Source organism: Leucobacter chromiireducens (genome assembly GCF_051993095.1).
Lineage (GTDB): Bacteria > Actinomycetota > Actinomycetes > Actinomycetales > Microbacteriaceae > Leucobacter > Leucobacter chromiireducens.
This window is the reverse complement of the sequence record NZ_CP197024.1, coordinates 2,852,587-2,910,257: the sequence shown is the minus strand read 5'-3', so window position 1 is coordinate 2,910,257 and position 57,671 is coordinate 2,852,587. Positions and strand designations below refer to the sequence as shown.

Genomic DNA, 57,671 nt, shown 5'->3' with positions numbered 1-57,671 from the left:
GGTGCCGAGGCCGCGGAGCCATTCGCGCAGGCGATCGAGGAAGCACGCGCACAGCTCCAGGCTGCCTTCACACTGCGCCAGCAGTTGGACGATGACATCCCGGATACGCCGCAGCAGCAGCGTGAGTGGCTCAGCGAGATCATCGCGCGCTGCTCGGGCGCAAAGGAGTCGCTCGACGCGCACACTGAGTCGTTCTCGCGGTTGCGTGAGGTCGAGCAGCGGGCGCCCGAGGTGCTGACCCAATTGCGTGATGCAGTGCCCGGTGTGGAGGCGCGACTTGCCGCGGGCCGGAACGCGATGGGCGAGCTCAGTACCCGGTACGCCGAGACGATCGTTGCGGGCCTGCAGAGCAATATCACCGAGGCGGAGGCTCGGCTTCGATTTGTTGGGGAATGCATCACGGCCGCGGATCGTGAGATCGGCGAGGGCAAAACGGCCGCTGCCGCGGTGAGTCTGCGTGCTGGTGAGGCCGCGCTTGAGCAGGCGGGAACCCTCGCCGACTCCCCGAACACCATCGGGGCAGAGCTTGCTGAGAGCGCACGCCAGCTGGAGGCGGCTCACGCGGATCTCCGCGCAGACTTGCAGACGGTTGCGCAGCTCATGCCTGCGGCGCCGGAAGGTGAGCAGCGCGCGCTTGCCGCAGCCGCCGCGCAGGTCGAGGCGGTGCTCGCCGCGGACGTCGCCGGCGATCCGGTGCGTGCGCTTTCCGCGGCAGCCGAGGTCAACGTGCAGATCGATGGCGCGATCGGTGCGGCTCGAGAGTCTGCCGAGCGGCAGCGGCGTGCCGAGGCGGCGCGCGACGAGGCGCTGGTTCCTGCGCGCAGCGAGGTCCTCGCGGCTGAGCAGTTCATCGAGACCCGTCGTGGCGCGATTGGTGCCGAGGCGCGGACACGCCTTGCAGAGGCCAAGCGGTACCTGCAGCTCGCCGAGCAGTACGCCACCGCGGATCCTGCGCGCTCGTACCAGAGTGCCCAGCAGGCGACCCAGTATGCGCGGGCCGCGTACCAGCTGGCCTCAGCCGATGTCTCCGGGTGGGGAGGCGGCGGTGGCTACGGCGGTGGGGGCGGCGGCTCGAACGGCAGCTTCGGCGGCGCGGTGTTGGGCGGCATCCTCGGCGGCCTCCTCAGCGGTGGAGGATCAGGCGGTGGCGGCGGCTGGAGCGGTTCCAGCGGCGGCTTCACCGGTGGCTGGAACGGTGGCGGTTCGATTGGCGGCGGCTCCGGTGGCGGTGGTCGACGCGGTGGCGGTGGCCGGTTCTGAGCGACCCGCTGAGTGCGGGGTTCGCGCACAAGATTTCATCCGGCCATCCAGGCCGGTGAACACACTCCTCCGAGCTGGTTCGGTGGAACACTAGGAAAGGAAGCCGACATGGCAAAGCAGTCCATCCTTGGCCGTATCGCACAGCTCGCCAAGGCAAACATCAACGCACTCCTCGACTCCGCGGAAGACCCGGAGAAGATGCTCAACCAGATGGAGCGCGACTACAAGAACAGCATCGCCGATGCAGAAAGCTCGGTCGCGCAGACGATCGGCAACCTGCGTCTCATGGAGGCCGACCTCGAGGAGGATCGGAAGGCGATCACCGAGTGGGGCAGCAAGGCCGCCGCGGCGTCCAAGCAGGCGGAAACTTTGCGCGCCAGCGGTGATACCGCGGGTGCAGACAAGTTCGACAACCTCGCGCGCGTGGCCCTCTCGAAGCAGATCTCCTTCGAGAAGGAGGTGGAGACCGCTGAGCCGAGCGTCACCGCGCAGCAGCAGGTCGTTGAGCAGCTGAAGACTGGTCTGCAGACGATGCGCGAGAAGCTCGTGCAGCTGCAGGCGAAGCGCGACGAGCTCGTCTCTCGCGGCAAGGTGGCTGACGCCCAGTCGCAGGTGCAGGACGCGGTGAAGAACCTCGACGTGCTGGATCCCACGAGCGAGCTTGGCCGTTTCGAGGAGAAGGTCAAGCGTCAGGAAGCGATGGTGCGCGGCCAGGCAGAGCTCGCTGCTTCCACGCTCGATGCGCAGTTCAACGAGCTCGATGATCTCGGCGCGCTGAGCGAGGTCGACCAGCGACTGCAGGCGCTCAAGCAGGGCGGCAACTAGCCACGAGCCCCTTGCCCGAAGCGGCCCCTCCCCGAGCATTCGGGGAGGGGCCGCTGCCGTTGTGGGGCTTCTACTTCGCGCCTCGAACTTTTCGATAGGGATGTGTCTGCACGCGTTCCGTGACCTCGGTGATGAGGTCCTCGGACGTGCGGCCCGAGCGGGCGCCCGCGATAATGCGGCGCGTGACGCGCGCGGCGGCGCGGAGATTCATCGGGCGCCCCTCGATCCCAAACAAGAGCAGCGCCCAGTCCGGAAGCAATGAGAGCACGCCGTCCTGGATGTTGAGGCCCGCCCAGACCTTGATGGGGTTGCCGGTGAGCTGGGGTTTCCGCATTGCCCGTGTGATCTCGGCGGCGGGAAGGGTGAGTGCCATCCAGCTCTTGTTGTCCTCGATGTAGCGGTCGAGCGCCTCGCGGCTGCCAGGCAAGAACTCATCGCCCTCGATGCCGACGATGCGTGCGGCCTCGTGCTGCTCGACGACGAAGCGATCCTGCTCCGCCACGGTGAGCGAGGGGCCGAACGCGTCTGCGGCGCGCAAGACGCCGTAGACAATGCAATTGTGGGTCCAGGCGAGCCACTCCTGTGTGTCGGCGCGGAGTTCCTCTCCTGTACGCGGGTCGGTCCACACACTTGCGGCGTGGAGCCGTTGGACTGCCTCGCCCGCGGCGTCAGCGTGCGCGCGATCGCCGAAAACGGTCGTGTCGATGTATCGGCCCGTGCGTTCGCCGCGACCTTCGACGTCCGTTGCGTAGCCGCTCGTGCCGTCGAACACACGCATCATCTGCGGGTTCAGTGATTGCAGGAGCAGCGCGGCAAGCCCGCCGAGCTTGGACGAGGGGTCTGAGAAGAGGCGCCAGCTGATGCTCCCGGGGCCGAAGTAGCCAGTGTCTTCGGTGTCGGTGCCACCGGAGGCAGCGCTCAGCGGACGGCCGCCCGTGTGGGCGACGGGGCAGCCAGAGGTGCTGGTGCTCGTCTGCTTGTCTGATGTCTGCATGGTGGCTCCCCGGGCACGTGTGCGCAACGCTGCGCTTTCAAAAACATGGATGATGTCCAAGAATAGCGGAGCGGCGCGTCAGTGCGCTGTCTGGACCGTGCGTTCCTTCTGTCGGCCGAGCAGCGCGAGCATCGGAAACAGCAGCACGGTGAGCATCGCGGCCCCCACCATCGCCGCAGCGAGCGATTCCTCGAGGACCCCGTGGGTGGTGCCGATCCCGGTCACCGCAATCACGAGGGGCAAGGTGGTCGCTGTGCAGAGGGCTGCAGTTCGTCGGTCACTGGTTGGAGCGTCCCATCCTGCGCCGAGCCATCCTGGGATTCCCCGCACGAGGAGCATCGCGAGCGCGAAGACGGGCACGAGCGCGAGTGCGGCAGGGTCTGCAATGAGTGACGCGAGCGGGAAAGTTACTCCGGTCGCGATAAAGAACACGGGCACGAGGAACCCGAACGCGACGGAGTCGAGCTTCGCCTCGATGACACGGAGTTCTTCGGGGTCACCGCCCTGGAGCACTGCGCGCGCAAGCATGCCAGCGGTGAATGCGCCCAGCAGGAAGTCGACCCCGAGTGCGAGTGCGAGCACGACGAGTGCCGCGAGGATGAGCAGCACGAAGCGTACGGCGAATTGCCCGCTCGTGTGCAGCGTGAGTGACACCATGCGGCGAAGCCAATCGTGCGGGCCGCGCTGCGCAAGCCAGAACGCGAGTACCGCGATGAGTGCGAAGCCGAGCAGCACAATCGTTCCCGCGAGTGGCTGGCGGCCGCTGAGAAATACAGAGACAGCGACAAGTGGAGCAAACTCGCCGACGGTGCCGGTTCGAATGATGGCCTTGCCCAGAGGTGTGCGTGAGAGTCCTGCATCGCGCAGGATAGGCATGAGTGTGCCGAGCGCGGTGCCGGTGAGCGCGACAGCGATGAGTACCGCGGCTTCGGGTGACGGCCCGAGCGCGAAGCCGGCGCCCAGCGCGAGCACCGCGGAGAGTCCCCACCAGCCGAGGGCGCTCCGTCCGGCTGTGCCACGAAGCGAACTCGGGTTGATCTCGTTGCCTGCCATAAAGAAGAGTGCGGCGAGCCCGATCTGCGAGAGGGCATCGAGTATCGGCGAATCAGAGACCCAGCCGAGTCCGGACGGACCGAGCAACATGCCGAGACCAATCTCGAAGACCACAAGTGGGACCACGAGCACGCGCGCCACGAGAGCTGCCAATAGCGGGGCGATGACGGCTGCGAGCGGGATGAGGAGCGTGGAGAGCTCTGCGTCAGTCATGCGGGGGTGTCCTCTCCGACGCCCGTTTGGGCTTACTTTTCATCGTATCGAGCGGAAGCTGCGTATCGTGTATCGCTCGTTCGGGGGAGGCGCGAATCGGAAGCTGTGTTTTTGGGGTGAAGTGCGGGGTGAATTGCCTATTAAAAATCTACGGGCGTAGCGAAAAGAGCCTATGGTGGGATTAGTTCGCAAGATGAACTAAATGTGTCGGGGGTGCACACAGGGGGAAATTGGCCGTCGGGGGACGGCCACACACCGGTGCCCAAGGGCTGTATTTGGCGCGCCGTTTTTCAGGCTTGTCGTGACGTCCGGCGCAGTTTCTATCCACCGAAACTGATGAGGACACCACTTTGTCAATTCGCAAGACACTGACGGCGGCGCTTGGCGCGCTCGTCGTGGCGAGCGGGATCACCCTCCCGGCCGCGTCAGCGCAAGCCGCGCCTCAGCCGTCTGCGCCGAAAACATCGGCCGCAGTATGTATGCCCACCAGTGGCGTGGGCGTTGTTGGCCCCCAGGGGGACCACAAGCCCCAGCCCGTGGATGACGGTATTTCTGTATACGTGGGTGGCAAGTTCACTCGCGCCGCGGGCGCCGAGCTTGAAGGGCGCCTCGCAGTTCGTGGAGACGCGGACTTTGGTTCGGGGCTGTACAACCTTGGCTCCGCAGGAGGTGGCTCCGGCCTGCTTCCCACGATTGGGAGTGACATTGTCATGGTTGGGGGCAACGCGACGATCGCGGGGCCCAAGCTTGAGATCGCAACGATCACCGCTGGCGAGTGGGGCAAGGGTGGCGGACTTCCCGCACCCGGCAACATGGTGGTCGGCGGCACCCTTTCGAACAAGCAGCACGTGCAGGTCATTGACGGCGGCGAAGTCCGGTCTGGAGTTGGCGCTCAGAAGGCGCTCGGCGACGGGGTTTCTGCCTGGGCGGACAACGATTTTGCGTGGCTGAAGGAAGTTGCTCAACGCAACTCGGTTGGTACCGAGGGCACTGTTGAGTTTGAAGGCGACCAGGTCACACTGAAGGGCCAGGCTGGCGCGACTCGGCATCTGTTCACGATTGATGCAAAGGTCATCAGCGCGAAGAGCAACTTGACGCTGAACCTTGTTGGAATCGCTGAAACCGACATTGTCGTGGTGAACATCACGGGCGGACCGACGGCGACGTTGCCGCTCCAGGGCGTGGCGGTCAACGGAGCGACGCTTGCGATGTCCTCGAAGTCGTTCGGCCAGCGTGCCGCTCGCATGATGTGGACGTTCCCCGACGCAACCGATGTAAGCATCAAGGGAACTGCTCAGGTGCCCGGTTCGGTCATCGTCCCGACGGCAGGGTCGAAGACTGTCGTCGCAGTGGCGGGTGCAAATGGTCGCTACTGGGTTGCAGGTGACTTGACGCAGAATTATGGCGGCAGTGAGTTCCACAACTTCCCGTTCATCGGGGACCCGGACATCACCTGTGAGCCTCCGGTAACTCCATCGGTGAAGGTCGCTCCGGTCACTCCCACGGTGACGCAGGCTCTCTGTGAGGCGACGACCGGCAAGGTGACGGATCCGATCATTGCTCTGGCGGAGACGGCAGGAATCACCTACAAGGTGGTTGGCGAGATTGCCGCAGGGAAGACGGTGACCGTTGTTGCGACGGGGACTGGTGGCGCAAAGCTTGAGGCGGCCAAGGGTTGGACTCTCAATGAGGATGGCACTGCTTCGATGAAGGTTGTTCTTGAGGACGTGCCTTGCGAGGAGCCGTTGACTCCGGTTGCTCCGGTGGTTCCCGAGGTTACGCAGGCAGTGTGCGACGCCACCACGGGTGAGGTTTCCAAGCCGCTCGTGACGGTTGCGACGACCGAGGGTGTTTCTTACGAGATCGTGGGCGAGGTCGCTGCGGGCAAGACCGTGACCGTGGTTGCGACCGCGGACACGGGTGCGAAGCTGACTGCGGCCGAGGGTTGGGCTCTCAATGAGGACGGCACCGCATCGTTCGAGGTGAAGCTGGACAAGGTTGACTGCGAGAAGCCGTTGACCCCGGTTGCTCCGGTTGCTCCTGAGATCACGCAGGCAGTGTGCGACGTCGACTCGGGCATTGCGACCGAACCCCGCATCACACTCGCCAAGACCGAGGGCGTGGAGTACCGCACTGATGGTGCAATCCGCGCTGGCAACACGGTGACCGTGATTGCATCCGCCACATCGGGCAACAAGCTCATCGCTGCCGAGGGTTGGGTGCTGAACGAGGATGGCACTGCGTCGTTCGAGGTCGTGCTCGCGGATGTGCCGTGTGAGACCCCGCTGGTCGCGGTCGCTCCGGTAGCCCCCGAGGTTGCACAGGCCGTGTGTGGCGTTGAGACCGGTGAGGTTTCCAAGCCGCTCGTGACGGTTGCGACGACCGAGGGTGTTTCTTACGAGATCGTGGGCGAGATCGCTGCGGGCAAGACCGTGACCGTGGTCGCGACTCCTGCCGGTGGGAACACGCTGACCGCGGCTGAAGGCTGGACGCTCAACGAGAATGGCACTGCGTCGTTTGAGGTCGTGCTCGAGGATGTGCCCTGCGAGAAGCCGTTGACGCCGGTTGCTCCGGTGGCTCCTGAGGTCACGCAGGCAGTGTGTGATGTTGAGTCGGGCAACGTGTCGGCTCCAGTCGTGACGGTTGCGACGACCGAGGGTGTCTCCTACGAGATCGTGGGCGAGATCGTTGCGGGCAAGACCGTGACTGTGGTTGCGACTGCGGACACGGGCGCGAAGCTGACAGAGGCTGAGGGTTGGACTCTCAACGAGGACGGCACCGCATCGCTTGAGGTTGTGCTGGACGAGGTCGAATGTCTCCCCGTCGGCCCTGATCCTGAGCCGAAGCCCGAGCCCAAGCCGGAGCCCAAGCCCGAGAACCCGAACCCCGAGCAGCCGAAGCCTGCCCAGCCGAAGGACGGCCTTGCCGTCACCGGTGCCGCAGACCAGGCCCCGCTCTGGACCGCGGGACTCGCTCTCCTGATCGTCGGTGGTGTGCTGATCGCGCGCCGACGTCAGGACACGCGTCAGGGATAGCGAGATCCCTGGCGGCTTCTCCTGCCTGCAAGCCCCGGCCGGCCCTCACCCCCCCCCAGCTGGCCGGGGTCTGTGCGGCACTCCCCAGGAGAAGCTGCGATCAGAGCTTGCGCTGAGTTCAGTGCCCTGATCAGCAAAACGGGGCGTGGATTCACGAGAATCCACGCCCCGTTTTGTGCGTGCACTCCTGGGAGCCGGGTGTCAGACTGGAGGCATGCGAAACCTGACTCGGACGTGCTCGGCAATTGCTGCAGGAACGCTTCTCTTGGGGATCGTTGGCTGCAGCGGGAACGTGGGAGGACGAATCGACGAGGGCGCCGCGCGGACCAGCGAAAATGCTGAAGCAATCGGCGGTGACATCGTTGCGCCGCTCACGCTTGGTCTCAACGAGCTCGAGGGTCACCTCATCAAGCTCCAGGTCGGTCAGGTGCTGAACATCGACGTGTCGATCGAATCTGTCGCGAGCTACCGCGGCGCGGTCTCAGATCCAGACGTTGCTGCATTCACCGCGGGGTATCGAGATGACAGCGCGGTGTTCAACCCCGGCGTCACCGCGCTTTCGCCGGGGACGACACGCGTCACGCTCACCAACGAACAGAGCGGCGAAGCGCCAATCCAGATTGACATCGAAGTAACCAAGTAGCGCGCAGAGCTGTGTGTGCCCGCTTCTAGCACGTAGATCTGATGTGAGTTCCCAGGCATCTCGCGGCGTGCGGCGGTACGCTGAGAAACTGTGCTGAGCGAGCTGGAAACCTTCTCAACGATCGCCCTTTATTCGGCGATGATCGTGTACGCGATCGCGTTTGTCTTCTACGCGGTCGACCTTGCCAACCGAAGCGGTGATGCATCGGTTGCGGATCGTGAGGCTACCCCGGTGCAAGCTGCCGCAGGGGCGAGCGGCGGTGTTGCAACGATGACGCGTGCGGCCGCTCCGGTGAAGGCCGAGGTGAAACAGCCGCGCTCGCGCTCGCTGCGAATCGGCTTCTCGTTGACGGTCCTCGGGTTCATCCTGCACCTCGGCGCGACCATTCTCCGCGGCATCGGTGCTGAGCGAGTGCCGTGGGCCAACATGTACGAGTTCGCGCTCACTGCGACCTGCGCAATCATGCTGATCTTCTTGCTCGTGCAGTTCTTTGTCGACCTGCGGTTCCTGGGCACTCTGGTCACCGGCCTCACAGTCCTCTTCCTGGGCATCACGAAGGTCAACTTCTACGTCTCGATCGTCCCGCTGCAGCCGGCCCTTGATTCGTACTGGCTGGTCATCCACATCCTCGTGGCGGTACTCGCAGTCGCATTCCTCACGCTGTCCTTCGGCCTTTCGGTGCTGCAGCTGCTGCAGGCGCGACGGGACTCGAAGATCGCTGCGGGCGAGCAGCCCACGATGAACTTCCTGCGGAGCATCCCCGGCGCGGTGCGCCTGGAGGACCTGTCGTACCGCCTGGCGATCATCGGCTTCGTGTTCTGGACCTTCACGCTTATCGCCGGGTCGATCTGGGCCGAAGCTGCCTGGAGCCGCTACTGGGGTTGGGACACGAAGGAAGTCTGGACCTTCGTGATCTGGGTGCTCTACGCCGGCTTTATTCACGCCCGTGCGACGCGCGGCTGGCGTGGCACGCGCTCTGCGTGGCTGTCGATCATCGCCTACACCGCGGTCATCTTCAACTTCGCGATCGTCAACGTGTTCTTCAAGGGCCTGCACGCGTACTCAGGCCTCTAAACCTGGTGGGGGATACGCCTCGCGAAGCGGCGTCGGTGCGAAACCGACGCCGCTTTTGGCTTGTGCTCGGTCTCGTGTTGCTCTGCGGGACGGTGGCTGTGATCACGATGTGGCCACACCCGGTCGATCAGGGCAGCCGGGGTCGAATCGCAGAGCTGCTCGACGCGCTGCACGGCCTCGGCGTGCCCGCATGGTTTGGGTATGCACAGCTTGAGGTTCTCGCGAATGTCGCGATGTTTGCGCCGCTGGGCCTCGCGCTGGGGCTGCTGCTCCCGGCCCGCAGGGTCTGGCTCGCGGCCGTGCTACTTCCTCTGTGCTCGATCGCAATTGAGCTCACACAGCTGTGGTTTCTCCCGGCGCGCTTCGCAACGGTCTCGGACGTGATTGCGAACTCTGTGGGAGCGTGGATTGGGATCGGGATCGCCGCGCTCATCCGCCGGCTCTGTGCCAGGCAGCGAGCCGTGTCGGCCGCACGGTCGACGCCCCTGCCCTGACCCTGCGGCTCGCGGCGCGTTTACTGCAGGACTTCGACGATTTCTGCGGGCTCGATGCTGCGGCCGGTGTAGCGGGGCTGCACCGCAGCGATCGCCGCGGTGCTCTCGCTCAGCTGGCGCACAAGTCGAATGACGTTGAGCGGGTCGTCGGCCTCCGCGGTGACGATCCAATCGGCCTCTGAGAGGCCGGTCGCCTCGTAGAGTCGCAGCGTCGCTTCGTCATCGACGAGCCGTGCGAGGCGCGACTCGTCTGGGATCTCCGCCGTTGCGCAGGCGAGCCAGTCGGCGGGCGCATCGAAGCCCGTGGACCCGAGCGCCTCGTCTTCTGCCGGGTCGATTCGGTACTCCGCGCCAATCGCGCTCCAGGCGCGAATGAGCGGGCGTAGCAGGGCACAGCGTCGCAGCTGGCGAAGTGCCCACTGCAGATCCTCGATCTCAGCGCCGTGCAGGCGCACCATCAGGTCTGCGTCCGAGCGCAGTCCACTGACGTCGTACCAGCCGCGTACAATCACACCTTCCTCGGCGAGTGAGGAAGTGACGTCCTCGAGTTCCTGCACGATCGCGGGCACATCGCGGCCGTCGAGCACCACGGGGTGCGACGAACTGAGCCGAAACACCGCGAAGAGCGCAAACGCGATCTCCTCGGGGCCCGCGGAGTGCGCTGGCAATTCGGACACGGTCTGCGGGGTGCTGGTGTCGATGGTCATACTCTCATCGTCTCCCGCCCGGCTCGACCGCGCAAGAGGAACCAGCCACCCCGCAGCGGTGGTCTCAGCGGGGGATCAGGAAGGTACGACCGGGAAGGCGCCGTTCGGCGTCTCACCGTCGTCGTACACCGTGGCTGGCGGCCCGATGAGCTGCGGGTCGGGAGTGCCCACTACGGCATGGTCTTTGCCCGGGTAGTCGAAGCGGGCGAGTACCCAGCGGATCGCCTCGAGTCGTGCGCGCTTCTTGTCGTTTGACTTCACGACGGTCCACGGAGTCTGAGGGGTGTCCGTGTAGAAGAACATCGCCTGCTTCGCCGCTGTGTACTCGTCCCACTTGTCGAGGCTCGCAAGGTCAGTGGGGGAGAGCTTCCACTGCTTCACCGGGTCTTGCGATCGCGACATGAAGCGCTCGTGCTGCTCGGCCTTCCCGACGGAGAACCAGAACTTGATGAGGTGGATGCCCGAGTTGACGAGCATGCGCTCGAACTCTGGCGCGGCGCGCGTGAAGTCCAGGTATTCCTGCGGTGAGCAGTAGCCCATCACGCGCTCAACGCCCGCGCGGTTATACCAGGACCGGTCGAAGAGCGCCATCTCGCCCGCGGCGGGCAGGTGCTGCACGTAACGCTGGAAGTACCACTGGGTGCGCTCGCGCTCGGTGGGAATCTCGAGTGCCACCACGCGCGCGCCACGCGGGTTCAGGTGCTCGGTGAAGCGCTTGATAGCGCCGCCCTTCCCCGCCGCGTCGCGCCCCTCGAAGAGGATGACGATGCGCTCTCCGCTCTCCTTCACCCACGCCTGCAGTTTGAGGAGCTCGATCTGCAGAATACGCTTCTGCTCCTCGTAGTCCTTGCGGGTGATCTTCGTCTCGTAGGGGTAGCCCTGTCGCCACGGGGCATCCGGGCTGTTGTTCGCTGGCCGGCCCTTGCCGAGCAGCTCCCCGATCTCATCGATCTCGGGGGTGACATCCACCTGGCCAGGCGCCGCGAGCTCGAAGCCCTCCTCGGCGGCGTCGGTGTGGGCGGGGGGACGAGGTGTTTCTCCCATTCGTGGGATCCTTCCAGTCGCGTTACCGTGTGGCCTGGTGTCACCCCCATTCTACGCGGTCGCTGTGGGGTTCAACTGTGCATTCAGCTTGGGGCAACTAGGCTGGAGCATGGGGAATGAATGTCCAATCGTGAGGGGTCGGTGTGCACGAAAATCCCGGATTCCGGCAGCTCGCCGATGCGGTCCGCGAGTTTGAGGTGGCGTGTGCGGGCGAGACGGTCGAAGAGGCGCTCGCGTACTTCGACGTGTTCGCCCTCGAGGTGTGGTTTGGGGCCACGCCGAGCCGATTGCGGATCCTGCTCGGCGGGCTGATGCAACGTGGAGCGCCGCGCAGCAGTGTGGCCGGCGCGGTGTACGCCTTCCTGATGGGAAACCCGATTGAGACGCCGCTCACGGCTACGCGTCTGGGTGATCAGGTGCTGCCCGAGGCTGAGCCCTTCGCCCGCATGTTTGAGCACCGCCTCCGCGGGCAGACGTGCGATGCCGTGCGTGCCGGCGAGGAGATCGCGGCCCTCCGACTCGAGCCCAACGCGGTGTTCGACCGCCGTGGTGGCTGGAATCTTTTCCTGTCGGTGCAGCTCGGCACGACGGCGATGCTCGCCGGAGATATTGCCCAGGCGCTGCGCCACTTCACGGAGGCCTGGATGCACCCACCAGCGCCGGTGCTGCGCTGCCTGCTCCGAGAGGCGTACGCGAAAGCAGCGCTCATCGAAGCCTGTGATGGTGACCCGAGTCTTGCGCGACGGTACCTCGCACAGGCCGTCTCGATCTCGCGCACCACGAGCTGGCTTGAGCCGGGCATCGACGCGATCGTGACCCTCGCCAGTGCCCTGCTGGAACCGGACCCCACGGTGGCCCGATCGCTCCTTGATTCGATTCCGCTCGGCCAGGTGGGCGAGATGTGGCCGTTTGGCGCGATCACCGCGAATCGGATTCTCACTACCCAGGGTGACGAGGCCGAGGCCCAGCGACGGCTCGACATGTTCGAAGGCATGTCGCTCTCGCGGACACCGGGTGTCGGCTACCCCGGCAGCATGGTGGCGCTCTTACAGGCCGGCAACATGCTCGCGCGCGACAACGCGCACGAGGCCGAGCGATTGATTGCCACGGCGGATCCCGAGCTGCCTCGCGCCCAGCTCGGTCAGGCCCTCGTGAGCCTCAAAGTGGGGCAGCCGCGCAAGGCCCAGCAGCAGCTGCTCCGCATGCCGGAGATGGAGACGGGGCTGCGGCGCATCGCGGTCCTGCGGCACGCCCTCCTCGCCGCCACACACCTGCGACTCGACCAGCGTGCTGAGTGCGAGGCGGTGCTGCGGCGAGTGGTCCGCCTCCCCGGGACGTTCAGCATGGACGACGCGCAGCAGTTCGAGCCGGCCGTGCGGGCGCTCGCGGAGCAACTGGTGCCGGAGTGGCCGAAAACGGACCCGAAGCACAACTCCCCGTTTGCCCGGGCAACCTCGGGCACGGGGCGTCACCTCACCGAACGCGAACTTGAGGTGCTGGCGCTTCTCGCAAGCGGGCGAAGCCGTGAGGAGATCGCGGCGGCGCAGTTCATCTCGCTCAACACGTTGAAGACGCAGCTGCGCTCCGTTTACCGAAAGCTGGGCGTGTCCCAGCGGAGCTCTGCGGTGCTGGAGGCAGAGCGCCGCGGGCTCATCTAGGTTCCTTTCGCCTGCAGCGAGAGCGGGGTGAAACGGGGGGTGAATTGGGCCCCAACGAACCGGTCTGGAGCCTTCGCGTCGGTAGTGTGATCAGTAGTCAGCTCGAAGGTCTGGAAACACTCCTCGAGCAGGCACCACCGGGCCGCGAGATGCAGCTTGCGCCGGTGAGCGCTCTCGGGGGAGAGTGCGTTACAAGCACACGGGGGTTGCCGCGTGCGCGTGCCTCACGGCCGCGCGCGCGGCGCACACACGTCAAGAGGCGCCACGGTGGGGACCGGGGCGCCTCTTGACGTTTCTTGGCGTGGCAGCGACAGCGGACGCGCCGCGCCCGCGACTAGCGGACCAGACGCGCGATCGCGGCCGAGGCCTCCTCGAGCTTCTCTGCCGCGACCTCGCCGCCGTCTGCCGCAGCAGAGGCGACACAGTGCCGCAGGTGATCGTCGAGGAGCGCGAGCGCCACGCGCTCGAGCGCCTTTGTTGCTGCAGACACCTGCGTCAGGATGTCGATGCAGTACGCGTCTTCCTCCACCATGCGGTGTACGCCACGGACCTGGCCCTCTGCGCGGCGCAGCCGCTTCAGCAGGTCGTCCTTGTGGCCAATGTACCCGTGGGTCTCATGCTCGCAGGCTTCGGCCGTCACTTCGCTCATGCGAGAACCATACACGCGAAAATCTGTGCGGTGGGGCGGGATCGCGCAGGGCGTACCGGCTATTCCCGGCGCGGACTTAGAGGGCGCGATCCGGGCGTCGCCGTTCACGGATGAGGGTCACGACACCGCCGATGAGAATCACCCCGACCGCTGCCCAAATGGTGCCGTAGGTGAGCCACTCGTCCGCGCCGATACGTTCGCCGTTGAGGAGCGAGGCGACGACGAGCAGCGCCGGCTCCAGGTAGCTCAGTAGCCCGAACAGGCTGAGCGTGAGGAGTCGCGACGCCGTGAGGTAGAGCATGAGCGCGACACCGGTCCAGAGCGCGAACAGCGGGGCCGCCCACCAGAGGGCAGGGTTTGCTGCGGTCGCCTCACCGATGATGACTTCCCGACCGAGGAAGAATGCCGCGATCACCGAGACGGCGACGAACTCCCAGAACATCCCTCCGAGGTGCGCGGTGCCGATGGCGCGGCGCAGCACGAAGTAGACGGGGTACCCGAGCGCGACAAGCAGTGTTTCCCACGACACCCCGCCCACGCGCACGAGTTCGAAGCCGACGCCTACGGCAGCGATGCCCGCTGCGGCCCATTGCCACCACTTGAGCTGGTCTTTGTACAGCACCCGCCCCACCACGATGAGCACAAGGGGCAGCAGGAAATAGCCGAGCGCCACCTGCAGGCCGCGCCCGTTCATGGGCGCCCAGCTGAACACCCAGAGCTGAGCGGACACCAGCAGGCCACACGCGATGATGGCGAGCGCGAGCAGCGGCTGCTTGCGCACGCGAACGACGATGTCGGACGCGAGGTGCCACTGTCGAACCGCCACGAGCGCGAGCGCGATCATGGGGATCGTGAGGAGGATGCGGATGCCCCACACGGCCTCGGCGGACGCGGGAGCGAGCATCGGGGTGACAAAGTAGACACCAGCGAACGCTACGGCCGATGCGACCGAAGCGATAACCCCGCGTGAGCTCTGGGTGGGGGAGCCTGTCACTCCCGGCTACAGAGTGATTGCGCCGATGACTTCGCCGTACGGGGTCTCCCCGACCGGAACGAAGCCAATATGCAGGAAGAACTCTTCGGGGCCGTCCTCGCCGCGCTCCCACAGCACAGTGAGGCGATCCACACCGCGAGTGCGTGCCTCGTCGATCAGCGCGCCAACCGCGAAGGTGCCGACGCCGGCGCCCTGCGCGTCCGCGTCAACATTGATGCGCCACAGCGCTGCACGGAATTCCTCCTGCGGAGCATCGGGGTCGAAGTTGCCGTGGATGAAGCCGACGACCTCGTCGCCGTCGAGCACCACCCGCTGCCACGCCGTGTGCGCGGGGGTGACCGCCGCAGCCGCTGCGTACGAAACGGGGGTGATGAACTGCTCCTGGCCAGGCTTCAGACCGAGCGTGTTCACAGCGACGATGGTCGCAGCAGAGAGTTCTTCGAGTCTGAGATCGGTCATACCCTTAGGCTAGCGGCTGCTTCGAGACGCGCAAGTCTTCGTTGTTGGATCCATAGCGAACCGTAACCTCTGTTCACTCAGTCGAGGGCTGCGCCGACGGCCGCAGCGGGCGAATCTGACGCGAGTACCTGCACTCTGCCACTCAGCTCGAGCTCGGCGAGGAAGGGCGACTCCGCGGCCCACCCATCGAGCGTGGCGCGGATCCCGTCGATGAGTCGTGGCCCGAGAAGCCGGAGCCCCCCGCCGATGACCACCGTGTGCGGATCCATCGCGAGCACGAGGAGCCGGACACAGCTCGCCGCGCCGCGGACGAGGTTCTCGAACGCGGCTGCGGCGTCGGGATCGCCGGCGTCGACCGCGCCGAGCAGCACGCGGCCTGGGTGGTCGCCCCCGGCCGGCCAGAAGGTCTTGAGCGCTGAACCACTGGCCACGGTCTCGAGGCAGCCGCGCTGCCCGCACGGGCAGGGCCGGCCGAGCGGATCGACCGGAAGGTGGCCGATCTCGCCGGTGACGCCGTGCGCCCCGCGGAGCGGCACGCCGTTGACAACAAGGCCGGCGGAGAGCCCGGTGCCGAGGTTCAAGTACGCGAGTGTTCCAGATAGCTCCATGAGGTGGGCTGCGCCAATCGCCGCCGCGGTGACATCGTTGTCGAGCGTGATCGCGAGACCCGTCCGCTCGGCGAGCTGTGCGGCGAGCGGGAGGTGGTCGATGCCGATGTTGTAGGCGTGGCGCACCACACCGGCCTCGCGGTCGATCTGCCCCGGAATCCCGATGCCCACGGCAGCGAAGTCTCCCACCGAGCGATTCGTGTTGCGGGCCAGCGCGTCGATCGCAGCGACCGCGGTGCTGAGCACCCCCTCCGTGCCGCCCGTGGTGTGCAGGCGCGTCGTGGCGACGACGCGGCCCGCGGGGTCGAGGGCGACGGCTTCGGTCTTCGAGCCGCCGATGTCCATGCCGATGCGTAGTGCGGCGCTCATGCGTCGGCCCCCTCCGTGATGCGCAGCAACGCTGCTCCGGCGAGCGCGGAGGATCCGAAACTCGCAAGATCAGCGTAGCCGGGTGACACCCCTGGATCTGCGGGCCAGCCCATATCCACCGTGAGCACGGGGATGTCCGCGGCGCGCAGCGCGACGATACCCGAGCGCGCCGCTGGGGAGCGGTGCATGTCGCGGCCCACCACGATGAGGCCCGAGGACGCCTCGCCCGCGCTGTCTGACGTCAGCCAATCGGCCGCAGCCGCGCCGGACACCGCGCGCACGCCGCGCGCACGGAAGGCCGCGGCCGCAGCGGGCAGCAATTCCGCTGCGCCGCTCGCGAACGGCCCCCACGGCGCATCACCAATGGCCATGTTCGCCTCGGCGTCCACTCGGATGACGCGCGCTGCGGGGTACTCGGCGAGCCACGCGCGTGCGTGCGCGAGCCCCGCAAAGCTCTCTGCCACGCGCGAGATCTCCGCGGTGTCTGGCGCCGGGGCAGCGGCCGTCACAGCGGGCTCCGCCAGCGGCTTCTCGCGGAGCACGCGCACCCGGCCGGCGGCCTCGTTCACGCGGGCGGAGTCCAGGCGGCCCGCGGCGATCGCGTCGAGCACATGGTCTTCGATCTCGCGCAGCCCGGCCTCCTCGGTTGCCGTGCCGAGGCACAGCAGGTCACACCCCGCGGCAAGAGCGCGGACTGCCGCCTCAGGGATCCCAATCTCGCCGCTTGCGCCCGCCATATCGAGTGCGTCAGACACGATGACGCCGGTGAAGCCGAGCTCCTCGCGGAGCAGACCCTGCAGAATCGGGGCGCTGAGCGTCGCTGGTGCGTCGGGATCGATCTGGGGAAGCAGGATGTGGGACGTCATGATGGCGCGTGCGCCCGCTTCGATGGCCGCGCGGAACGGCGGCAGTTCGCGTGCGCGCAGCGTCGCGAGGTCGACATTGACGGTGGGAAGCGCAAGGTGCGAGTCCTGCGTGGTGTCGCCGTGTCCTGGGAAGTGTTTCGGGCACGCGACCGCGCCGCCAGCCTGGAGCCCGCGCACCCAGGCCGCGGTGTGGCGTGCCGCACCCTCGGGCGTCGCGCCAAAGCTGCGGGTGCCGATTACCGGGTTTTCCGGCGTGCTGTTCACATCCGCGTCTGGCGCGAGCGCGAGCGCGAAGCCGGCGGAGCGGATGTCTGCGGCGACGCGACGACCAATCTCCTCCGTGTACGCGACGTCATCGATCCGCCCCAGGATCGCGGCCCCCGGATAGGGAGCGCCCGAGCGGTAGTGGAGACGAGTGACCTCGCCGCCCTCCTCATCGATTGCCACGAGCGTTCCGGGAACCGCGCGCTGGAGCGCCTGTCCGAGCTCGGTGAGCTGCGCACGGTCCGACACGTTCTGGCCGTAGATGCAGACCGAGAGCAGGCCATCCTGCAGGAGGTCGAGCACCCACTGCGGCGTGGCGAAGCCCGTGAAGCCGGGCATGAGCGTGGCGCGGACCGCGAGGCGGAGTTTGCGCGCGGCGGTGTCGTGCTGCGCGTTCATCCCTTGACCGCCCCGCTGACGAGGCCGCTCGTCATCCGGCCCTGCACGAAGAGGAAGAAGATGATCACGGGCACCGCGACGAGAGTGGATGCAGCCATGACCTCGCCCCAGTCGATCGCGCGAGACGACGACTGCTGAATGAAGCCGCGGAGCCACAACGGCAGCGTTTGCATGCTCGAATCCTGCAAGATGACGAGCGCAACGGTGAACTCGTTCCAGGCCTGCAGGAACGCGTACACGCCACTCGCGACGAGACCGGGGGCGAGGAGCGGGAACGTGATGCGGAGGAACGCCTGCGTGCGGCTCAGGCCGTCGACCATCGCGGCCTCCTCGAGCTCGACCGGGATGCCGGCGACGAAGCCGCGCAGCATCCAGATGGTGAACGGCACTACCGCGGCAATGTAGATGATGCTGACGCCGATCACCGAGTTCAGGAGGTTGAGCGAGCCCATGAGCTTGTACTGCGCGATGAACATGCCTTCCGCGGGCAGCATCTGAATAAAGAGGACTGCGAGTACGAAGCTGCGGCGGCCACGGAACCGGAATCGGCTGATTGCGAGTGCCGCAAGGAAAGCGAAGAGCAGGCAGCACACCACGGCAATACCGGCCACTGTGAGGCTGATGCCGAGCGCACGGAGGAAGCTGCCGTCTGCGAAGACCGCGGCGAAGTTCTTGAGCGAGCCACCGATCGGCAGCAGCGTCGGCTTCGTCTGCTCGAGCACCACGTTCGGCAGCAGCGCCGAGTTGAGCATCCAGTAGACGGGGAAGGCCCACACGATGGCGAGCACAACGGCGAGCGCACCGAGAATGATGCGGGTGCGCCGGCGGGGGCGTTCGTGCCCGCGCTGCCGGATGACCGCGATGGGGGCGGTGACGGAACGAGTGTCTGCGCGGCTCATGGCTGTGCATCCTCCTTCACGAGGTTTCGGACGTATGCCCAGCTGAGGGCAATGGTGAGCAGCAGCACGAAGATCGACATGGCGCTCGCCATGGCGAAGTCGCTCGAGCCGACACCGAGCTGATAGATGTACGTGCCGAGCACGTCGGTCTGGCTTGCGATCGAGCCGCGATCTTGCAGCAGCTTGATCTGCGTGAACACGCGCAGATCCCAGATGATCTGGAGCAGCATCACGATGCCGAGCACGGGCTTGATCACGGGAAGAATGATGTAGCGCAGACGCTGCCAGGGCGAAGCGCCGTCCATCTGCGCGGCCTCAAGCACCTCGCCGGGCACCTGCGTGAGCGCAGCGTAGACGGAGAAGGCGACGAACGGCACGCTCATCCACACGACAATGATGAGTGCGACCGCGAAGAACGAGAGCGGTGACTGCAGCCAGTTGTGGCCCTGCATGGGGAGGCCGAGCCCGGTGAGGAGCCAGTTGACGAGCCCGCGCCGCCAGTCAAAGATCCAGTTCCAGATCGTCATTGCCGCGACGACCGGGGTCGCCCACGCAAGCAGAAGCGCAATCTGGAGGGTGATGCGTGTCCATGTGGGGATCGCTTGCATCAAGAGCGCGAGGCCCACACCGACCACCATGGTGGATCCGGCGGCGATGAGACAGAACGCGATGGAGCGGGCGACCACGAGCCAGGTGGTGGGATTGGTGAATAGCTCAACGTAGTTCGCGAACCACACCCACTCGGGGGGCTGGCCGAACTGCTGAGCGAGCCCGAAGTGCTGCATCGACGTGACGATCTGCCACACGATCGGGTAGGCGAGTGCGAGCAGCACGATGAGCGTCGCGGGGAGGAGCAGCGCGTAGGGGGTGAGCCGGAAGCGGCGTCGCTTCCGTGCGGTCGGAGCGCTCTGAGTCATCGTGACCTCTCGAAGAAGGGGTGTGGGGTCCGGCGGTGCGCCGAACCCCACACCTGAAACTGCTTACTTCTGGTTGAGCAGGGCGTCGAGCTCTGCGTTCGTGTCCTGCGCGAGCTTCTTCAGATCGTCAGCGTCGCGGATCTTCGAGAAGAATCCCTCCATGACGTTCTTCGCCTCGACGGCGGCCCAGCCGGGTGCGGCCGGGGTCAGCTTCGAGTTGGACGCCGACTCGATGAGCGCCTTCGCGAACTGGTCATCACCGAGCGACGACGCATACTTCTGGTTCGCGGGCCCGAGACCGTTCTTGCCGAGCATCGTCTGGTACTCCTCGGAGTAGATGATGCGCATCAGTTCCTTGGCGAGTTCCGGCTCCTTCGACTTCGCCGAGATGCCGATGTTCGAGCCGCCAGCGAAGACGGGGGCGGGCTTGCCGTCGTTGCCCGGCAGCACGAAGGTGCCGAACACGTCGTCGTTCCACTCGCGAGCGGGCTCACCCTTGTCGTTCTTCACCAGGTCGCCGATCGACCAGTGCGCCCAACCCGGCGCCATGATCGTCGCTGCCGCGAGCGAGAGGTCGTCGGTCACGTTGCCTGACTCGTCCTTCACCTGATCAGAGTCGTTCAGGTACTGGTACTGGTTCGCATCCTTCGCGTCGTTCGGCGCGTTCGAGGCGGTGCGGTAGATCGCCTGCAGCTGCTCGAGGCCCTTGAGTGCCTCCGGGGAGTCGAGCGTGGCAGTCCACTTGCCGTCCTTCTGCTCGGCGATCTCGCCGCCGTTCGCGAAGATCCAGGAGATGCCATCGCGCCAGTCCTGGCCACCGAGGTAGAAGCCCGAGAACTTCTCGATGCCCTTCGGGTTCTTCTCTGCGATCGTCTTCACTGCAGCGTTGAACTCGTCGAGGGTCTTCGGGAGTGCAACGCCAGCGGCGTCCCACACATCCTTGCGGTAGAACATGTAGCGCGAGCCGAAGTAGTAGGGGAGCGTGTAGTTCTTGCCCTCAACCTCGCCGACCTCAACGAAGGAGGGGATGAGGTCGTCGCCACCCAACTCGTCCTTCATGTCGCTGATGTCGAGGAACGCGCCGACGTTTGTGAAGGTGGGCGACTGCGTGTTGCCGATCTCCGTGACGTCGGGGGTGTTGCTCGCATCGGGAAGCGCGGTGGTGAGCTTCGTGACGAGGTCACCCCAGCCCTGCTCCTCGATCTTGAGGGTTGCGCCAGTCTTCTCGGTGAACTCGGTCTTCAGGTAGTCGCGCAGCTCGTCGGGGGTGTCCCCGCCTGCCAGCCACAGGGTGATCGACTTGCCGTCGCCACCCGACTCTCCGCCGCCCTGCGCGCCCTGGCTGCAGCCGGTGAACAGCAGCGCCGAGGCCACGGCCGCAGCGGTGAGGCCTGTGAGCTTTCTCTTCATGGTGTTCTTCCTTTCGGTGGGCCGCACGCGGGGTGCCGCGTGTAGCGAGTGTGGCGCTCCTGCGGAGCGCGGTCGGTGGCTCGGGAGCTAGCTGATCCCGAGCTGGGATTTCACAACGGTGGCGGTTGCCCCGCGCAGAATGAGGTCGGCGCCCTGCGTGCTCGTGCGGAGCACCAGGTCGCTGTGCGAGTCGGGCATCGTGCGACGGCGCAGGATCTCGAGGGTCGCGTCGGCGAGCGTGCCCCCGATGAGTTCAAGTGGCCCCGCGAGCACGATCTCGGCGAGGTTCAAGAGACCGACGGCCGGCGCGAGCACGATGCCGAGACGCTGCCCGGCTTCGCGGAGCACGCGGTCGCGCTCTGCCTCGGGCACCTCCGGGCCGGTCGCCGCCGTGAGCGAGGGTACCGAGAGCCAGTGCTCGAGCACCTGCTCGCGTGCGTAGGGCGCATCGAGGCCGTGGTCGGTGCCGACCATGACCTGGCCGATCTCGCCGGAGGCGAAGCGGCTGCCCGCGACGGTGCGCCCGTCGACGATGATGCCGGAGCCGACGCCGTGCCCCACCGTGATGAGGATGAAGTTGTCGCTCGACTCTCCGAAGCTGTACTCAGCGAGCGCGGCCACGTTCGCGTCGTTCGCGACGACGGTGGGGAGGCCGGTGCGCTCGGCGATGAGCTCCTGCAGCGGCAGATTCTCCCAGCCGAGGTTCGGGGCGGTGCGCACGACGCCGTGGTCGTCAACGACGCCGGGGGTGCCAACGCCCACGCCGAGGAGTGGGATCTCTGCGACGGCCACGAGTTCGGTTGCGAGCTTCACCGTAAGATCGCGCGCTGCGTCGCCCGTGGCCTCCGCGCGCTCAACCTCGGAGCGGGCAAGCACGGTGCCCTCGATCGTGACGACTGCGCCGCGCATGATGCGGTGGTCGCTGAGATCGAGCGCGACAACGGCGAACGCGTCACGTGCGATGTCAACGAGCGTCGCCGGCTTGCCCGGGCGCTGCGACTCGCGGAGACCAAGCTCGCGGAGCAGGCCCTCGGTGATGAGGTCGGCGACGAGGCCCGACACCGTGACCTTCGTGAGACCGGTGGCTCGAGCGAGATCGGCGCGGCTCTGTGCACCGGTATCGTGGAGGGTCTGCAGGACGAGCGTGCGGTTGTGCCGCTTCGCGTCGCCCAGCGTCGCCTTCACCCGGGGGCGGAGTGTGCGCGCGGGGATTCCAAGCCTCTGCGGGCTGGCGGTCAGGGTGCGCGGCGTTGCGGCGGTCATGGAGTTAGTAAAACTAACGAACTAAAGATTCGCAAGTCCCCACGGCCACGAAATGGGTGCTCGTAACCGAACCGTGACCGCCGCGGCCGCCGCCTAGCTGAGGCGCTCGCCCGATTCCGCGTCGAAGAAGTGCAGGTGCTCGGGCGCCGGAGTGAGCACCACCCGCTCCCCGGCTCGCGGATGCACGCGGCCGTTGACGCGCGCCACGACCTCGACGCGAGCTGCGCTGTCATGCGCGGTGGCGGGGTCCTCGAGGTGTCCGTACAGGTAGCCGTCGGCGCCGAGCTCTTCCACAAGATCGATGACGACGGGAATCCCGTCGGCCCCTGCGGGGGCGAGCGCGAGGTCTTCCGGGCGGATCCCGAGCGTCACCGCAGCGCTGGATGCCGCGTCGCGCACCGCCGCAGGCGCCGGGACAGTGTGCGCGCCGAGGCGGATGGCGTCGCCCGAGAGCTCGGCCGGGAGGAGATTCATCGCGGGAGAACCGATGAATCCGGCAACGAACACGTTTGCCGGGGTTTCGTAGAGCTCGCGCGGGGTGCCGAGCTGCTGCAGCTTGCCCTCCTTGAGCACCGCGATGCGGTCGCCCATCGTGAGGGCCTCGGTCTGGTCGTGCGTCACGTACACGGTCGTGACACCGAGACGACGTTGCAGCGCGGCGATCTGGGTGCGGGTCTGCACGCGCAGCTTCGCATCGAGGTTCGAGAGCGGCTCATCCATGAGAAACGCCTGCGGCTGGCGCACGATGGCGCGGCCCATCGCCACGCGCTGGCGCTGGCCGCCCGACAGCGCCTTCGGCTTCCGCCCGAGCAGTGGCTCGAGATCCAGCATGCGGGCGGCTTCGAGCACGCGCGCTGAACGCTCCTCGGCGCTCACACCAGCGATCTTCAGGGCGAAGCCCATGTTGTCAGCGACGGTCATGTGCGGGTAGAGAGCGTAGTTCTGGAACACCATCGCGATGTCGCGATCCTTCGGTGGCATGTGCGTGACGTCGCGGTCGCCGAGCAGAATTCGACCCGAGTCGACCTCCTCGAGGCCAGCGAGCATGCGGAGCGTGGTCGACTTCCCGCAGCCCGAGGGGCCGACGAGAACCAGGAACTCGCCGTCGGCGACGTCGAGCGAGAGCCCGTCAACCGAGGGGCCGCTGGCGCCCGGGTACACCCGAGAGACGCCGTCAAAAGTGATTGCAGACATAGTGTTTCCTCCACCGGCAGGCACGTGCCGGACGATCCGTTGTAGAAGATGGCGCCCGTGTGAGCGCCACGCCCGTCGTTGGGCGGGCTCAGGCTAGCACGGGGGCCGGCGAAAAAATCTGCGCTCGGTGACGGTGCGCGGTACAGTGCAGGCAGACGCTCCGGTTGTGCTGGGGCAGAATCACCAGGGGTGGGAGAACCGCATGCGCGAACGCGAAATACGAGAAATTCAGGCATCGCTGCTTGAGGGATCCTCGGTTCGCCTCGTCGCCCCGCGCGAGACCGGGCGCACGTTTCTGCTCGAGCAGGTGGCCACGGCGATGGAGGCGCGTGGCTTCACCGCGTTCCGCGTGACGGGCCGGCGTGCGTTCCGCAACCAGCCGTACGTCGCGCTCCGTGAAGCTGGCCTCGTGAGCCTCCGTGGGGCGCAGAGTGAGAGCGATATTTCTGACGAGCTGGCGGCAGAACTCGACGCCGCTGCCCGGCCCGTGATTCTGGTTGACGACGCTGAGCACCTCGATCTGGAGTCCGCCTACCTCATCGAGCACTCGCGGGCTCGGCGGGACATCCCCACGGTCCTGTCAGCCCCGCCCTTCGTGATGCTCGACGCGCAGGGCCGCGCCGCCACGAACAAGATCCGCACCGAGGCACGTCTCGAGCTTGATCCGCTCGGCTACGCGCAAATCAGTCTGCTCGCGCAGCGCGTCCTCGGCGCTCCCGCGCAACCAGAAGTGCTCTCGCGAGTGCTCGCGATGTCCTCGGGGCTCACCGGTATCGCGGTGGCGATCCTGCGCAGCGCTGCCCGGGAGGGCAAGATCGTGCGGCAGGAGAGCGGCTGGGCGCTCGTCGCCGAGTCGCTCTGGAATGTGCACCTGCGCAGCAGCGTAGAGCAGCTCATTTTCGGCCTTGAGCGCGATGAGTTCCGGGCGCTCCACGCGCTCGCGCTTGCCGAGAGCGTCATCGTGGAGCGCTTCCACACGATCGCCTCAAAACCCCTGATCGGGCTCGCGCAGCACGGTCTGCTCACGACCTTCGCGGATACCGAGGGTGTTGCGCACGTCGCGCCGCGCCCGTCGCTCATTACCGACTACTTTCAGCACCAGCCGATCGATCCGCTGCACTACGAGGCGCTCGGGCTGCTGTGCGAGCTGGGCGACACTGAGGCGCAGGAGCGGGCGGGCGCCGGCGCGACGGAGATGCTCGCGCGCGCCGAGACGTTTGACCGCGCGCACAACCTCGGCACGGGAATTGCTCGCTTTCAGCGGGCCGCGAGCGACACTGAGCTCGCGAGCGCGACACGGGAGTGGCGGAGCGACCCGTCGAACGAGCACGCGGTGGCCTATCTCGATCGACTCATCACGACCGAGGGCTACATCACGAGTGCCGAGGCGGTGTTCGAGCGCACGGCTGGCGGGGGTGGCAGCCCCATGGCGATTCGCCTGGGCATGCACCGGCTCTTTTGGGACACCCAGGCGAATCGAGAGGACGCGCGCGCCCGTCTCCGCGCTGCTGTGGCTGCGGAGTCGAACCCGACTGCGCGACTCGCGTTCGAGGCGTTCGAGGCCTACCTGATCTTCTCGCGCATGGGGATGGACCCTGACGTGGAGGCGTGGTGGCAGCGTGCCGAGCAGCTGAGCGACGGGTTCTCGCTCGCGATCCACCATTTCATCGGCGTTATTTCGGGTCGGATCCATGAGGAGCTGCCGCTCGACCGGCTCGACTCGGCGCACCAGCTGCAGTTCGTCATCGCGGGGATCGGCAACACGATTACCCGCTCGCGCAACGAGCGGCCGGATGAGTATGAGCGCGAACTCCGCGCGGAGTTCGCAGCGGCGCGTGCGACGCAGGACTACCGGCGCATCACGATCTCCGCCTACTTCCTCGCGCAGCAGCAAGCCTCAACATTCCGCGACTTGCTCGCGACGGAAACGGTCAGCGCGACATTCGCGATCGGCACGCCGAGCCTTGCCTACGCCGACTACTTCCTGGCGCAGCTGCGCTGGGCCGCCTACCTGCACTACTTGCGGGGCGAGGCGGAGCTTGCGCGCTCGGTCCTCGCCGAGACCGCCCGCTACCCGGGAATCTTCGGCCCGCTTCCAGCTATGCACCCTGAGTTCGCTACCGCGGTGGAGCTGCTCGTCGACGGCGATTCGGACGGCGCGGTGGAGCTGCTGCTGCGCATCGCCGTGCACTGCCGCGAGGTGCTGCTCCCGGACGCGGCGTGGACGTACGCGGTCATCGCCTTCATTGAGCGACCTACGATCGAGGTGTTCGCACAGCTCGAACGAGTCGCTGACACCTCCACGCACGGCAAGCCCGACATCATGCAGCTGGTGCGTCGCGCGCTCGAAGAGGATCCCGAGCTGCCAAAGCTCGCGCAGCGACTCTCTCTCGACGCGGAGATCTCGACATCGCTCTCGTTGCTCTCGGCGATCCTGCGGAAACGGCCCGCCGCGGCGAATGGCGGCAACGACCAGTATGCCGAGCTGCTCAGCGACACCATTCGCGAACTGCGGGCGCTCCTCGCCGCCGACGTTTCGGCAGCACTCGACGCCGGGGCCTCCGATCGGAACGGGCCGCAGCTCACGAAGCGTGAACGCGAAATCTCGATGCTTGCGGCCTCAATGCAGAACCGTGAGATCGCCGACCGGCTGTCGCTCAGCGTGCGCACCGTTGAGAACCATCTTGCGCGCGCGATGCGTAAGCTCGGCGTGAGTTCTCGTGGCGAGCTCGCGCCGCGACTCACGCCCGGCGTGCCCTCGCGTGCGGGGGAGTGAGCGTGACGCGCCCTTGTCCGATGGTGCGTGTCCGCCGAACCGACCCGTATTCTGGTCGTGAACTGCGCCGAGCGACATCCGCCGCCGTGACGCTCGCTGCGCCCGCACCGGTGCAGCCCCGAACCGCATGGAGGAACTGAGTGGACGTCATCATCGTGGAGAACGCGGCAGCGGTCGCGGAGCAGGCGGCTGAGCTCATCGCCGCGCGCATCGCCCAGAAGCCGAGCGCCGTGCTCGGGGTCGCGACCGGCTCCTCGCCCGTCGGAACCTACGAGGCGCTCGCGGCCCGTGTACGAGCCGGTGAACTCGACTGCTCCGAGGTCAGTGCCTTCGCACTCGACGAGTACGTCGGCCTGCCGCTCACCCACCCGGAGAGCTACCACGAGGTCATCCGCACCACCGTGACCGAGCCGCTCGGCCTGGATCCCGCGCGGGTCAACGTGCCCGACGGCAGCGCGGCGGACCTCGAGGCGGCCGGCGCCGACTACGAGCGCCGGATCGGCGCGGCGGGCGGAGTTGATCTTCAGCTGCTTGGCATTGGCGCGAACGGTCACATCGGCTTCAACGAGCCCTGCTCCTCCTTCGCGTCACGCACGCGGATGAAGACGCTCGCGCCGCAGACCCGCGAGGACAACGCGCGTTTCTTCGACAGCCTCGACGAGGTGCCGCTGCACTGCATCACGCAGGGACTCGGGACCATCCACGACGCGCGCGAGCTGCTGCTTGTCGCGCAGGGGGAGGGGAAGGCCGACGCCGTTGCCGCGATGATCGAGGGGCCCGTTGCGAGCATCTGCCCCGCGAGCGCGTTGCAGCTGCACCCGCGTGCCACCGTGATCGTGGACCGCGCCGCGGCGAGCAAACTGCGCCTGGTGGATTACTACGAGCACGTGCAGCGGCACAAGCCTGCTGCGCGCGAGACCGCCGGAGTCTAGCCACGGTGAGCGAGATCATCGCGGCCGGCCGGGTGGTCACCAGCACGGCGAGTTATTCGCCCGGCTGGGTCGAGGTTGCGGCCGGGCGCACGGTCGCGCTCGGTGCGGGCGCCCCGCCCCGCACCCCGACGCACGATCTCGGCTCCGCGATTCTCGTTCCCGGCTTTGTGGACATCCACGTGCATGGCGGGGGTGGGGCTGATTACCCGACGGGCACTGCAGCAGCCGCGCGCGCGGCGCGAGCCGCCCACCTCGCCCACGGCACCACGCAGAGCATGGCGAGCCTGGTGGCTGCGTCACCGGACACACTGCGGGCACAGCTGGCTGCGCTCGCGCCGCTCGTGGCGGACGGCACCCTGGGCGGGATCCATCTCGAGGGGCCCTGGATCAGCCCCGCCCGGGCTGGCGCGCACGACCCTGAGCAGCTTCGCGATCCTGATCTCCGCGAAATCGACGCCCTGCTCGCCGCGGCCCCGGGCGCGATCCGCATGGTGACGCTCGCGCCCGAACTGGCCGGAGCGATTGCGGCGATCGAGCGGTTTCGTGCGGCAGGGGTCGTGGTGGCCATTGGGCACACCGATGCCGACGCGGCGACCGTGCGAGCCGCAATTGACGCGGGCGCAACGGTGGCCACCCACCTGTTCAATGCGATGCCGCCGCTCCACCACCGCACGCCCGGCCCCGTGCTCGCGCTGCTGGCGGACCCGCGCGTGATCGTGGAGCTCATCGCGGACGGCACGCACCTCGATGATGCGCTCGCGCACTGGGTCGCCGCGCAGGCCGGGCCGGATCGCGTGGCGCTCGTCACTGATGCGATGGGCGCGGCAGGCTGTGGTGACGGCGAGTACCGGCTGGGGGTGCTTGATGTGACGGTCGCAGGCGGCGTTGCGCGCCTCGCGGGAACCGAGACCATTGCCGGGAGCACCGTGACGATGGACGCACTCTTCCGTGGGGCGGTGGGCGGCGCGCCCGAGGCTGCCGGTGCGCATGCCGAGTCGCGGTGGAGCGACGCCGCACTCGAAGCCGCCGTGCGCATGACTGCGACGACGCCCGCGCGCGCCGCTCGGTGGGCAGAAGTGGGCGATATCGCGCCGGGGCTTCGCGCGGACTACGTGGCGCTCGACGCGGAACTACAGATCGTGCACGTGTTTTCAGCGGGCGAGTCCGTTCGAGAAAATATCTCGACGCCGAGATATTCAGCAGAACTCGGGTAGAGTGGAGGGTGGTCCTACCGGACCCACCCCGGGCGCGCGTGTTGCGCAGCGCCCGCATGAATTCAGCGCGTGGCGCACACTGAGCCGCGCGCCTCCGAGCTCACACAATACGACACTGGGAGAAGCGTTGGCGAAGATCAAGGTAGCAGGCACCGTCGTCGAACTCGACGGCGACGAGATGACCCGCATCATCTGGCAGTTCATCAAGGATCGGCTGATCCATCCGTACCTCGACCTCACGCTCGAGTATTACGATCTTGGCATTCAGCACCGCGATGAGACCGACGACCAGGTGACGATTGACGCGGCGAACGCGATCAAGAAGCACGGCGTTGGCGTGAAGTGCGCCACGATCACCCCCGACGAGGCGCGCGTAGAAGAGTTCGGCCTCAAGAAGATGTGGCGCAGCCCGAACGGCACGATCCGCAACATTCTCGGTGGCGTGGTGTTCCGCGAGCCCATCATTATCTCGAACATTCCCCGCCTGGTGCCCGGCTGGAACAAGCCGATCATCATCGGCCGTCACGCGCACGGCGACCAGTACAAGGCGACCGACTTCAAGGCCGGCCCCGGCAAGGTCACGATGACGTTCGAGCCCGCTGACGGCTCGGAGCCGCAGCAGTTCGAGGTCGTCACCCTGCCCGAGGGCGGCGGCGTGATCCAGGGTCAGTACAACTTCAACGAGTCGATCCGCGACTTCGCTCGCGCCTCGTTCAAGTACGGCCTGTCGCGCAAGTACCCCGTTTACCTCTCGACGAAGAACACGATCCTGAAGGCCTACGACGGCCAGTTCAAGGACATCTTCCAGGAGGTCTTCGACGCAGAGTTCAAGGCGCAGTTCGACGAGCTCGGCCTCACCTACGAGCACCGCCTCATCGACGACATGGTCGCTTCGGCCATGAAGTGGGAGGGCGGCTACGTCTGGGCATGCAAGAACTACGACGGCGACGTGCAGTCGGACACGGTTGCGCAGGGCTTCGGCTCGCTCGGCCTCATGACCTCCGTGCTGATGACGCCGGACGGGCAGACCGTTGAGGCTGAGGCCGCACACGGCACGGTGACGCGTCACTACCGCCAGCACCAGCAGGGCAAGCCGACCTCCACCAACCCGATCGCGTCGATCTTCGCGTGGACGCGTGGCCTTGCCCACCGTGGCAAGCTCGACGGCAACCAGGAGCTCATCGAGTTCTCGGAGACGCTCGAAGACGTGGTCATCAAGACGGTCGAGTCGGGCAAGATGACGAAGGACCTCGCGCTCCTCGTCGGCCCGGAGCAGGCGTTCCTCACGACCGAGGAGTTCCTCGGCGCGATCGACGAGAACCTGCAGCAGCGCCTGGCATAGGCAAAACGCGGAGCGTTTTGCGCCAGGCGCTGGTCGCGCCACTGCGCGAGCTGGCATAGGCAAAACGCGGAGCGTTTTGCGCCAGGCGCTGGTCGCGCCACTGCGCGAGCTGGCATAGGCAAAACGCGGAAGCCCGTCGCACCATCCCCTCGCGGGAGGTGCGGCGGGCTTTCGCCGTATCTCGGCGTGTGCGACACCTTCTCATCAGGGCAATCACCGCGTCCTAGCGAGAGCGCGGCGCGCGGGTTAGCCTGGAAGGGCGGGCCAGAGCCGGCCCGCCGTTCCCTCACCTGGAGGTGGATGATGCGTGCGCAGACCATTCCCGCACCGCGCCCAATCGAGGAAATGACGGTTGATCTGCTGATCGTTGGCTCGGGTACCGGACTTGCAACGGCGCTCGCGGCCCACGAGCGGGGGCTCAACGTCGCGGTGATCGAGAAGACCGAGTATGTGGGCGGTTCGACTGCGAGATCGGGCGGAGCGTTCTGGATCCCCGCAAACCCCGTGCTTGAGCGCGACGGGGCCGTCGATTCGCTCGAGCGTGGTGCCGAATACATCGAAACCGTGGTGGAGGGCACGAGCCCGCCCGCGCGGTGGCGCCCCTATCTGGACCACGGCGCCGAGGCCGTGCGCATGATCGAGCGCACTACCCCGTTGCGCTTTCGGTGGATTCGGGGCTACTCCGATTACCAACCCGAGCGCGCTGGCGGCAATGCCGCGGGGCGTTCGGTGGAGGCGCGACCGTTTGACCTCGCTCGACTCGGCACCGAGCGGACACGCTTCCGCCCTGCGGCGATGGCGGCGCCGTTTCCCATGCCGGTCACCGGGGCGGACTACAAATGGCTGAACCTGATCGCGCGCTTGCCGCTGCGCGTCCTGCCGCGCGCGATCAGGCGAGCGGTGCAGGGGATCGGGGGCAAGCTCCTCGGGAGGGACTATGCGGCGGGAGGGCAGGCATTTGCCGGTGGGCTCTATGCGGGGGTGTTGAACGCCCGGATCCCGATCTTCACCGAGACCGAGCTGATGCAACTTATCCGGGATGGTGAGCGGGTGACGGGGGCCGTGGTGCAGCAGGGGGCGCGGCAGGTGACCGTGACTACGCGGCGGGGAGTGGTGCTCGCAGCTGGCGGTTTTGACCACGAGATGCAGATGCGGCGCGCTTACCAGTCGCCCGGACTCGTGCGTGACGTGAGCTTGGGAGCGGATGGGAACACGGGCGACGCGATCCGTATTGGGCAGGAGGTGGGCGCAGGATTGCGTCATATGGATCAGGCATGGTGGTTCCCCGCGATTGCCCCCGTGGACGAAAGTGCGGGGCCACAGATCCTGCTCGCGGAACGCTCGCTTCCCGGTTCCTTCATGGTGGACGCGAGCGGAAAACGATTCATCAACGAGGCGCTGAACTACATGGCGTTCGGGCAGGAAGTGCTGCGACGCGAGGCCGCAGGGGACCCGGTGGGCCGGATGTGGCTCGTGTTCGATCAGCGGTACCGCAATGACTACCTCTTCGCCGGGCAAGTGTTTCCCCGAATGCCGCTGCCGCGCAGTTGGTACCGAGCGGGGATCGCGCATCGGGCCCAGTCGCCCGCGATGTTGGCGCGCGCCATGGGCGTGCCCATCGCCGCGTTCGAGACCGCGTTCCGACGGTTCAACGCGAATGCGGGAGCGGGGATCGACGAAGACTTCCAGCGGGGGAACTCTGCCTACGACCGGTACTACGGCGACCCCACTCGCACGCCGAACCCGAATCTGCGCGGCCTCGACGGGAGCCGCTTGTACGCGGTTGAGGTGGTGCTTTCAGACCTCGGGACCTGCGGAGGATTGCGTGCCGATGGCGCGGGGCGTGTGCTCACGGACGAGGGTGAGGTGATCCCAGGACTCTTCGCCCAGGGAAATACCGCGGCGAATGCGTTCGGCGAGGTGTATCCCGGTGCGGGCGCCACCGTGGGGCAGGGCATCGTGTTTGGGGTGGCGATCGTCGATGCGGTGCTTGGGGACGGGCCGGCGCGCGTGCGCTGACCCGTTTCCCACAGGGCGGGCTACGAGCGAGGCACACCCGCGGCGCGGCTCGTTGAATCACGCACCGCGAGCGTTGCCGTCGGCACCTCGAGCGGCCCACTCGGTGCGCGACCCTCCGCGAGATGCACCGCAACCTCGACCGCGCGGGCAGCGATCCCTTCCGGGTGGAGGTCGAGGGTGGTGACGCTCGGCGTCGACATGCGGTTCTGGATCGCGCCGGATCCTGCCGCGATCAAGAGCTCCTCGGGCACACTGATGCCCCTCGCCGCGGCTGCTGCATTGAGGCCCGCCGCGTGGCGGCCCGTGAGACAGAAGATGGCGTCGGGGTGCGTGCCGCGAGCGCCGAAGAAGCGCTCCGCGGCGGCCTCGCCCGCGCGCTCGCCCTCGCTCTCGGGAAACGCGGCGATGTCGGGGGACTGGCCGTGACGCGCACACCACTCGAGGTAGGCGTCTTCCGACTCGCGGTTCCAGGCGTTCTCGTCCGTGCCCGTGAGGAGGGCGACGCGAGTGCCGCCAGCCTCGCGCAGGTGATCGAGCACCAGGATCGCCTCCTCCCAATCGCGGGTGGCGAGTTCCACGAACTGGCCCGGGCGCGCGGGATCGGAGCCGACCGAAACGACTGGGATGTGGCGCTCGGACAGCATGGTGAGCACCGGATCGTTGGCGAAAGGCTCGGTGACGATGTAGGCATCGGCGGCGGTCGCGCTGAGGGGAGCATCGGGACGAGTGGGGTCGTCGACGAGCATCATGCTGTAGCCGTGTTCCATCGCTGCGAGTGAGGCCGCTCCGGCCATACGGAGGAAGTAGTCAACGCCCTCGGGGAGGAACGTGTCGAGACTGTGCAGCGGGCGAATGACGAGTGCGAGGAGGCCAAGCCGCGAGTTCTGCAGGCCCTGGGCGATGGGGCTGGGGCGATACCCGATCTCGTCGGCCACTTTCTCGATGCGCTCGACGGTCTCGCGGCGCACAACGCCCTTGCCGTTGAGGGCGTGTGACACGGTCGTCGGAGAGACGCCGGCCGCCTTGGCCACGTCTTTGATCGTCGGTCTCCCGCTGCGCTGCACCTCGCCAGGATAGCCCTTCCGAGCTGGGGAAGGTGGTCTCGGAAGGGGGGTCGGGCCCCGATCCGTTACCGAAACGTGAAAACCAAACCGTTTTGCACAAATCGTTTTGGGTGTTAGCATCCTGCGTGGGTCTTCGTTCGGCATCGCGCCGGGCCAAGGAGATTCAATGACGAAACTTCGAATGGAGAACAACGTGAAACTCGCACCGATGCGGGCATCGATCGCCCTCTTCGCCATCGCGGGCCTTGCGCTCACCGGCTGCGCTTCCGGCAGCCGTGGCGGAGACGCCGGCGGCTCGAATGCTGAAGACGCCCTGCTGCAGACCACCCCGGCCCCGGCGGCCGACGCCGACAAGGTCACCTGGAACTCCACCTACGGTGAGCTCGCAAGCCTCGACCCGGTCAAGGCATTCAACTACCCCGAGAACACCATCGTCTCGAACCTCTGCGAGCCGCTGTTCCAGATGCAGCCCGACTTCTCGGTGCAGCCGAACCTGGCCACCGAGGCGAACACCGAGGACGGGAAGACCTGGACCCTCGGTATCCGCGATGACGTGACGTTCTGGGACGGCACCCCGATGACCGTGCAGGACGTGGTCTTCTCCCTGAACCGCCACATCGATCCCGCAGAGGGCAGCTATTGGGGCGGCGGCACCGTCGCCAACATCGCGAAGGTTGCTGCGAGCGGCGACGCCGAGCTGACGATCGAACTCAAGACGCCCGACTACACCCTGCCCTCCTCACTCAGCACCGTGATCGGTGTGGTCGTGCAGGAGAAGCAGCGCAAGGCGGCTGGCGAAAACTACGGCAACCCGGAGACCGGCGTCATGTGCACCGGCCCGCTGCAGTTCACGCCCGGCAACTGGAAGCAGGGACAGTCGATCACCCTCGACCGCTTCGACGGCTACTGGAACGCTGACAAGCAGGCGCACGCGAAGCAGGTGGAGATCGGCTTCGTCGTTGATCCGACCGCCATCGCGAACGGCCTCGCCACCGGTGAGATCCAGGGCTCGTACGACGTTCCGCTTCCCGCGCTGGGCCAGCTGAAGAGCAGCACGAGTGGCACGCTCTACTCGGGCCAGGGCATGCAGGACATGGCGATCATCTCCACCGGCGAGGGCCTCTTCGGGAACCCCGTCGTGCGTCGTGCGCTCACCCGCGCGACTGACCGCCAGGCAATCGCCGATACGGTCTACGAGGGCACGGGCACCGTGGCGCGCTCGGTCGTGCCGCAGTCGGCCTGGGATGCGATCCCCGGCGTCGCAGAGCTGCGCGACACTGAGCTCCCCGACCTGAGCTACGACATCGAGGCCGCGAAGGCGGAGCTTGAGGGCGCTGACGTCGACCTCTCGCAGCCGATCAAGATCGCGTACCCGAGCGAGCGCAGCTTCTACGCTGACATCCTCAACGAGATGGCGAACGGCGCGAAGGAGCTCGGCATCACGCTCGAGCCCACCGGCGTGCCGAGCGCGCAGTTCGGTGCATTCTTCTCCGACCCCGAGGCGCGCAAGGGCTTCGACGGCTTCGTCACCACGAACTACCTGAGCGCTCCGGACCCGCTGCTGCACCTCATCAGCGTTGCGAAGACGGGAAGCGACCAGAACTACGCGAAGTTCTCGGATCCGAAGGTTGACGCGGCGCTCGATGCTGCGATCGCCGAGCCCGACGAGCAGAAGCGTGCCGAGCTGACGGTCGAGGCTGAGGCGCTCATCATGGCTGCGCAGCCGTGGGTGCCGATCAACGACCTCGCCGTGCGCATGTACATGGACGAGAGCATCACGGGTGCGCCCGCGTCGTTCGTCTACCTGTACTACCCCTGGGCTGCTGACCTCGGCGCAACGGCCTAGCGAGTGATCGCAGCAGGAAAGGATCGCTCATGATCTACCTTGGAAAACGGCTCGCCGCCCTCGTCGGCGTGCTCATCGTGTCCAGCTTCATCGTGTTCGCTGGCATGTACCTCGCGCCGGGCAGCCCCGAGCAGTTCCTCGTGCAGGGGCGCACGGTCAGCCCGGAGGTGCTCGCGGCAATTCGCGAGCAGTACGGTCTGGACGATCCTTTCCTGCTGCGCTACTGGCACTGGCTGCTTGATGTGCTGCAGGGCGACCTCGGCCGCTCGCTCATCACGCAGCAGGACGTGACCACCCTCGTCGCGTCCCGCCTCCCCACCACGCTCTACCTGGCGCTCTTCGCCGCAATCCTCATCGCCGTGTTCGGCGTGGGCCTCGGCGTGCTGGCCGCCACCAAGTCGGGCGTCTTCGAGAAGCTCGTGGTGTTCGGCTCGAACCTTGGCTTCGCCGTTCCCACCTTCTTCGCGGCACTCGTGCTCATGTTCCTCTTCGGCTCAAACCTGGGCTGGTTCCCCGTCTCCGGATCGGGTGAGGGATTCGTCGACCGGCTCTGGCACTTAACCCTCCCCGCGATCGCGCTCGCTTTCCCGGGCATCGCCGTTGTGGCGCGCATCACGCGCACCGCGGTGCGCGAGGAGCAGGGTTCCGAGCACGTGATCATGGCGATTGCGCGTGGCGTGCCGAAGCAGCTCGTGCTGTGGCGGCACACGATACGCAACTCGATGCTGCCGGTCTCCACTGTGATCGGCACGCAGATCGCCGGCCTCCTCGCGAGCGCCTTCGTGATCGAGTACGCCTTCACCCTCGACGGCATCGGCTCGCTGCTCGTCAACTCGGTGCAGAAGAAGGACTTCGCCGTGGTGCAGGCGATCGCCCTCATCATGGTGCTGGCCTTCGGCCTCATCAACCTCATCGTCGACCTGCTCTACGCAGTCATCGACCCCCGTGTCCGCCTGAGCCAGGGAGTGGCAGCGCGATGACCGAGCAGAACTTCACCAAGCGCCCTGACGCGAACACGCGGGCGCAAGACACTGTGGCCGTCCAGCTGCTGCGCAAGCATCGCGGTGACGTGCCCACCACCGGCTGGCAGCTGCTGCGCCGTCGCCTCGGGCCTGTTGGGCTCGTGAGCCTCGCGATCATCATCCTCGTGGTGGCGATGGCGCTCCTCGCTCCGGTGATCGCGCCCTACGACCCGTTCGAGGGCAGTGTGACCGCCCGCCACGAGGCGTGGAGTCTCGCGCACCTGATGGGCACCGATCAGTCGGGTCGCGACATTCTTTCGCGCATCATCTGGGGCGCACGAACGAGCCTCATCGGCCCCACGATCGTGATCCTCATCACCGCGTTCCTCGCCACAACCCTCGCCCTCACCGCGGTGTGGTTCGGCGGCAAGGTCGACGCGTTCATCAGCCGCGTGCTTGACGTGCTCTTCGCATTCCCGAACATGCTGCTCGCGATCCTCGCGGTCGCAATCTTCGGCCCCTCGCTGCTCACCGCCTCGATCGCGTTGGCGATCGGTTTCACGCCATACTCGGCGCGCGTGATCCGCTCGGTGGCGCTGCGCGAGCGCAACCTGCCCTACGTCGCCTCGGCTCAGCTGCAGGGCATCTCGGGTTTCCTCATCACCGTGCGCCACATTCTGCCGAACGTGCGCACACAAATTCTCACCGGCATGACGATCAACTTCGGGTACGCCATGATCGAGCTCGCCGCCCTCTCGTTCCTGGGCCTCGGCGTGCAGCCGCCCACCCCGGACTGGGGCCTCATGGTCTCGAACGGGCAGGCCTCGCTGCAGCAGGGCTTCTGGGAGCAGAGCATCTTTGCCGGCCTCATGATCGTCATCACCGTCGCCGCGTTCGGCTACGTCGGCGAACAGCTCGGCGGTCGCCGCGCCGCAGGAAGGACCCGCTGATGCTGCACATCGAACAGCTCGTGCTCACCGTCACCGACCCGGACACCGGGCGTGAGACAGAGATCCTGCACGGCAACTCGTTTACGCTCGGCCAGGGCGAGGCACTCGGCCTCGTCGGTGAGTCGGGCTCCGGCAAGTCGATGACGCTGAAGTGCATCCTCGGCATCGAACCGAGCGGCGCTCGCGTCGACGGCAAGATCGAGCTCGACGGCGCAGATCTTCTCGCGACCAAGGGCGAGGAGCTGCGCAGGATCCGCGCTGAAGACCTCGCGCTGATCGCGCAGAACCCGCACGGCGCCCTCAACCCGGTGCTGCCGGTCGGCCGCTACCTCGTGGAGGGGATGGCCGATGCGCGCTCGATGAGCCGAGCAGACGCCGAGGCGAAGGCCGCTGAGCTGCTTCTCTCCGTGGGCATTGCGGACACGGAGCGCGTGCTGCGCTCCTACCCGCACCAGCTCTCGGGCGGCATGCTGCAGCGCGTCGTCATTGCCGGTGCGATCTCCGGTTCGCCGAAGCTGCTCCTCGCCGATGAGCCGACCACCGCGCTCGACGTGACCACGCAGGCCGAGGTCGTGGCGATTCTCGATGAGATGCGCCGCGAGCACGGCCTCTCGATGATCTTCGTCACCCACGATCTCGACCTTGCCGCCGCCGTGTGCGATCGCCTCGCTGTGATGAAGGACGGCGAGATCCTCGAGATTGGCACGCCGGACGAGATTCGGGATCACCCGAAGACCGAGTACACGCGCAATCTCATGGCCGCGCGACCTATGCTCTACCCGGCCGGACATCCCGCTTCCCCGGGCCAGACCGCGACGAAGGAGTCAGGCGAATGAGCGACACCGCAATCATCGAAGCGCGCGGCCTGAGCCGTACCTTCCACCTCAGCCGCAAGGCGAGCGTCACTGCGCTGGACGATGTGAGCTGCGAGCTGCGCACGGGCACCTGCCTCGCCGTGGTCGGCGAATCCGGCTCGGGCAAGTCGACCCTCGCCCGTGTGATCGTGGGGCTCGAGTCCGCCGACTCTGGCACCGTGCGCATCTCGGGCAACGAAGTGCAGCCGACCACCGCCCGTCGTGAGCTGCGCAAGCGCGCGAAGCTCGTGCAGATGGTGTTCCAGGACCCGCAGGGATCGCTCAACCGCTCGCTTCCCGTGAGCGCGACGATCGACGAGATGCTGCGCGCTCACCGACCCGACCTCGACCGAGCCGGGCGCCGCGCGCGCGTGCTCGAGCTGTTCGCAGAGGTGGGGCTCACTGAGCGCCACGCCGATGCGAAGCCCGCCGCGCTGTCCGGCGGGCAGAAGCAGCGCGTGGCGATTGCCCGAGCGCTCGCCGCGGAGCCCGAGATCATCGTGCTCGACGAAGCCGTCTCGGCGCTCGACGTCTCCGTGCAGGCTCAGGTGCTCGCGCTGCTCAAGCGGCTGCGCGAGGAGCACGGGCTCTCCTACCTCTTCATCACGCACGATCTCTCGGTGGTGCGCGACATTGCCGATGACGTGGTGGTGATGCGGCAGGGCCGGATCATCGAGCGCGGCACCGTCGACGAGGTGCTCGACACCCCGCAGGATCCCTACACCCAGCTGCTCATCGCGTCCGCGCCGCGCCCCGGATGGAAGCCGCAGCGCGGTCTCCGGGACGCGCTGCTCGGGGCCAGCGCGAAGGGATCCCCAGCTCCGTAGCGCCTCTCCTCGTCACCCGAGCCCGCCGACGAGCTGGCGCCTGGCTGTCCACTGGCAGCCAGGCGCGGCCTCGGCGCGCAAGAAACAGCTTCAGATCCGCTTCGTGGGCCCACCAACTGCGTTGCCGAAACCTCAGAAAGAACACACCATGACCGAGAACACGAGCCGCATCCACCTGGATCTGAGCGGCAGCACCCGGCGCGAGCTCGGCCTCGCGCGTGGCATCGCCCTGCGCGACACGCTCGCGGCGGCTGCCGAGCAGTACACCAACCTGTTCCGCATGATTGAGGTCGATCCCGAGCGAGAGCGCGCGGGCATCGAGACCATTTTGGAGACGCTGGGCGTGTGGCGCCCGGAGATCGTCGAGGAGCTGCGCGGGATCGCCGAGGGATCCGGGGTGCCGCTCGACCGCGTCGTCGCGCTCAACGCCCGCACCGAGATTCTCGCGCTCGGCAACCGGGCCGCGCACGAGTGCTCGACGCTGACCTCCGTGATTGATGGGCACCGCTTCGGCGTGCAGACGTGGGATTGGCACATCGAGTTCGATGCGCTGTGGCACACGCACACCGTCACGGGCCCCGGATATCGCTATGCCGGGCTCACGGAGCAGGGAATTGTCAGCAAGATCGGCGTGAATGAGGCGGGCCTGGGGCTCCACTTCAACATCCTGGGCCACGCGGAGGACCGCCCCGAGGGTGTGCCGATGCACGTACTGTCGAGTGTGGTGCTCACCGAGTGTGCGACGATCGCGGAGGCACTCGAGCTGATTCGCAGCGCGCCCATCACCTCGTCGTCCGCGTTCACGATGGTGGACGCGACGGGGGCCGTGTCGGTCGAGATGAGCCCGGCCGGCGTGTTCCCGATCCCCGAGGTGGCCGGTTCCGTGCAGCGCACGAACCACTTCCAGCACGAAACCCCGCTGGGTGGACAGAAAACTGAGCTCTACGAGCCCGACTCCTCCGAGCGGCTCGAGCTCGTGCGCGAACGCCTGGAGACGGGGCTGCCGACCGCGCCCGAGGCGATGGTGCGCCTGCTGCTCTCCGGCGAAGGGCAGCCGCCGCTCACGTGCGTGCCCGACATGACGAAGGCGTTCGGTGAGCGCTGGGCCACGCTCGCGACGATCATCACGGACCCAGACGCGCGCACGATCCGCGTGCTCGACGGCATGCCCACCGACGCCGAGACCGGCGAGTGGCGGGTGCTCACCGCCTAGCCGCGCGTCCGCGAAGGAGAGACGGCCGGGGGCCCGGGGCGCTGATGCGCCCCGGGCCCCCGGCCGTTCGCGTGGACGCGCTAGGCCCGGACGCCATCGACGTAGGTGGCGAGCACGGGCGTCTGCGCGAGTTCCTCAGGGGAAACCGCGAGCGGATCCTCGGCGAACACCGTGAGCGCGGCCCGTGCGCCCGGGCGGATCGCACCCTCGTCGTCGACCCCGATCGCGCGCGCCGCGTGCACCGTGTACCCCTCGAGTGCCTCGAGGGGGGACAGCGCCTGCTCGGGTTGTACCGGGAGCAACTCGGGGCGCGCGAGGGGCACCCGGAGAATCGTCTCCGCCATCATCGCTCGTGGATCGTAGGGGGTGACGGGCCAGTCGCTGCCGAGCGCGAGCACGGCGCCAGCGTCACGGAGGTCTTTGCAGCGCCAACCGTGCGCAGCGCGCTCCTCGCCGAGCCGCACCGACCAGTTATCGCTCCGATCGGCGCGCGTGTGCCGCGTACCGTGGATAGGCTGCATGCTCGCGGCGACTCCGAGGGCCGCGAAGCGCGGCACGGTCTCGTCGGGGATCGTCTCGATGTGCTCGATCCGGTGCGTTGCACGGGCGCGCAGCTCGCCGAGAGACTCGAGCGCATCGAGCACAAACGACACCCCGCGGTCGCCGATCGCGTGGGTTGCTGTGGAGATGCCCTGCGCAGCAAAGAAGCGGAGCGCTCTGCGGTATGCCTCGGGGTCCGTCCAAATTGAGCGGAGCCCCTCGCCGTAGCAATCGGGCTCGGCGAGCCATGCAGAGCCGTTGTCGACGGTCCCGTCAATCATGAACTTCACGCCGTCGACCCGCCAGCGCCGGCCGTGGAGGCCTTGGAGATCAGCGATCTCGCGGAGCGCCGCGTCGTTCGAGCCAGGCGGCACCATGGGGGAGAAGCGCAACCGGAGCGGCAGCTCGCCCCGCTCCTCGAGGAGTTCGAGCACCTCGCGGCTCCCGTCGTGGAAGTCCATCACGTGCGTGCCGGTAATCCCGGTCGCTGCCATGCCGGCGAGCACATCGGTGAGCCGGTCTGCGCGCCGGGTAAGGGGCTCGGCCGGCACCTGCTCGAGCACGAGGTCCATGGCTGCGAGCTCGAGCAGGTAGCCCGTCGGGTTCCCGTCGACGTCGACGCCCACGGCGGACTCGTCGGGGAAACGCTCGGCGCCTGTGAGGCCCACGTACGTGATCGCGGCGCTGTTGACGACGGCGGAGTGCGCATCGCGCATCCGGAGGAAGAGCGGACGGCCAGCCGTGACGTCGTCGAAGATCCTGCCCGAGAATCCGGTCTCTGCGAAGATATTCGGGTCGACGCCCCAGCCGAAGACCCATTCGCCCTCGGGTGTTGCCGCGGCAGCCGTTGTGAGCGCCGCGCGCACCTCGTCGAGTGAGCGGTCGGTGAGCTGCACGCCGCGGGTGAGCTCGAGCCCGAACACGATGTGCGTGTGGCCGTCGATCAGACCAGGCACGATCGTTGCGCCTGGGAACTCGTCGACGATGGTCGCGGGCCCGCGGAGCTCAGCAAGCGACTCGGGAGTGCCGACTGCGAGCACCCGGCCTGCAGCGACCGCAACCGCCGAGTGGGCTCCGTCGGGGCTGAGATCAGTGAGCGCGTGGACGCGCGCGCCCACCACGATGCGCTCGGCTGGCGTGGCGGCGGGAGCCGCTACGCGAACGGGAGCGGGGGAAGCAGAGAGATCTGCGGGGCGCTGCTGAGTGGGCATAGGGATCCTTCCTTCAGGGCTACGTGTGCTCGACGAGGGGTGCGGCAACGGGAAGCGCGGTCGTATTGCCGTCCTCGAACTTGCGCCGGGAGCGCGAGATGAGGAAAAGGGCCGCGCCGAACACGATGCTCGGAGCGGTGACCACGAGCGCGTACTGGATGGGGCTCAGAACGCCGACGAGCTGGCCGCCGATGAGCGGGCCGAACGCGACGCCCGCCAAGTAGAAGCCGGAGACGATGACGCCGACGCGGCCTGTGACGTCCATTACCGCGGCGAGGCCCGTGACGAGCACCAGGATCGCGCCGTACATGACGCCCCAGATGACGATCGAGACGCTGTAAGCGAGTGCGGAGCCGCTTGTGATCATAATGAACTTCGTGATCGTGCTGATCGCGATGATGATGACGAGCGACCAGCTGCGGCCGATCCAGCGCAGTGCGAGCGGCGCGAGGAGCGCGCCGAGCAGGCCGCCGCCAACTTTGCCCGCGAGGAGCGCGCCGGAGACCTCGGGCGTGAGTCCCGCCTGATCCGCGAGCACGCTGGTCATCGAGTAGACCATGTCCTCGGTGAGCGACCAGAGGCACATCGAGACGGCGAGCACGAGTGCGGTGATCGTCACGGTGCGCGAGGCAGCGGGCGGGGTGGCTGCAGCGGCGACGCTGGATCCCGTGTCGCGGGGGAGGCCCGCGCCGGTCGCAGGGAGGTTCGGGAGGCCGCCGGCGAGGAGCAAGCCGAGCAGGCCGAGCGCGGCGATCACGATGAGCACGGAGCGCAGGTCGTTGTGGAAGAGCGGCGCGATCGCGAGGAGCGCGGTGGCGCCGATCCGGTTGATCACCATCACGGTGGTGACGGTGCGGTCGGGATTCTGCGTCGAGGATGCAGCCGCAGTGCCGGTCGCGATCATGATGCCGGCACCGATCCCACCGAGCATGAGACCGCCCATCACCGCCGGGGTAGTGAGCAGGGCGGCCGCGATCCCGTAGCCGAGCACCATTGCGAGGAGACCGAGGCGTCCGAGTCGGGGGCGATCGGCGGTGGCGATGAAGCGGGACGTGATGAACATGGCGAGCGCCGAGCCCGCGGTCATACCGGTGGCGAGGGCGCCCGCGGTAGCGATGTCGACGCCGAGATCCTGCACCATTGCGGCGATGAGCACGGGCACGAGGTTCGCGGCCATGAGCGCGATTACCCAGGTGCCGACGAAGCCCATGATGACCTTCCCGGTCAGCGCGGCGAGGCCGGCGGGGGCTGCGGGGGTGGCTGTGGACACAGGTGACTCCTTTGTCGAGTGGGCGGCGCGGCCGCGGGATCATGTGCGGGAACGTTCCCGCACTGCGTAAATATACGTGCCAGACCGTGCGCGCGCAACTGCGGATCGACGCCGGGTGGCCCCTATGCTGGAGCTATGGCTGCTTCCGGAGTGACGATCGTCGACATTGCCCGGGCGCTCGGTATCTCGAAGACGGCCGTCTCCTCCGCGCTCCACGGCCGCGGCCGGGTGTCCGAAGAAACGCGTCAGCGTGTGCTCGCGCAGGCCGAAGCGATGGGATACCAGTCCAATCGCGCGGCGCAGCGGCTCCGTGGTGGGCAGCACGGGGCGATCGGATTGCACCTCCCGGCTGACCTCCGCGAGCTCGCGTTCTACATGGAGTTCACGTTCGGCGTCGCAGACGTTGCCGCCGAACGTGGACTCGATCTTCTCCTCCGCACGGCTGCCACGGGAGGATCGCCCCGCCCCGAGGTGGACGGCCTGCTTGTCGTCGACCCAACTCCCGACACTTTTTCCGACGCCGTGCGCGGGCTCGGGGGCGTCCCTGTGGTCGCAGTAGGCGAGTACCGTGGCCCAGGGAGCGCGGCCGTCACCGCCTCGATCGCTGCCGACCACCGCGGTCTCATCGGGCAGGTGCTCGACGACCTCAGCGAGCGCGGCGCCGAGCGTCCTGCTCTCGCCGCGCTTGAGGAGCAGCGCGAACCGCTCTGGGCGAGCGACGTCGTGGCGGGGTACCGCGACTGGTGTAGCGCGCACGGGGCAGAGTCGTTGGTCCTGCGCGTCCCGGTGGCGCCCACGGACGCCGAGATCAAGCGGGCGCTCGCCGAGGTCGAGACGGCCGGACACGATGCGCTTGTCTGGGTAGCGCAGAGTGTTGTGCCGCATGCCCTTGCGCTGCAAGCCCGCGGACACGGCACTGGGATCAAGCTCGGCACGATGGCAGTGGATCCCGGCGCCGCGCGAGCCGTCGGGGTCGACCTCCGGCCACGCGCCTACGGGCGAGCCGCCGCCGAACTGCTCCTCGGGGTGCTCGCGGGCACGGTCGCGGTCGGCGCACACGAGGTGCACATGGCGGAGCTCGTCGGCCCGACCTAAACCGCGTGTCCCGGGCTGGCACCCTGCGCGAGCTGCGAGCTAGCGCAGCAGCTCGCGCACGCGCGGGATCACCTCGGTGCCGTACAGCTCCACGCTCTGCATGAGCTGCGCGTGCGGCATCGTGCCGTTCGCGTACTTGAGGTCGAAGCGATCGGCGCCGAGCGTCCGCACGGTCTGCGCGATGCGCTGCGCAACGGTTTCGGGCGAGCCGACGTACAGCGACCCCGTGTCAGCCTCGCGTTCGAACTCGGCGCGCGTGGTGGCCGGCCACCCGCGCTCGGCCCCGATTCGGTTGCGGTTGCGTTCGAAGTGCGGCCACAGCTGCTCGCGCGCCTCGGCGTCGGTGGCTGCAACGTGGCCGGGCGAGTGCACGCCGAGCGGCATCTGCTCGCGGCCGAGCTCAGTCTGCGTCTCGCGGTAGAGGTTCGCGAAGGGGAGGAAGCGTGCCGGGTCACCGCCGATGATGGCGAGCATCATCGGGATGCCGACCTCCACGGTGCGCAGCACGGAGTGCGGGCTGCCACCCACTCCGATCCACGCGTTGACGCCGTTCGGCTGCTCGGTCTTCGGGTACACCTCCTGTTCGACAAGTGCGGTGCGGTGGCGCCCCGACCACGTGACGGGTCCCTCGGAGCGCAGCCGGGCGAAGAGCTCAAGCTTTTCGGAGAACAGCTGGTCGTAGTCCTCGAGGCGGTACCCGAAGAGGGGGAACGACTCGGTGAACGAACCGCGGCCCAGGATCACCTCGGCGCGGCCCGAGCTCACGGCGTCGAGCGTGGCAAACCGCTCGTACACGCGCACGGGGTCGTCGCTCGAGAGCACGGTGACGCCCGTGCCCAGCAGGATGCGCTCAGTCTGGCCGGCGATTGCGGCGAGCGCGATCTCGGGCGAGCTCAGCGCGAAGTCGTCGCGGTGGTGTTCGCCGAGGGTGATGGCGTCGACCCCGAGGCGGTCGGCGAGTGCGGCCTGCGCGACCACGTCTCGCAGCACCTGGGCATGCGAGTTGCGGCTGCCGTCTGCGGCGAATGTGACGTCGCCAAACGTATCGAGGCCGAGGATGAGCTGGTCGGCTGAGGCGCCGGCGACCGTGCGCGGAAGTGTCATGCCAGCTACAACGGCGGCGCGCCCGCGGCTATTCCGCGCAGCGGAACCGAGCGACTACGCGCGGCGGCGGCGCGACGTGAGGTACCCGACCACCGCGCCGGCCACACCGAAGAGCGCGGGCCACACCCAGAAGATACCGAAGGAGAGGAGCGCCGCGACGGCCGCTGCGAGCAGCATGAGCTCAAACAGTGCGGCCGCGAAGTAGTCCACGCGCAGCACGGGGCGCGGCGAGAGGAAGAGTGCCCACAGCAGCACCGAGAGCACCAGCATGCCGAGGCCGGTGAAGATTCCCGGGAAGGGGAGCGGCCAGGACAGGAAGCCCCACACCGTAATCACAACGATGGCGACGAGGTGGAACAGGCCACGGGCAAGCTGGAAGCCTGCGGCCGTGCGTGCGGACTGGGGAGAAGCGGTGCTGGTCACCCGCCCAGTCTACCCGCTGTAGTGCGGGGTGGTTCAGCGTCACTCTGAGCAAGTGGTCCATCTCAATTACTCTCGGTACCGTACATACATGGACCAGGCGCGGCAGGCGACCGGGCCCGCACACTCGGGAGTGCCCGGGGCGGGCTCGATCTCCGGCGTGCGCGTGCTGAGCGAGGCCGGCGACTTCGGCGCACCGCGCGCACTGCACTGGAACCACAGTCGCATCACCGCGGCCCCGAGCTCGCCCGCCTCTGCCGCCAGCGACGGCACCGGGTTGTGGGTGATTCCGGGTCTTGTCGACACGCACGTGCACGCTGCGTGGCACGCTTTTGACGAGGCGGATCGTCATCAGATCCCCCCGGCAGTCCAGCGCGCCGCGACCGCGACGGGGCTCGCGCGCACCCTCGCGGCCGGCATTACGCAGGTGCGCGACGCGGGCGGCCTGAGCGCCGACGAGCTGGCTGCGCTCCCAGCGGCAGAGCGTCCGGAGGTGCAGCTCTCCGTGCGCCTACTGGACCGAGCTGCGGCCGACGCCGCGGGCAGCCTCGACCGGGCGGTGGCGCAGGTGCTAGACGCGGGCGCGGAGTGGGTGAAGCTTGTCGCCACTGCCGGTGTCGCGAGCCCCGCCGGTGCGGGCCTGGAACCGGTGTTCTCGGCGGCCGAGGTGCAGGGCGCGGTCGCGCGCGCAGAGCGATCCGGCGCAGCCGTCATGGTCCACGCGTGGGGCGGCGAAGCGATTGATCACGCGATCTCCGCGGGCGCCGCGAGCATCGAGCACGGGATCTTCCTCACCGACACCCAGGCCCACGCTGCGGCGTCCGCGGGGCTCACCCTCGTGCCCACGCTGCGGATCTATCGTCTGGTGCAGCGGATGATCGCCGCGGGCGCCCTGCCCCGAGCCTTCCGTGCCCGCGTCGACGAGGCAATTGGGTCGCACCCGATCGCGGTGCGTCGCGCGCGCGACGCCGGGCTGCCGATCGCGGTCGGCACGGACTCGGGCACGCCGGATCAGCACGGCACCGCGGCCCTCGAGGTTGATGCGCTTCGTGAGGCAGGCTTGAACGCTCAGGAAGCGCTGCTCGCGGCCACCCGTTCGGGGGCGAAGCTGCTCGCGCGGGTCGATCGGGATCGGGGCCGCGCGCAGTTTGCGGGAACCCTCGCCCCCGGCGCGCCAGCCGACGCGGTGGTGCTCACCCGGGATCCGCGCGAGCCGGGAGTTCTCGCTGATCCGGCTGCGATCGTGGGCGTGCTGCGGGCCGGGGTGTTCCGTGGCAATCCGCGACAGAGCGATGCGCTGCGCGGGGTCGGGTTCGTTCCCGGGGTGCCACCGCCCGCGACCCCCTAGCTTTCGTATCTCACCGGCCGACGCGCCCGTCGCCCGGTCCCATGATCTTCCCGCTCGAAAGGACCATCCACATGACCGCACAGCTTCCCAGGCGCCGACGCCTGGCACTCGCGGGCGCAGCCCTCGCCGCAGCACTCGTGCTCTCCTCGTGCGCCGCGGGCGCTGCCCCGGGCGATGCCGCGGCAGGAGGCGACCCTGTTTCCGGGGGCACGCTCACCTTCGGTCGCGTCGCTTCTGCGGACAACCTCGATCTCAACCAGCAGATCACGGCGAACAACGCGTTCGCGATCGATAAGATCTTCGAGCCGCTCGTGAGCTTCGATGAGCAGGGCGCCATTGTGCCGTGGCTTGCGGAGTACACCGCGAACGATGCGGGCACCGAGTACGTGTTCACGCTGCGCGAGGGACTCACCTTCTCTGACGGTACCCCCGTCACCCCAGCTGACGTGGTGTTCTCGCTGAACCGCCACCTCGAGGTCGAGGGGCCGCTGCCGCTCACGGCACCCATCGACAGCATCGCGGAGACGGGGGAGCGCGACGTGACGATCACGCTGAAGACTCCGTACACACCGTTCCTCTCCGAACTCGCCGGATTCTCGAACGGCATCTTCCCGAAGGACTTCGGCGGGGTGAGCGAGGAAGAGTTCTTCCAGAAGCCCATCGGCACCGGGCCGTTCGCGGTCGAGAAGTTCGACCCGAACGGCGACCTGAGCTTCGTGAAGAACGAGCACTACTGGCAGGAGGGCAAGCCCTACCTCGCTGGGCTCGAGTACCGCGTGATCGCGGATGACGCGCAGCTGCGCCAGCAGCTCGCGGCCGGGCAGATCGACGCGATCGACACGGTTCCCGCCGCGAACGCGGCCGAGGTGGATTCGGCGGCCGACACCGTGCTCTCCAACACCTCCGGGTGGTCGACTGAGCAGGTCTTCTTCAACACGCAGCGCGCGGAACTCGGCGATCAGCATGTGCGCCGGGCCATCGCACACGCGCTCGATCGCGAGGGCATCACCGCCGCCACCACGTTCGACACGGCTGAGGTCGCAAACGCGCTCTTGCCGCCCACCATCACGGACTCCGCGAATGACACCGTGACGCCCCTCGCGTTCGACGTGGAGGCAGCCAAGGCTGAGCTCGCAAAGTCGGCGTACCCCGATGGATTCTCCACCACCCTGCTGATTGCGAGTGGCAACGCGCAGCGCGCGCAGATCGCGCAGATTGTGCAGGAGTCGCTCGCGAAGATCGGTATCACCGTGAAGATCGAGCAGCTCGACATCGCCGTGTTCCGCGAGCGTTTCTTCGCATACGACTTCGACATGATGCTGAACAGCGGGCAGTCTGATGCGCCCGACCCGAACGGCTTCATCACATTCCAGGCGGACCCCGAGGGTTTCAGCAAGTCGTACTGGACCCACTACACGAACGACCAGGTGACACAGCTGATGCATGAGGGCCGCACGACCGCGGAGGGCCCCGAACGCACCAAGATCTACGCGGAGATTCAGCAGATCCTCGCGGACGATGTGCCCTACATCCCGCTCTTCTTCCCTGCAAACTTGAAGGCCACAACGAGCGAGGTGCAGGGCTTTACGGTGCTGCCGAACGGCAGCGTCCGCTTCCAAGACGCCTGGCTCACGGGCGGCGGCAAGTAGCCGAGCAGACAAACTGACGCGTGCGCGCGGGGCGAGGGCCCCGCGCGCACTACAGTGATGACGTGGTGACGAGCAACACAGGGGCGCGGGAGCTGCTGCGCGGGATCGGGCGCGAGCTTCTCCGCGTGCTCGCGCGCATCGTGCCCGTGATGTTCGGAGTCGTCGTCGCGGTCTTCTTCCTCCTGCGCATGGTGCCCGGGGATCCGGCCGCAATGATTCTCGGCGAGCGCGCCACGCCGGAATCGATCGCGGCCCTCCGCGCAGAGCTCGGCCTGGACCTCCCGCTCTGGCAGCAGTTCACCGATTTTGTCGGGGGACTACTGACCCGCTTCGACACCGGCAACTCGCTCGTCACCGGTGCATCCACACGCGAACTCATTCTCGCGAAAGCCCCGGTGAGCCTTGGCATCGTGCTGTTCGCCGTGCTGCTTGCCGTGATCATCGCAGTGCCGCTCGCGGTCGCCGCAGCGCTGCGGCAGGACAGCTGGATCGATCACGCAGTGCGCATTCTGCCCGCGGTGGGCATGGGCATGCCGCTCTTCTGGGTAGGTCTGCTGCTCATCATCGTGTTTGGCGTGCAGCTGCGCTGGTTCCCCGTCGGCGGCGTCGGCACCGGTCCCGGTGAACCGCTGAAGAGCCTGTTCCTGCCCGCGCTTGCGGTGGCGCTCGGCATGGCGCCCCCGCTCATCCGCTCACTGCGCGCCCAGCTCATCGACGTGCTCGCCGCAGACTTTGTGACGACGCTCCGCGCCGCGCGCATCCCTGAGCGACGCATCCTCTTCCGCCACGTGCTCCGCTCCGCGGCGCTTCCCACGCTCACACTGCTGAGCGTCAACACGGCGTACCTCATCGGCGGCACGCTCGTTGTCGAAAAGGTGTTTGGAATCAATGGGCTCGGCATCCTGCTCTTCCAGTCGATTGGCAGCCGCGACTTCCCCGTCGTGCAGGGCATCGCGCTCTACTGTGCGGTGCTCGTTGTGCTCGTCACCACGCTCGCGGGCGTGCTCTCCGCCGTGCTCGATCCACGGCTGCGCAGCGTCCCTGAGACGAGCGCGCTCGTGGCCGCCGACGGGCCGAGCGGAGCGGCGCGATGAACGCGTGGCGCCGCGCGGCGTCGTCCCCCGCCTTCGTTGCCGGCGCGATCCTCACGCTCGCGCTTGTGGCGCTCGCCCTGCTTGCCCCCGTGATCGCCCCCGCCGACCCGGCCGCGCAGAATCTCACCGGTGGGCTGCAGCCGCCCTCTGCCGAACACTGGTTCGGCACCGATCAGCTGGGGCGCGATGTGCTTTCGCGCATGCTCTTCGCCGCGCAGACCGACCTCAGGCTCGCGGTCACGGCGGCCCTCGCGCCGTTCGGCATCGGCATCGCGGTGGGGCTCATCTCCGGCTACTTCGGCGGCGCGACCGACTGGGTCGCCTCCCGCGTCACCGACACCGTGATCGCGTTCCCGTTCTACGTCATCGTGATCGCGATCGTGTTCGCGGTGGGCGCGGGCGAGGGGGGCATTGTGCTGGCCTTCGCGCTCGTCGGATGGGTGGGCTACGCGCGGGTGCTCCGCGCGATGACCGCTGCGCTGCGCGACTCCGGGTGGGTGCAGGCTGCGCGGGGCGGCGGGCTCTCGCACGCGCGCATCCTGCTGCGGCATGTGCTCCCCAACGTGTTGCCGCAGGCCATCGTGCTGCTGGCAACAGAGATCGTGCTCATCATGGTGGCGATCGTGACGCTCGGCTACCTCGGGCTCGGGATCCAGCCGCCCACCCCCGACTGGGGCACGATGATCGCCGACTCGCAGCAGTTCGTCACCACGCACTGGTGGCTGCCCACCTTCCCCGGCCTCGCGGTTGTGCTCACGGGGATCGCGTTCTCGCTGCTCGGCGATGGGCTCGGCGACGTGCTGCGCGTGGGTTCGCGCTGGCCCGCACGCACGCGGAAGCGGCGGCTCTCGCGTGCGCCTGGCACGCACCACGTCGCTGACGTCGCCAACGCTGCTGACGTCGCTGACACCGCAGCCGCCCCGGGGGCGGTGCGGGTTTCGGGGCTACGGATCGCTGCGCGCGGCACGCGCGGCACCACGGCCACGGCCGAGCTCGTGCGCGGCGTCGACTTTGCGGCCGCGCCGGGCAGCGCGCTCGGCATCGTGGGCGAGTCTGGTTCGGGGAAAAGCCTCACGCTCCGCGCCGTGCTTGGGCTCCTCCCCGCCGGCGTGCGCGTGGCGGGTGGCGAGATCTCCGTCGGCGGTCCGCTCGGCATGGTGTTCCAAGATCCGCTCACCGCGCTTGACCCGCTCACGCGCGTCGGCGCACAGCTGCGTGCCGCGGTGCAGGCGGCGAGCGCCGAGACGCGCGGCCGCGCCGCGGCGGACGCGCGCGTGGCCGAGCTGCTGCGCGACGTGCGGCTCCCCGACCCCGAGCGCATCGCCCACGCCTACCCCCATGAACTGTCGGGCGGGCAGCGGCAGCGGGTGGTCATCGCGCTCGCACTTGCGGGCGACCCCGCGGTGCTACTGTGCGACGAACCCACCACCGCCCTCGACGTGACCGTGCAGCGCGGCGTGCTCGAACTGCTTGCCGAGCTGCGCCGGGCGCGCGGCATGACGCTCATCTTCGTGAGTCATGACGTGGCAGTGGTGGCCGAGCTGTGCGACGAGCTGCTCGTCATGCGCGGCGGGGAGATCGTCGAATCGGGCCGTACTGCCGACGTGATCGCCGCCCCGACGAGCCCCTACACGCGCGAGCTGCTCGCCGCTGTGCCGCGGCTGCCCGCGGTGAGCGGCGGAGCCGGCGCCACCGTCGGCGCCACCATTGGCGCTGCCACTGTGTCCGGGGGACCGGTAGAGGCAGCAGCAGGTTCCGCGTCGCAGCCCGCACCAGCCAGTGCTCCCGAACTCGAACTGCGGGGAGTCGCCCTGCGCTACGGGCGCACCCTCGTCGTCCCTGGTGCCTCGCTCACGGTGCAGCGGGGAGAGGCGCTCGGCATCGTCGGCGAGTCGGGGTCTGGAAAAACGAGCCTCGCACGCGCCATCGCCGGACAGCTCGCTCCGGCCGCCGGCGAGGTCCGTTGGCGGGACGCGCCGCTGCCCGGGCACCGTACCCCGGCGCAGCTCCGAGGGATCCAGCTCATGCCGCAGGACCCTGCATCATCCCTGAACCCGCGGCTCACCGTGGGCCAGACGCTCGGCGAGCTCCTCCGGGTGCACCGCGCCGTGCCCCGTGCGGGAGTGCCGGGCCGGATCGCGGAGCTGCTCGCCAGCGTGCGCCTCGATCCCGCGCTCGCCGCCGCGTTCCCGCACCAGCTCTCGGGAGGGCAACGCCAGCGCGTCGCCCTCGCCCGCGCGCTCGCCCTGGAACCCAGCGTGCTCGTTGCCGACGAACCCACGAGCGCGCTCGACGTTGCCGTGCAAGCGCAGGTACTCGACCTGCTGCGGGAGCTGCAGCGCGAGCTTGGGCTCACCGTGCTGCTCGTCTCCCACGACCTCGCCGTCGTGCACGCGTTCTGCGATCGGGTGCTGGTCATGCGGGCGGGCGAGATCGTCGAACAGGGCGGGCGCGAGTTCTTCACCGCCCCGCGCTCGAGCTACGGGCGCGAGCTGCTCGCCGCCGTGCCGCGCCTCCCCTGAGCGCTCCGCCCCGCACTGCGCGCGCGGAATGACGCCGCGACGTTGCACGATTCCGCACGATCCCGATTTGATTTCTTCCCGGTCGCAGCCCCGCGCTTGCTACGCTCCAAGTACCGGGCGTTGAGAGGAGGTGCCGAATGGACGGCATCATGGGCTGGCTGGATCGACTCGTGGACGGCTCCCTCATCGCCGGCGGCGTCTTCCTCATCATTGGCATTGTGGGCGGCGTCCTGCTGCTCATCTCGCTCGTGCTCGACGGCATTTTCGACGCGTTTGACTTCGGCGACGGCCCGCTCAGCCTCACCACGATCGCCGCGTTCACCGCGATCTTCGGCTTCACCGCGTTCGCGCTCGTCGGCGCCGGGGTGGCCACCCCGCTCGCGGGCACGCTCGGTGCGGTCGCCGGTGTGATCGGCGGCGCTGCGGCATGGTGGCTCAGCCGCTTGATCCGCAGCGCGGAATCCTCCACCGCGGTGTCGGGCGATGAGCTCGTCGGCAGCGCGGCGAGCGTCGTGCTCGCCATCCCCGCGGGCGGCCTCGGTGAAGTGGCGCTCGTGCGCCACGGCGAGCGCGTGTCGCTCTCGGCAACCGCAGACACCGCGATCCCACGCGGCGCGCAGGTGCGCATCGCACAAACCATCACGGCGACGTCGGTGCGGGTGGAGCCCGCACCCGCGCCCACCCCACCCACCCAGTAACCCGATCCGGGAGAGGACATGTTCTTAATGACCCCCGCAATTGTCGGAGTGTTCGGCGCCGTTATCGCGCTCGTGCTCATCGCCCTCGTCATCATCAAGCGCTACCGCATCGCAAAGCCCGATGAGGCGATCATCGTGACCGGTGGCAAGGGCAAGGAGGTGAAGACCGCCGATGGTGGCACCGTGCGCGATATGTCGGGCCAGAAGGTCGTCACCGGTGGCGGCGTGTTCGTGCTCCCCTTCGTGCAGAAGTCGTTCACGATCTCGCTGCGCTCGCGCCGACTCTCGATCACCACGGAGGCGCAGACCACTGACGGCATCACGATGCAGGCGCAGGCCGTCGCCGTGGTGAAGGTGGGCGGCTCGCAGGAGATGATCCGCGCCGCAGCCCAGCGATTCCTCTCGAACTCGGACGAGATCGACGAGTCGACGCAGGAGGTGCTCTCGGGTTCGCTCCGCTCGATTATCGGTGGGCTCACCGTGCTGCAGATCATTCGCGACCGCGCGGTCGTCGCGCAGAGCGTGCTTGAGGCTGCCGAAGAGGCGCTGACCAAGCAGGGACTCGTCGTTGACACGCTGCAGATCCAGGAGATCCGCGACGGTGCCGACTACATCACGAACATCGGTCGTCCCGAGGCCGCGAAGGTGCGCCAGGCGGCAGATATCGCCGAGACGAACGCCTACCAGGCCTCCGAAGAAGCGAAGATCTCCGCGGAGAAGGTGCTGCTCGACCGCAACCGTGAGCTGAAGCTCCGCCAGGCCGAGATCCAGGCAGAGACGGACAAGGCGAATGCGCAGGCGCAGGCCGCCGATCCGCTCGAGCAGGCGATCCAGCAGCAGGCCATCGTCGAGCAGCAGCAGATCACCGCACAGAAGGAAGTTGCGCTGCGCACTGAGAAGCTGAACGCCGACGTTCGTGCGGTGGCCGAGGCCGAGGCATACCGCGTCGAGGCGCTCGCGAAGGCAGAAGCCACGGCGTCGGTGTCCGCCGCCGAGGGCCGAGCGCAGGCCGTCGAGCGCGAGGGTCTCGCGAGCCGCGCCGCGCGAATCGCTGCCTCCGAGGCCGTTGCGGCTGAGGGTCGCGCCGAGGCCGAAGCCATCCAGGCCAAGGGAACGGCTGAGGCCGCTGCGATCGACGCTCGTGCTCGCGCACTCGAGACGCAGTCGCAGGCGGTGCTGGCGCAGGAGCTCATCCACCTCCTGCCGCAGATCGCGAATGAGTACGCGCAGGCGATCGGGGCGATTGACAATATGACGGTCGTATCGGCAGACGGCACGTCGAAGGTGGCCGGCGAGGCGATGGCCAACATCAAGGGCCTCCTCGAGATGGCGCGCGAGACTGTGGGAATCGATCTCGTTGGCATGCTGAACGGGGCCGTGACGGGGAACGCTGCGGGCGCCGCGGCGGGCCGTGCCGCGAGCGCCGCGGGGGAGCCGCAGCTCCTGGCGGCACCGCAGTCGGGAACCGCAGGAGAGGCTGCGGAGCACACCGCAGATCGGGATCAGACTGCGCAGGCAGCCCCGCAGTCTGCCGCGCTGGGCGCTGCCGAGGCCCCCGCCCACGCAGCCGGCGAGCCGAGTGCGGCGTCGGCGCAGGCTGAGCAGGCAGAATAGGAGTATGGCTTCCCGTTCCGCGCGCTCTATGACCGCAGAGGTCGATTCCGTGCTCGGACCGGCCCCCGCGAGCTACGCGCAGCCCGAGGTCGTGGTGCTGCGTTTCCGGCGCCACGGGCGCAGGCTGCTCCTCCCGGCGATCGCACTCATCGCGATCGCCGGGGTCGCGGGGTTCTGGGTGGGACGTTTTTCTGCCGCCTGGGTCAATCTGGGTTCCGCGCTCGTGGCGGGCCTGCTGGCGCTGCTGCTCGGCGTGCTGCCGATGCTGTCGTGGCTCGCAGGCCGCACGACGGTGACGACGCGCCGGGTGATCGTGCGCCGCGGGCTGTTCGTGCGCCAGCGGGCGGAGCTGGCACTCGGGCGGGTGCGCGAGGTACGTCAGCGCCGCAGCATTGGGCAGCGGCTCTGGGGCACTGGCAGTATCGAGCTGCTGCACGGCGCCGAGAAACTCGTGCTTGACGACGTGCCCGGCTTCGCGGTGACCGCGGAGGCGCTGCAGGAACTCATGGAGCGCAGCTTCGCGCACGAGAGCCGCATCCAGCAGACACTCGGCGGGGCGCCGCAGCTCTTCGGTGCGGGCACGCCCGCCCCCGGCCAGCCGTCGCAGCCGTTTGGCGCTGGCGGCTTCGGCCCCGGTCAGTAGCGCAGGCGCCGTGGGGCGAACGCCCGACTAGCTCGTGCGAGCGATCAGGGTGTTGATCAGATCCCCTGCGAGCGACACAAGCCGCGCGATCTCGTTCTCGTCGCGGTCGATCCAGCGACACTCGGGGTCGCCCACAGGCACGAAGTTTTCGTGCCGTTCCCACACCATGAGTGTGCGTTCTGCACCGAGCACGTACTGCTGCCACCACACCTGTCGAAGGTAGTGGCGTGGAATCGTGCGCCACTCCTTGTTCGTTGTCTTAATCTCGGCGAGCTCGATCGACCCGGTGTCGCGCAGCACGAGGCCGTCGGGGGTCGCGAGGTGCCGCAGGTCTGCCGCGGCGTGGTAGAGCGCCTGGCTGGGGGCGATCCCGTACTCGCGAAGCACCCAGCTGGCAATTTCGGGCTCACGGGCCTTCCCATGGTCCGTGTACACGTTGCCGCTGAACCTGCTCCCGTGCAGTTTCTCGTTCGCGGCGGTCTCGATTGAGCGCGGGGTCGAGAGCTTCGCAACATCGGTCGCGGTGATGCCGCGCGACCGCGCCTGCAGCCATGCGGCCCGGTTGGTGCCGTCGGTGACCATACGTGTGAGGTAATGCGGTGTAGAATCGGACACCCGTCCAGTCTCCCACGGACTTCGTCGTGGTACGGACGTCGCCATGGTGGGGGACGTCATCCGATACCCGGCCCCGAGACCGACTGTACGCCAGCCCCGCACACAGGGTGTACTCAGCGATTTCTATGACCGGAATCAGGCAGTGGCAGTAGGCTCAAACCGAGTTTTCGCCTGAATTTCCGTCGAGCGGTCGCGAGAACCGATTCATCGGGATATGGACGAAGCCCGAGCGCAGAGCGCTCGTGACCCCTACCCGCGCAAAGCCGAGAGGAACTGACAACAGCTATGGATTCACAGAATCTGACGCGCGCCGACGGGGGAAAGATCCGGGCGCTTGTCGTCGACGACGAAGCATCGATCACGCAGCTGATCGCGATGGCCCTCCGCTATGAGGGATGGGAAGTGGACACGGCCGCGACCGGACAGGAGGCCAGCGACAAGATCCGCAGCTTCCGCCCCGACGTCGCAGTGTTCGACATCATGCTGCCCGACTTTGATGGAATGCAGCTCCTCGCCCGCGTGCGCGGCGAGGGCGAGATGTTCCCCGTGCTCTTCCTGACCGCGCTCGACTCGGTCGAAGATCGCGTCAACGGCCTTACTGCGGGCGGCGACGACTACGTCGTAAAGCCGTTCAGCCTCGAGGAGCTCATCGCGCGTCTCCGCGGGCTGGTGCGCCGCTCGCAGATCACGCTCTCGCAGCAGCCCGACCCCGTGCTGCGCGTGGGCGATTTGACGCTCAACGAGGACAGCTACGAGGTGGAGCGCGGTGGTGAACCGATCATGGTCACCAACACTGAGTTTGAGCTGCTCCGCTACCTCATGCGCAACCCGAACCGTGTGCTCTCGAAGGCGCAGATTCTGGATCGCGTGTGGGCGTATGACTTCTCCGGGAAGTCGACCGTGGTGGAGCTGTACATCTCCTACCTGCGCAAGAAGGTCGACGCGGGCCGCAGCCCCATGCTGCACACCGTGCGTGGCGCCGGCTACATGCTGAAGGCCGCCGCGGAGGGCGCGGCGTAAGCGCCGTACCCGCTCGCACTCCTTCGGAGCCGCCCCGCACGCGCCACTCGGCGCGCGCGGGGCGGCTCCGTTTTTCCCCGTGTTGTTTTCCGGATACCCGGAATTTTGGCCGGTGAGCCCCCGAATTCCTGGGGAATGCCAGGGAGAAAAGCGTTCCGTCTCCTAGGCTGTTCCGCATGGAATTGACCGGGATGCGGGGCCTGAGCGCTGCCGAAGCGGAACGCAGGTTTGAGTCAGGGCAGGGAAACGCTGCGCCCGATGGCTCGAGCCGATCCCTCTGGGAGATCCTTGCCGCGAATGTGTTCACCCTGTTCAACGGCATCGTCTTCGCGGGGTTCGGCATCCTGCTCGTGCTCGGCCGCTGGCAGGACGCACTGTTCGGGCTCCCGGCCCTCTTCAACACCGTGATCGGTGTGGTGCAGGAGTTCAACGCGAAGCGCACCCTCGACCGGTTGGCCGTGCTGAACGCCCCGACCGCGCGCGTGCTTCGCGACGGCGTTGCCGTCGAGATTCCACTCGATCGCGTGGTGCTCGGTGACGTGCTCGTGCTTCGCACGGGCGACCAGGTGACCGCCGACGCGCGCGTGGTCGAGACCGATCACAGCGGGCCGGGCGGCCTCGAGGTCGACGAGTCGCTGCTCACGGGTGAGTCGGACCCGATCCGCAAGCGCGCCGACGATGAGGTGCTCTCTGGATCGAGCGTGGTTGGCGGCACCGGGCTTGCCGAGGTCGTGCGGGTGGGCGGAGATTCTTACGCCGCGAAGCTCACTGCCGAGGCACGGAAGTTCTCGCTCGTGCGCTCTGAGCTGCGCAGCAGCATCGATCGCCTTCTGAAGTGGATCACCTGGGCGCTTGCGCCCATGATCCTCATCGTCGCGAACGGCCAGATGCAGTCGCAGGGCGGCTGGGCCGTTGCGCTCGAGAACGGCGCGTGGCGCGAGGCCGTCGTTGGCGCGGTCGCCGCGGTCATCGCAATGGTGCCGCTCGGCCTCGTGCTCGTCACGAGCATCGCGTTCGCCGTGAGCGGGGTGACACTCGCGCAGCGGCAGGTGCTCATCCAGGAGCTTCCTGCCGTGGAGGGCCTCGCCCGCGTTGACGCGCTCTGCCTCGACAAGACCGGCACGCTGACCACCGGTGAGATGCTGTTCGACCGAGCGATCCCGCTCACGGAGGTCGCTGGCTGGCGCGGCATCCTTGGCCATCTGGGCTCCGCGGACGACGCGAACGGCACGGCCCGTTGCCTCGCGGCTCCCTTCGGCGACGAGCTCGGGCCTGAGGGCGCGCTTCAGATCCCGTTCAACTCGGCGCGCAAGTGGAGCGCGATCGTCGTGGCCGAAGCCGCGGCGGGCCGCCCCGCGCCCGGCACCTGGGCGCTGGGCGCCCCCGAGTTCGTGCTTGCCGACGCCGACCCCGCCGAGGTGGCCGAGACACTCGCCCAGGCTGGCGCTCTTGCCGAGGCCGGTTCGCGGACCCTCCTGCTCGCGCACAGCCCGATCGCGTCACCGCCGGCTGAGCACCCCGAGCTCCCCGCTGGACTG

Annotated in this window: 48 protein-coding genes (2 of these 48 only partly in view); 28 read left to right on the top strand and 20 right to left on the bottom strand. The window is 67.8% G+C overall.

Translation table 11 applies throughout. The features are described from left to right. A protein-coding gene (locus ACR81A_RS13135) for a TPM domain-containing protein (protein WP_440312054.1) crosses the window boundary here: on the top strand, positions 1–1,260 show its 3' portion. Its footprint begins 759 nt before the window's first position; the window shows 1,260 of its 2,019 coding nt (coding positions 760–2,019); its start codon lies beyond the left edge, outside the window; its stop codon occupies positions 1,258–1,260. 108 nt (positions 1,261–1,368) lie between these two features. Next, a complete protein-coding gene (locus ACR81A_RS13130; protein WP_202380703.1) occupies positions 1,369–2,085 on the top strand; it encodes a PspA/IM30 family protein in 717 nt (238 codons plus the stop codon). A 70-nt stretch (positions 2,086–2,155) separates the two neighbouring features. Here ACR81A_RS13130 and ACR81A_RS13125 read toward each other — a convergent pair whose 3' ends face one another. Beyond that, on the bottom strand, positions 2,156–3,079 hold the full coding sequence (locus ACR81A_RS13125; protein ID WP_440312053.1) for an oxygenase MpaB family protein: 924 nt from the start codon (positions 3,077–3,079) through the stop codon (positions 2,156–2,158). 78 nt (positions 3,080–3,157) lie between these two features. Then, positions 3,158–4,345, bottom strand: a complete 1,188-nt coding sequence (locus tag ACR81A_RS13120; protein WP_440312052.1) for a cation:proton antiporter — start codon at positions 4,343–4,345, stop codon at positions 3,158–3,160. A 350-nt stretch (positions 4,346–4,695) separates the two neighbouring features. Here ACR81A_RS13120 and ACR81A_RS13115 point away from each other — a divergent pair, with 350 nt between their 5' ends. From ACR81A_RS13115 to ACR81A_RS13100, 4 genes are all read left to right on the top strand, one after another. Then, entirely contained in the window at positions 4,696–7,380 is a 2,685-nt protein-coding gene (locus tag ACR81A_RS13115; protein ID WP_440312051.1) for a choice-of-anchor A family protein, read from the top strand. 214 nt (positions 7,381–7,594) lie between these two features. Then, a complete protein-coding gene (locus tag ACR81A_RS13110; RefSeq protein ID WP_440312050.1) occupies positions 7,595–8,023 on the top strand; it encodes a hypothetical protein in 429 nt (142 codons plus the stop codon). A 90-nt stretch (positions 8,024–8,113) separates the two neighbouring features. Next, positions 8,114–9,097 carry a c-type cytochrome biogenesis protein CcsB gene (gene ccsB / locus ACR81A_RS13105; protein ID WP_440312049.1) on the top strand — a complete coding sequence of 328 codons (984 nt, stop codon included), beginning with the start codon at positions 8,114–8,116 and terminating at the stop codon, positions 9,095–9,097. A 92-nt stretch (positions 9,098–9,189) separates the two neighbouring features. Next, positions 9,190–9,591, top strand: a complete 402-nt coding sequence (locus tag ACR81A_RS13100; RefSeq protein ID WP_440312048.1) for a VanZ family protein — start codon at positions 9,190–9,192, stop codon at positions 9,589–9,591. A 20-nt stretch (positions 9,592–9,611) separates the two neighbouring features. On the opposite strand, the gene ACR81A_RS13095 is transcribed toward ACR81A_RS13100, so the two are convergent. Both ACR81A_RS13095 and ppk2 read right to left on the bottom strand, forming a co-directional pair. Continuing rightward, positions 9,612–10,298 carry a chlorite dismutase family protein gene (locus tag ACR81A_RS13095; RefSeq protein WP_202380709.1) on the bottom strand — a complete coding sequence of 229 codons (687 nt, stop codon included), beginning with the start codon at positions 10,296–10,298 and terminating at the stop codon, positions 9,612–9,614. Between the two features lie 75 nt (positions 10,299–10,373). Further along, a complete protein-coding gene (gene ppk2, locus ACR81A_RS13090) occupies positions 10,374–11,342 on the bottom strand; it encodes a polyphosphate kinase 2 (protein WP_440312047.1) in 969 nt (322 codons plus the stop codon). A 143-nt stretch (positions 11,343–11,485) separates the two neighbouring features. On the opposite strand from ppk2, the gene ACR81A_RS13085 reads away from it, so the two are divergent. Further along, a complete protein-coding gene (locus ACR81A_RS13085; RefSeq protein WP_440312046.1) occupies positions 11,486–13,000 on the top strand; it encodes a LuxR C-terminal-related transcriptional regulator in 1,515 nt (504 codons plus the stop codon). Positions 13,001–13,334: 334 nt separating this feature from the next. On the opposite strand, the gene ACR81A_RS13080 is transcribed toward ACR81A_RS13085, so the two are convergent. From ACR81A_RS13080 to ACR81A_RS13035, 10 genes are all read right to left on the bottom strand, one after another. After that, positions 13,335–13,649: a metal-sensitive transcriptional regulator gene (locus ACR81A_RS13080; protein WP_237462174.1), complete on the bottom strand. Its 315-nt coding sequence runs from the start codon at positions 13,647–13,649 to the stop codon at positions 13,335–13,337. 76 nt (positions 13,650–13,725) lie between these two features. Then, positions 13,726–14,643, bottom strand: a complete 918-nt coding sequence (rarD, locus tag ACR81A_RS13075; protein ID WP_202380712.1) for an EamA family transporter RarD — start codon at positions 14,641–14,643, stop codon at positions 13,726–13,728. A 6-nt stretch (positions 14,644–14,649) separates the two neighbouring features. Beyond that, a complete protein-coding gene (locus ACR81A_RS13070; protein ID WP_202380713.1) occupies positions 14,650–15,102 on the bottom strand; it encodes a GNAT family N-acetyltransferase in 453 nt (150 codons plus the stop codon). A 77-nt stretch (positions 15,103–15,179) separates the two neighbouring features. Then, positions 15,180–16,079 (bottom strand): ROK family protein, encoded by a 900-nt coding sequence (locus ACR81A_RS13065; protein WP_440312045.1) that lies wholly within the window; start codon positions 16,077–16,079, stop codon positions 15,180–15,182. Next, positions 16,076–17,608, bottom strand: a complete 1,533-nt coding sequence (locus ACR81A_RS13060) for a glycoside hydrolase family 3 protein (RefSeq protein WP_440312044.1) — start codon at positions 17,606–17,608, stop codon at positions 16,076–16,078. The genes ACR81A_RS13065 and ACR81A_RS13060 overlap by 4 nt, the downstream gene beginning before the upstream one ends. Continuing rightward, positions 17,605–18,507, bottom strand: coding sequence for a carbohydrate ABC transporter permease (locus ACR81A_RS13055; protein WP_202380715.1), 903 nt, complete (start codon positions 18,505–18,507; stop codon positions 17,605–17,607). Before ACR81A_RS13055 ends, ACR81A_RS13060 begins: the two co-directional genes overlap by 4 nt. Further along, positions 18,504–19,424, bottom strand: coding sequence for a carbohydrate ABC transporter permease (locus ACR81A_RS13050; RefSeq protein ID WP_202380716.1), 921 nt, complete (start codon positions 19,422–19,424; stop codon positions 18,504–18,506). The genes ACR81A_RS13055 and ACR81A_RS13050 overlap by 4 nt, the downstream gene beginning before the upstream one ends. Positions 19,425–19,487: 63 nt before the next feature. Further along, complete coding sequence (locus ACR81A_RS13045; protein ID WP_202380717.1) at positions 19,488–20,834, bottom strand: extracellular solute-binding protein; 1,347 nt, start codon at positions 20,832–20,834, stop codon at positions 19,488–19,490. Between the two features lie 87 nt (positions 20,835–20,921). Then, a complete protein-coding gene (locus tag ACR81A_RS13040; protein WP_440312043.1) occupies positions 20,922–22,097 on the bottom strand; it encodes an ROK family transcriptional regulator in 1,176 nt (391 codons plus the stop codon). A 93-nt stretch (positions 22,098–22,190) separates the two neighbouring features. Further along, complete coding sequence (locus ACR81A_RS13035; protein WP_202380719.1) at positions 22,191–23,291, bottom strand: ABC transporter ATP-binding protein; 1,101 nt, start codon at positions 23,289–23,291, stop codon at positions 22,191–22,193. A 202-nt stretch (positions 23,292–23,493) separates the two neighbouring features. On the opposite strand from ACR81A_RS13035, the gene ACR81A_RS13030 reads away from it, so the two are divergent. The 5 genes from ACR81A_RS13030 to ACR81A_RS13010 all read left to right on the top strand — a co-directional run bounded on the left by ACR81A_RS13030 (position 23,494) and on the right by ACR81A_RS13010 (position 31,574). After that, positions 23,494–26,067, top strand: coding sequence for a helix-turn-helix transcriptional regulator (locus tag ACR81A_RS13030; protein ID WP_440312042.1), 2,574 nt, complete (start codon positions 23,494–23,496; stop codon positions 26,065–26,067). Positions 26,068–26,207: 140 nt separating this feature from the next. Next, on the top strand, positions 26,208–26,999 hold the full coding sequence (gene nagB, locus ACR81A_RS13025) for a glucosamine-6-phosphate deaminase (protein ID WP_202380721.1): 792 nt from the start codon (positions 26,208–26,210) through the stop codon (positions 26,997–26,999). A gap of 5 nt (positions 27,000–27,004) precedes the next feature. Continuing rightward, positions 27,005–28,213 (top strand): N-acetylglucosamine-6-phosphate deacetylase, encoded by a 1,209-nt coding sequence (locus ACR81A_RS13020; protein ID WP_440312041.1) that lies wholly within the window; start codon positions 27,005–27,007, stop codon positions 28,211–28,213. Between the two features lie 127 nt (positions 28,214–28,340). Continuing rightward, positions 28,341–29,555 (top strand): NADP-dependent isocitrate dehydrogenase, encoded by a 1,215-nt coding sequence (locus ACR81A_RS13015; RefSeq protein ID WP_440312040.1) that lies wholly within the window; start codon positions 28,341–28,343, stop codon positions 29,553–29,555. A 303-nt stretch (positions 29,556–29,858) separates the two neighbouring features. Continuing rightward, the gene (locus tag ACR81A_RS13010) at positions 29,859–31,574 is read left to right on the top strand and encodes a 3-ketosteroid-delta-1-dehydrogenase (RefSeq protein ID WP_440312039.1); all 1,716 of its coding nucleotides are present in this window, start codon (positions 29,859–29,861) and stop codon (positions 31,572–31,574) included. A 20-nt stretch (positions 31,575–31,594) separates the two neighbouring features. Here the strand turns inward: ACR81A_RS13010 and ACR81A_RS13005 are convergent, their stop codons facing one another. Beyond that, complete coding sequence (locus tag ACR81A_RS13005; RefSeq protein WP_337248868.1) at positions 31,595–32,605, bottom strand: LacI family DNA-binding transcriptional regulator; 1,011 nt, start codon at positions 32,603–32,605, stop codon at positions 31,595–31,597. A 199-nt stretch (positions 32,606–32,804) separates the two neighbouring features. Between ACR81A_RS13005 and ACR81A_RS13000 the strand changes: the two genes are divergently transcribed. The 6 genes from ACR81A_RS13000 (at position 32,805) to ACR81A_RS12975 (ending at position 39,290) form a co-directional block, all read left to right on the top strand. Further along, entirely contained in the window at positions 32,805–34,484 is a 1,680-nt protein-coding gene (locus ACR81A_RS13000; RefSeq protein ID WP_237462181.1) for an ABC transporter substrate-binding protein, read from the top strand. A 29-nt stretch (positions 34,485–34,513) separates the two neighbouring features. Then, positions 34,514–35,464 carry an ABC transporter permease gene (locus ACR81A_RS12995; protein ID WP_202380725.1) on the top strand — a complete coding sequence of 317 codons (951 nt, stop codon included), beginning with the start codon at positions 34,514–34,516 and terminating at the stop codon, positions 35,462–35,464. Beyond that, complete coding sequence (locus ACR81A_RS12990) at positions 35,461–36,396, top strand: ABC transporter permease (protein ID WP_202380726.1); 936 nt, start codon at positions 35,461–35,463, stop codon at positions 36,394–36,396. The genes ACR81A_RS12995 and ACR81A_RS12990 overlap by 4 nt, the downstream gene beginning before the upstream one ends. Further along, positions 36,396–37,232, top strand: a complete 837-nt coding sequence (locus ACR81A_RS12985; protein WP_202380727.1) for an ABC transporter ATP-binding protein — start codon at positions 36,396–36,398, stop codon at positions 37,230–37,232. Before ACR81A_RS12990 ends, ACR81A_RS12985 begins: the two co-directional genes overlap by 1 nt. Beyond that, positions 37,229–38,077, top strand: coding sequence for an ABC transporter ATP-binding protein (locus tag ACR81A_RS12980; RefSeq protein ID WP_202380728.1), 849 nt, complete (start codon positions 37,229–37,231; stop codon positions 38,075–38,077). Before ACR81A_RS12985 ends, ACR81A_RS12980 begins: the two co-directional genes overlap by 4 nt. Before the next feature lie 148 nt (positions 38,078–38,225). Continuing rightward, on the top strand, positions 38,226–39,290 hold the full coding sequence (locus tag ACR81A_RS12975) for a C45 family autoproteolytic acyltransferase/hydolase (protein ID WP_202380729.1): 1,065 nt from the start codon (positions 38,226–38,228) through the stop codon (positions 39,288–39,290). A gap of 80 nt (positions 39,291–39,370) precedes the next feature. Here ACR81A_RS12975 and ACR81A_RS12970 read toward each other — a convergent pair whose 3' ends face one another. Together ACR81A_RS12970 and ACR81A_RS12965 are read right to left on the bottom strand one after the other, a co-directional pair. Further along, a complete protein-coding gene (locus ACR81A_RS12970) occupies positions 39,371–41,041 on the bottom strand; it encodes an amidohydrolase (protein WP_440312038.1) in 1,671 nt (556 codons plus the stop codon). A gap of 19 nt (positions 41,042–41,060) precedes the next feature. Then, positions 41,061–42,311: an MFS transporter gene (locus ACR81A_RS12965; protein ID WP_440312037.1), complete on the bottom strand. Its 1,251-nt coding sequence runs from the start codon at positions 42,309–42,311 to the stop codon at positions 41,061–41,063. A gap of 135 nt (positions 42,312–42,446) precedes the next feature. On the opposite strand from ACR81A_RS12965, the gene ACR81A_RS12960 reads away from it, so the two are divergent. Continuing rightward, entirely contained in the window at positions 42,447–43,406 is a 960-nt protein-coding gene (locus ACR81A_RS12960) for a LacI family DNA-binding transcriptional regulator (RefSeq protein ID WP_202380732.1), read from the top strand. Positions 43,407–43,445: 39 nt separating this feature from the next. On the opposite strand, the gene ACR81A_RS12955 is transcribed toward ACR81A_RS12960, so the two are convergent. Both ACR81A_RS12955 and ACR81A_RS12950 read right to left on the bottom strand, forming a co-directional pair. Then, entirely contained in the window at positions 43,446–44,510 is a 1,065-nt protein-coding gene (locus ACR81A_RS12955) for an LLM class flavin-dependent oxidoreductase (RefSeq protein ID WP_440312036.1), read from the bottom strand. A gap of 54 nt (positions 44,511–44,564) precedes the next feature. Further along, complete coding sequence (locus ACR81A_RS12950; protein WP_202380734.1) at positions 44,565–44,933, bottom strand: DUF2568 domain-containing protein; 369 nt, start codon at positions 44,931–44,933, stop codon at positions 44,565–44,567. Positions 44,934–45,021: 88 nt separating this feature from the next. Between ACR81A_RS12950 and ACR81A_RS12945 the strand changes: the two genes are divergently transcribed. From ACR81A_RS12945 to ACR81A_RS12915, 7 genes are all read left to right on the top strand, one after another. Then, positions 45,022–46,278 (top strand): amidohydrolase family protein, encoded by a 1,257-nt coding sequence (locus ACR81A_RS12945; RefSeq protein WP_440312035.1) that lies wholly within the window; start codon positions 45,022–45,024, stop codon positions 46,276–46,278. Between the two features lie 71 nt (positions 46,279–46,349). Continuing rightward, complete coding sequence (locus tag ACR81A_RS12940) at positions 46,350–47,927, top strand: ABC transporter substrate-binding protein (RefSeq protein WP_202380736.1); 1,578 nt, start codon at positions 46,350–46,352, stop codon at positions 47,925–47,927. Between the two features lie 62 nt (positions 47,928–47,989). Beyond that, complete coding sequence (locus tag ACR81A_RS12935) at positions 47,990–49,021, top strand: ABC transporter permease (protein WP_440312034.1); 1,032 nt, start codon at positions 47,990–47,992, stop codon at positions 49,019–49,021. Then, positions 49,018–51,543, top strand: a complete 2,526-nt coding sequence (locus ACR81A_RS12930; protein WP_440312033.1) for an ATP-binding cassette domain-containing protein — start codon at positions 49,018–49,020, stop codon at positions 51,541–51,543. Before ACR81A_RS12935 ends, ACR81A_RS12930 begins: the two co-directional genes overlap by 4 nt. 137 nt (positions 51,544–51,680) lie before the next feature. Then, on the top strand, positions 51,681–52,241 hold the full coding sequence (locus ACR81A_RS12925) for a hypothetical protein (protein WP_202380738.1): 561 nt from the start codon (positions 51,681–51,683) through the stop codon (positions 52,239–52,241). A gap of 27 nt (positions 52,242–52,268) precedes the next feature. Beyond that, the gene (locus ACR81A_RS12920; RefSeq protein WP_237462182.1) at positions 52,269–53,855 is read left to right on the top strand and encodes a flotillin family protein; all 1,587 of its coding nucleotides are present in this window, start codon (positions 52,269–52,271) and stop codon (positions 53,853–53,855) included. 4 nt (positions 53,856–53,859) lie between these two features. Continuing rightward, complete coding sequence (locus tag ACR81A_RS12915) at positions 53,860–54,498, top strand: PH domain-containing protein (RefSeq protein WP_237462183.1); 639 nt, start codon at positions 53,860–53,862, stop codon at positions 54,496–54,498. A gap of 27 nt (positions 54,499–54,525) precedes the next feature. Here ACR81A_RS12915 and ACR81A_RS12910 read toward each other — a convergent pair whose 3' ends face one another. Continuing rightward, positions 54,526–55,080 (bottom strand): YqaJ viral recombinase family protein, encoded by a 555-nt coding sequence (locus tag ACR81A_RS12910; protein ID WP_237462339.1) that lies wholly within the window; start codon positions 55,078–55,080, stop codon positions 54,526–54,528. A gap of 318 nt (positions 55,081–55,398) precedes the next feature. On the opposite strand from ACR81A_RS12910, the gene ACR81A_RS12905 reads away from it, so the two are divergent. Together ACR81A_RS12905 and ACR81A_RS12900 are read left to right on the top strand one after the other, a co-directional pair. Continuing rightward, on the top strand, positions 55,399–56,133 hold the full coding sequence (locus tag ACR81A_RS12905) for a response regulator transcription factor (RefSeq protein WP_202380741.1): 735 nt from the start codon (positions 55,399–55,401) through the stop codon (positions 56,131–56,133). A 176-nt stretch (positions 56,134–56,309) separates the two neighbouring features. Further along, a protein-coding gene (locus tag ACR81A_RS12900; RefSeq protein WP_440312032.1) for an HAD-IC family P-type ATPase crosses the window boundary here: on the top strand, positions 56,310–57,671 show its 5' portion. The gene runs 1,074 nt beyond the window's last position; only the first 1,362 of its 2,436 coding nucleotides appear in the window; the start codon lies at positions 56,310–56,312; the stop codon falls past the right edge of the window.

Bases quoted from the DNA above. Each gene is read 5' to 3' on its own strand.
- ACR81A_RS13130 (WP_202380703.1), top strand. From the start codon at position 1,369: ATGGCAAAGCAGTCCATCCTTGGCCGTATCGCACAGCTCGCCAAGGCA.
- ACR81A_RS13125 (WP_440312053.1), bottom strand. From the start codon at position 3,079: ATGCAGACATCAGACAAGCAGACGAGCACCAGCACCTCTGGCTGCCCC.
- ACR81A_RS13120 (WP_440312052.1), bottom strand. From the start codon at position 4,345: ATGACTGACGCAGAGCTCTCCACGCTCCTCATCCCGCTCGCAGCCGTC.
- ACR81A_RS13110 (WP_440312050.1), top strand. From the start codon at position 7,595: ATGCGAAACCTGACTCGGACGTGCTCGGCAATTGCTGCAGGAACGCTT.
- ACR81A_RS13095 (WP_202380709.1), bottom strand. From the start codon at position 10,298: ATGACCATCGACACCAGCACCCCGCAGACCGTGTCCGAATTGCCAGCG.
- ppk2 (WP_440312047.1), bottom strand. From the start codon at position 11,342: ATGGGAGAAACACCTCGTCCCCCCGCCCACACCGACGCCGCCGAGGAG.
- ACR81A_RS13080 (WP_237462174.1), bottom strand. From the start codon at position 13,649: ATGAGCGAAGTGACGGCCGAAGCCTGCGAGCATGAGACCCACGGGTAC.
- ACR81A_RS13070 (WP_202380713.1), bottom strand. From the start codon at position 15,102: ATGACCGATCTCAGACTCGAAGAACTCTCTGCTGCGACCATCGTCGCT.
- ACR81A_RS13065 (WP_440312045.1), bottom strand. From the start codon at position 16,079: ATGAGCGCCGCACTACGCATCGGCATGGACATCGGCGGCTCGAAGACC.
- ACR81A_RS13060 (WP_440312044.1), bottom strand. From the start codon at position 17,608: ATGAACGCGCAGCACGACACCGCCGCGCGCAAACTCCGCCTCGCGGTC.
- ACR81A_RS13055 (WP_202380715.1), bottom strand. From the start codon at position 18,507: ATGAGCCGCGCAGACACTCGTTCCGTCACCGCCCCCATCGCGGTCATC.
- ACR81A_RS13050 (WP_202380716.1), bottom strand. From the start codon at position 19,424: ATGACTCAGAGCGCTCCGACCGCACGGAAGCGACGCCGCTTCCGGCTC.
- ACR81A_RS13045 (WP_202380717.1), bottom strand. From the start codon at position 20,834: ATGAAGAGAAAGCTCACAGGCCTCACCGCTGCGGCCGTGGCCTCGGCG.
- ACR81A_RS13040 (WP_440312043.1), bottom strand. From the start codon at position 22,097: ATGACCGCCGCAACGCCGCGCACCCTGACCGCCAGCCCGCAGAGGCTT.
- ACR81A_RS13035 (WP_202380719.1), bottom strand. From the start codon at position 23,291: ATGTCTGCAATCACTTTTGACGGCGTCTCTCGGGTGTACCCGGGCGCC.
- ACR81A_RS13030 (WP_440312042.1), top strand. From the start codon at position 23,494: ATGCGCGAACGCGAAATACGAGAAATTCAGGCATCGCTGCTTGAGGGA.
- ACR81A_RS13010 (WP_440312039.1), top strand. From the start codon at position 29,859: ATGCGTGCGCAGACCATTCCCGCACCGCGCCCAATCGAGGAAATGACG.
- ACR81A_RS13000 (WP_237462181.1), top strand. From the start codon at position 32,805: ATGACGAAACTTCGAATGGAGAACAACGTGAAACTCGCACCGATGCGG.
- ACR81A_RS12995 (WP_202380725.1), top strand. From the start codon at position 34,514: ATGATCTACCTTGGAAAACGGCTCGCCGCCCTCGTCGGCGTGCTCATC.
- ACR81A_RS12990 (WP_202380726.1), top strand. From the start codon at position 35,461: ATGACCGAGCAGAACTTCACCAAGCGCCCTGACGCGAACACGCGGGCG.
- ACR81A_RS12985 (WP_202380727.1), top strand. From the start codon at position 36,396: ATGCTGCACATCGAACAGCTCGTGCTCACCGTCACCGACCCGGACACC.
- ACR81A_RS12980 (WP_202380728.1), top strand. From the start codon at position 37,229: ATGAGCGACACCGCAATCATCGAAGCGCGCGGCCTGAGCCGTACCTTC.
- ACR81A_RS12975 (WP_202380729.1), top strand. From the start codon at position 38,226: ATGACCGAGAACACGAGCCGCATCCACCTGGATCTGAGCGGCAGCACC.
- ACR81A_RS12970 (WP_440312038.1), bottom strand. From the start codon at position 41,041: ATGCCCACTCAGCAGCGCCCCGCAGATCTCTCTGCTTCCCCCGCTCCC.
- ACR81A_RS12960 (WP_202380732.1), top strand. From the start codon at position 42,447: ATGGCTGCTTCCGGAGTGACGATCGTCGACATTGCCCGGGCGCTCGGT.
- ACR81A_RS12955 (WP_440312036.1), bottom strand. From the start codon at position 44,510: ATGACACTTCCGCGCACGGTCGCCGGCGCCTCAGCCGACCAGCTCATC.
- ACR81A_RS12945 (WP_440312035.1), top strand. From the start codon at position 45,022: ATGGACCAGGCGCGGCAGGCGACCGGGCCCGCACACTCGGGAGTGCCC.
- ACR81A_RS12940 (WP_202380736.1), top strand. From the start codon at position 46,350: ATGACCGCACAGCTTCCCAGGCGCCGACGCCTGGCACTCGCGGGCGCA.
- ACR81A_RS12930 (WP_440312033.1), top strand. From the start codon at position 49,018: ATGAACGCGTGGCGCCGCGCGGCGTCGTCCCCCGCCTTCGTTGCCGGC.
- ACR81A_RS12925 (WP_202380738.1), top strand. From the start codon at position 51,681: ATGGACGGCATCATGGGCTGGCTGGATCGACTCGTGGACGGCTCCCTC.
- ACR81A_RS12920 (WP_237462182.1), top strand. From the start codon at position 52,269: ATGACCCCCGCAATTGTCGGAGTGTTCGGCGCCGTTATCGCGCTCGTG.
- ACR81A_RS12915 (WP_237462183.1), top strand. From the start codon at position 53,860: ATGGCTTCCCGTTCCGCGCGCTCTATGACCGCAGAGGTCGATTCCGTG.
- ACR81A_RS12910 (WP_237462339.1), bottom strand. From the start codon at position 55,080: ATGGTCACCGACGGCACCAACCGGGCCGCATGGCTGCAGGCGCGGTCG.
- ACR81A_RS12905 (WP_202380741.1), top strand. From the start codon at position 55,399: ATGGATTCACAGAATCTGACGCGCGCCGACGGGGGAAAGATCCGGGCG.